General features: G+C 46.7%; 50 protein-coding genes and 3 tRNA genes (1 of these 53 running past the window's edge). 32 read left to right on the forward strand and 21 right to left on the reverse strand.

The features are described 5' to 3' along the window. Window positions 1-49 precede the first annotated feature (49 nt). The 4 genes from D8S93_RS21170 to orn all read right to left on the reverse strand — a co-directional run bounded on the left by D8S93_RS21170 (window position 50) and on the right by orn (window position 1052). A tRNA-Gly gene (locus D8S93_RS21170) sits at window positions 50-125 on the reverse strand. 30 nt (window positions 126-155) lie between these two features. After that, window positions 156-232, reverse strand: a tRNA-Met gene (locus D8S93_RS21175). A 42-nt stretch (window positions 233-274) separates the two neighbouring features. After that, window positions 275-350, reverse strand: a tRNA-Gly gene (locus tag D8S93_RS21180). A gap of 156 nt (window positions 351-506) precedes the next feature. Continuing rightward, on the reverse strand, window positions 507-1052 hold the full coding sequence (gene orn, locus D8S93_RS21185) for an oligoribonuclease (protein ID WP_005395387.1): 546 nt from the start codon (window positions 1050-1052) through the stop codon (window positions 507-509). Window positions 1053-1179: 127 nt separating this feature from the next. Between orn and rsgA the strand changes: the two genes are divergently transcribed. The 4 genes from rsgA to D8S93_RS21205 all read left to right on the forward strand — a co-directional run bounded on the left by rsgA (window position 1180) and on the right by D8S93_RS21205 (window position 5821). Beyond that, window positions 1180-2244, forward strand: a complete 1065-nt coding sequence (gene rsgA, locus D8S93_RS21190; RefSeq protein WP_005395388.1) for a small ribosomal subunit biogenesis GTPase RsgA — start codon at window positions 1180-1182, stop codon at window positions 2242-2244. A 116-nt stretch (window positions 2245-2360) separates the two neighbouring features. Further along, window positions 2361-3218, forward strand: a complete 858-nt coding sequence (asd, locus tag D8S93_RS21195; protein WP_005395389.1) for an archaetidylserine decarboxylase — start codon at window positions 2361-2363, stop codon at window positions 3216-3218. Between the two features lie 167 nt (window positions 3219-3385). Beyond that, complete coding sequence (locus tag D8S93_RS21200) at window positions 3386-4801, forward strand: SLC13 family permease (protein ID WP_152815347.1); 1416 nt, start codon at window positions 3386-3388, stop codon at window positions 4799-4801. 132 nt (window positions 4802-4933) lie between these two features. Next, window positions 4934-5821, forward strand: coding sequence for a DMT family transporter (locus D8S93_RS21205; RefSeq protein ID WP_085344377.1), 888 nt, complete (start codon window positions 4934-4936; stop codon window positions 5819-5821). An 82-nt stretch (window positions 5822-5903) separates the two neighbouring features. Here the strand turns inward: D8S93_RS21205 and gpmM are convergent, their stop codons facing one another. Beyond that, window positions 5904-7436, reverse strand: coding sequence for a 2,3-bisphosphoglycerate-independent phosphoglycerate mutase (gpmM, locus tag D8S93_RS21210; RefSeq protein ID WP_152815350.1), 1533 nt, complete (start codon window positions 7434-7436; stop codon window positions 5904-5906). 547 nt (window positions 7437-7983) lie between these two features. Here gpmM and D8S93_RS21215 point away from each other — a divergent pair. From D8S93_RS21215 to D8S93_RS21235, 5 genes are all read left to right on the forward strand, one after another. Continuing rightward, entirely contained in the window at window positions 7984-8418 is a 435-nt protein-coding gene (locus D8S93_RS21215) for a rhodanese-like domain-containing protein (protein ID WP_005395399.1), read from the forward strand. A gap of 247 nt (window positions 8419-8665) precedes the next feature. Next, complete coding sequence (secB, locus tag D8S93_RS21220; RefSeq protein ID WP_005395400.1) at window positions 8666-9130, forward strand: protein-export chaperone SecB; 465 nt, start codon at window positions 8666-8668, stop codon at window positions 9128-9130. A 195-nt stretch (window positions 9131-9325) separates the two neighbouring features. Then, window positions 9326-10363 carry an NAD(P)H-dependent glycerol-3-phosphate dehydrogenase gene (gene gpsA / locus D8S93_RS21225; protein ID WP_152815353.1) on the forward strand — a complete coding sequence of 346 codons (1038 nt, stop codon included), beginning with the start codon at window positions 9326-9328 and terminating at the stop codon, window positions 10361-10363. Window positions 10364-10441: 78 nt separating this feature from the next. After that, window positions 10442-11263, forward strand: a complete 822-nt coding sequence (gene cysE / locus D8S93_RS21230) for a serine O-acetyltransferase (RefSeq protein ID WP_005395410.1) — start codon at window positions 10442-10444, stop codon at window positions 11261-11263. A gap of 26 nt (window positions 11264-11289) precedes the next feature. Further along, window positions 11290-12435 (forward strand): murein hydrolase activator EnvC, encoded by a 1146-nt coding sequence (locus D8S93_RS21235; RefSeq protein WP_319803059.1) that lies wholly within the window; start codon window positions 11290-11292, stop codon window positions 12433-12435. 73 nt (window positions 12436-12508) lie between these two features. Here D8S93_RS21235 and D8S93_RS21240 read toward each other — a convergent pair whose 3' ends face one another. The 4 genes from D8S93_RS21240 to epmA form a co-directional block, all read right to left on the reverse strand. Then, on the reverse strand, window positions 12509-13465 hold the full coding sequence (locus tag D8S93_RS21240) for a DHH family phosphoesterase (protein ID WP_152815356.1): 957 nt from the start codon (window positions 13463-13465) through the stop codon (window positions 12509-12511). Between the two features lie 144 nt (window positions 13466-13609). Further along, complete coding sequence (locus tag D8S93_RS21245) at window positions 13610-14245, reverse strand: TetR/AcrR family transcriptional regulator (RefSeq protein ID WP_005395413.1); 636 nt, start codon at window positions 14243-14245, stop codon at window positions 13610-13612. A 21-nt stretch (window positions 14246-14266) separates the two neighbouring features. Beyond that, a complete protein-coding gene (locus D8S93_RS21250; protein ID WP_005395414.1) occupies window positions 14267-14641 on the reverse strand; it encodes a VanZ family protein in 375 nt (124 codons plus the stop codon). Between the two features lie 9 nt (window positions 14642-14650). Then, entirely contained in the window at window positions 14651-15622 is a 972-nt protein-coding gene (gene epmA / locus D8S93_RS21255) for an elongation factor P--(R)-beta-lysine ligase (protein WP_152815358.1), read from the reverse strand. Between the two features lie 435 nt (window positions 15623-16057). Between epmA and frdA the strand changes: the two genes are divergently transcribed. The 4 genes from frdA to frdD are packed head-to-tail and all read left to right on the forward strand — an operon-like array spanning window position 16058 to window position 19389. Continuing rightward, window positions 16058-17857: a fumarate reductase (quinol) flavoprotein subunit gene (frdA, locus tag D8S93_RS21260; protein WP_319803060.1), complete on the forward strand. Its 1800-nt coding sequence runs from the start codon at window positions 16058-16060 to the stop codon at window positions 17855-17857. Further along, window positions 17857-18615, forward strand: coding sequence for a succinate dehydrogenase/fumarate reductase iron-sulfur subunit (locus D8S93_RS21265; RefSeq protein WP_005381489.1), 759 nt, complete (start codon window positions 17857-17859; stop codon window positions 18613-18615). Before frdA ends, D8S93_RS21265 begins: the two co-directional genes overlap by 1 nt. A 2-nt stretch (window positions 18616-18617) precedes the next feature. After that, window positions 18618-19001: a fumarate reductase subunit FrdC gene (gene frdC, locus D8S93_RS21270; protein WP_005395419.1), complete on the forward strand. Its 384-nt coding sequence runs from the start codon at window positions 18618-18620 to the stop codon at window positions 18999-19001. A gap of 10 nt (window positions 19002-19011) precedes the next feature. Beyond that, window positions 19012-19389: a fumarate reductase subunit FrdD gene (gene frdD / locus D8S93_RS21275; protein WP_152815361.1), complete on the forward strand. Its 378-nt coding sequence runs from the start codon at window positions 19012-19014 to the stop codon at window positions 19387-19389. A 101-nt stretch (window positions 19390-19490) separates the two neighbouring features. On the opposite strand, the gene D8S93_RS21280 is transcribed toward frdD, so the two are convergent. Both D8S93_RS21280 and efp read right to left on the reverse strand, forming a co-directional pair. After that, window positions 19491-20894: an SPFH domain-containing protein gene (locus tag D8S93_RS21280; protein ID WP_005395423.1), complete on the reverse strand. Its 1404-nt coding sequence runs from the start codon at window positions 20892-20894 to the stop codon at window positions 19491-19493. Between the two features lie 265 nt (window positions 20895-21159). Continuing rightward, complete coding sequence (efp, locus tag D8S93_RS21285) at window positions 21160-21726, reverse strand: elongation factor P (protein WP_005395425.1); 567 nt, start codon at window positions 21724-21726, stop codon at window positions 21160-21162. A gap of 32 nt (window positions 21727-21758) precedes the next feature. On the opposite strand from efp, the gene epmB reads away from it, so the two are divergent. Together epmB and D8S93_RS21295 are read left to right on the forward strand one after the other, a co-directional pair. Next, the gene (gene epmB, locus D8S93_RS21290; RefSeq protein WP_152815363.1) at window positions 21759-22781 is read left to right on the forward strand and encodes an EF-P beta-lysylation protein EpmB; all 1023 of its coding nucleotides are present in this window, start codon (window positions 21759-21761) and stop codon (window positions 22779-22781) included. Window positions 22782-22876: 95 nt separating this feature from the next. Continuing rightward, window positions 22877-23374 carry an MgtC/SapB family protein gene (locus D8S93_RS21295; RefSeq protein WP_152815366.1) on the forward strand — a complete coding sequence of 166 codons (498 nt, stop codon included), beginning with the start codon at window positions 22877-22879 and terminating at the stop codon, window positions 23372-23374. 101 nt (window positions 23375-23475) lie between these two features. On the opposite strand, the gene D8S93_RS21300 is transcribed toward D8S93_RS21295, so the two are convergent. From D8S93_RS21300 to D8S93_RS21310, 3 genes are all read right to left on the reverse strand, one after another. Further along, complete coding sequence (locus D8S93_RS21300; protein WP_005395435.1) at window positions 23476-24039, reverse strand: VC2662 family protein; 564 nt, start codon at window positions 24037-24039, stop codon at window positions 23476-23478. A gap of 316 nt (window positions 24040-24355) precedes the next feature. Next, window positions 24356-26002: a chaperonin GroEL gene (gene groL / locus D8S93_RS21305; protein WP_005381509.1), complete on the reverse strand. Its 1647-nt coding sequence runs from the start codon at window positions 26000-26002 to the stop codon at window positions 24356-24358. 77 nt (window positions 26003-26079) lie between these two features. Next, complete coding sequence (locus D8S93_RS21310) at window positions 26080-26370, reverse strand: co-chaperone GroES (RefSeq protein ID WP_005381516.1); 291 nt, start codon at window positions 26368-26370, stop codon at window positions 26080-26082. 240 nt (window positions 26371-26610) lie between these two features. Between D8S93_RS21310 and D8S93_RS21315 the strand changes: the two genes are divergently transcribed. Continuing rightward, window positions 26611-27993: an MATE family efflux transporter gene (locus tag D8S93_RS21315; RefSeq protein WP_104974720.1), complete on the forward strand. Its 1383-nt coding sequence runs from the start codon at window positions 26611-26613 to the stop codon at window positions 27991-27993. 94 nt (window positions 27994-28087) lie between these two features. Here D8S93_RS21315 and pfkA read toward each other — a convergent pair whose 3' ends face one another. The 3 genes from pfkA to D8S93_RS21330 form a co-directional block, all read right to left on the reverse strand. Further along, the gene (gene pfkA, locus D8S93_RS21320) at window positions 28088-29050 is read right to left on the reverse strand and encodes a 6-phosphofructokinase (RefSeq protein ID WP_005397529.1); all 963 of its coding nucleotides are present in this window, start codon (window positions 29048-29050) and stop codon (window positions 28088-28090) included. Window positions 29051-29334: 284 nt separating this feature from the next. Next, window positions 29335-30243, reverse strand: coding sequence for a CDF family cation-efflux transporter FieF (gene fieF / locus D8S93_RS21325; protein ID WP_005397530.1), 909 nt, complete (start codon window positions 30241-30243; stop codon window positions 29335-29337). Window positions 30244-30354: 111 nt separating this feature from the next. Further along, complete coding sequence (locus D8S93_RS21330; protein ID WP_152815369.1) at window positions 30355-30867, reverse strand: CpxP family protein; 513 nt, start codon at window positions 30865-30867, stop codon at window positions 30355-30357. Between the two features lie 190 nt (window positions 30868-31057). Between D8S93_RS21330 and D8S93_RS21335 the strand changes: the two genes are divergently transcribed. The 4 genes from D8S93_RS21335 to trmL all read left to right on the forward strand — a co-directional run bounded on the left by D8S93_RS21335 (window position 31058) and on the right by trmL (window position 34542). Further along, window positions 31058-31747, forward strand: a complete 690-nt coding sequence (locus D8S93_RS21335; protein WP_005397534.1) for a response regulator — start codon at window positions 31058-31060, stop codon at window positions 31745-31747. Next, window positions 31747-33141 (forward strand): envelope stress sensor histidine kinase CpxA, encoded by a 1395-nt coding sequence (cpxA, locus tag D8S93_RS21340; protein WP_145533591.1) that lies wholly within the window; start codon window positions 31747-31749, stop codon window positions 33139-33141. The genes D8S93_RS21335 and cpxA overlap by 1 nt, the downstream gene beginning before the upstream one ends. Window positions 33142-33317: 176 nt before the next feature. After that, the gene (locus D8S93_RS21345) at window positions 33318-33926 is read left to right on the forward strand and encodes a superoxide dismutase (RefSeq protein ID WP_005397537.1); all 609 of its coding nucleotides are present in this window, start codon (window positions 33318-33320) and stop codon (window positions 33924-33926) included. A gap of 136 nt (window positions 33927-34062) precedes the next feature. After that, window positions 34063-34542 carry a tRNA (uridine(34)/cytosine(34)/5-carboxymethylaminomethyluridine(34)-2'-O)-methyltransferase TrmL gene (trmL, locus tag D8S93_RS21350; RefSeq protein ID WP_005382381.1) on the forward strand — a complete coding sequence of 160 codons (480 nt, stop codon included), beginning with the start codon at window positions 34063-34065 and terminating at the stop codon, window positions 34540-34542. A 69-nt stretch (window positions 34543-34611) separates the two neighbouring features. On the opposite strand, the gene D8S93_RS21355 is transcribed toward trmL, so the two are convergent. Beyond that, window positions 34612-35130: an FxsA family protein gene (locus D8S93_RS21355; protein WP_005397539.1), complete on the reverse strand. Its 519-nt coding sequence runs from the start codon at window positions 35128-35130 to the stop codon at window positions 34612-34614. A gap of 430 nt (window positions 35131-35560) precedes the next feature. Between D8S93_RS21355 and aspA the strand changes: the two genes are divergently transcribed. The 4 genes from aspA (at window position 35561) to D8S93_RS21375 (ending at window position 41292) form a co-directional block, all read left to right on the forward strand. Continuing rightward, the gene (gene aspA / locus D8S93_RS21360; RefSeq protein WP_005397540.1) at window positions 35561-37012 is read left to right on the forward strand and encodes an aspartate ammonia-lyase; all 1452 of its coding nucleotides are present in this window, start codon (window positions 35561-35563) and stop codon (window positions 37010-37012) included. Window positions 37013-37187: 175 nt separating this feature from the next. Beyond that, window positions 37188-38495: an anaerobic C4-dicarboxylate transporter gene (locus D8S93_RS21365; protein ID WP_005382378.1), complete on the forward strand. Its 1308-nt coding sequence runs from the start codon at window positions 37188-37190 to the stop codon at window positions 38493-38495. 161 nt (window positions 38496-38656) lie between these two features. Beyond that, complete coding sequence (locus D8S93_RS21370; RefSeq protein ID WP_152815375.1) at window positions 38657-40468, forward strand: protein-disulfide reductase DsbD; 1812 nt, start codon at window positions 38657-38659, stop codon at window positions 40466-40468. Between the two features lie 194 nt (window positions 40469-40662). Next, window positions 40663-41292 (forward strand): response regulator, encoded by a 630-nt coding sequence (locus tag D8S93_RS21375; protein WP_005397542.1) that lies wholly within the window; start codon window positions 40663-40665, stop codon window positions 41290-41292. A 2-nt stretch (window positions 41293-41294) separates the two neighbouring features. Here the strand turns inward: D8S93_RS21375 and D8S93_RS21380 are convergent, their stop codons facing one another. Further along, a complete protein-coding gene (locus D8S93_RS21380) occupies window positions 41295-43040 on the reverse strand; it encodes a potassium/proton antiporter (RefSeq protein ID WP_152815379.1) in 1746 nt (581 codons plus the stop codon). A gap of 520 nt (window positions 43041-43560) precedes the next feature. On the opposite strand from D8S93_RS21380, the gene D8S93_RS21385 reads away from it, so the two are divergent. The 5 genes from D8S93_RS21385 to D8S93_RS21405 all read left to right on the forward strand — a co-directional run bounded on the left by D8S93_RS21385 (window position 43561) and on the right by D8S93_RS21405 (window position 48285). Continuing rightward, complete coding sequence (locus D8S93_RS21385) at window positions 43561-43824, forward strand: DUF4212 domain-containing protein (RefSeq protein WP_005397548.1); 264 nt, start codon at window positions 43561-43563, stop codon at window positions 43822-43824. Window positions 43825-43836: 12 nt separating this feature from the next. Further along, the gene (locus D8S93_RS21390) at window positions 43837-45564 is read left to right on the forward strand and encodes a sodium:solute symporter family protein (protein WP_005397550.1); all 1728 of its coding nucleotides are present in this window, start codon (window positions 43837-43839) and stop codon (window positions 45562-45564) included. 256 nt (window positions 45565-45820) lie between these two features. Next, window positions 45821-46303 (forward strand): hypothetical protein, encoded by a 483-nt coding sequence (locus D8S93_RS21395; RefSeq protein ID WP_152815381.1) that lies wholly within the window; start codon window positions 45821-45823, stop codon window positions 46301-46303. Window positions 46304-46504: 201 nt separating this feature from the next. After that, window positions 46505-46882 (forward strand): hypothetical protein, encoded by a 378-nt coding sequence (locus D8S93_RS21400; RefSeq protein ID WP_012841320.1) that lies wholly within the window; start codon window positions 46505-46507, stop codon window positions 46880-46882. Window positions 46883-46899: 17 nt separating this feature from the next. Then, complete coding sequence (locus tag D8S93_RS21405) at window positions 46900-48285, forward strand: class II fumarate hydratase (RefSeq protein ID WP_152815385.1); 1386 nt, start codon at window positions 46900-46902, stop codon at window positions 48283-48285. Window positions 48286-48397: 112 nt separating this feature from the next. Here the strand turns inward: D8S93_RS21405 and D8S93_RS21410 are convergent, their stop codons facing one another. Further along, the gene (locus D8S93_RS21410; RefSeq protein WP_152815388.1) at window positions 48398-51829 is read right to left on the reverse strand and encodes a PAS-domain containing protein; all 3432 of its coding nucleotides are present in this window, start codon (window positions 51827-51829) and stop codon (window positions 48398-48400) included. Window positions 51830-51964: 135 nt separating this feature from the next. Further along, complete coding sequence (locus D8S93_RS21415; RefSeq protein ID WP_152815391.1) at window positions 51965-53152, reverse strand: 3-phenylpropionate MFS transporter; 1188 nt, start codon at window positions 53150-53152, stop codon at window positions 51965-51967. 230 nt (window positions 53153-53382) lie between these two features. Here D8S93_RS21415 and D8S93_RS21420 point away from each other — a divergent pair, with 230 nt between their 5' ends. The 3 genes from D8S93_RS21420 to acs form a co-directional block, all read left to right on the forward strand. Continuing rightward, entirely contained in the window at window positions 53383-55209 is a 1827-nt protein-coding gene (locus D8S93_RS21420; RefSeq protein WP_152815394.1) for a DUF294 nucleotidyltransferase-like domain-containing protein, read from the forward strand. Window positions 55210-55244: 35 nt separating this feature from the next. Continuing rightward, a complete protein-coding gene (locus tag D8S93_RS21425; protein ID WP_005382363.1) occupies window positions 55245-55874 on the forward strand; it encodes a 3'-5' exonuclease in 630 nt (209 codons plus the stop codon). A gap of 237 nt (window positions 55875-56111) precedes the next feature. Then, window positions 56112-57671, forward strand: the 5' portion of a protein-coding gene (acs, locus tag D8S93_RS21430) for an acetate--CoA ligase (RefSeq protein ID WP_152815397.1). 393 nt of this gene lie beyond the right edge of the window; the window shows 1560 of its 1953 coding nt (coding positions 1-1560); its start codon is at window positions 56112-56114; its stop codon lies beyond the right edge, outside the window.

The raw sequence follows: 57671 nt of genomic DNA on the forward strand, positions 1-57671 counted from the left end.
CCCCGCGTCCGTATTGTGTCACCGTTAAGTACCGTGAGAACTATGAAACTGGAGCGACACACGAGGTTCGAACTCGTGACCTCAACCTTGGCAAGGTTGCGCTCTACCAACTGAGCTAGTGTCGCATATCAACAGCAGTCGCTATTAATAGAATTTGGTTGCGGGGGCCGGATTTGAACCGACGACCTTCGGGTTATGAGCCCGACGAGCTACCAAGCTGCTCCACCCCGCGTCCGTATTGTGTCACCGTTAAGTACCGTGAGAACTATGAAACTGGAGCGACACACGAGGTTCGAACTCGTGACCTCAACCTTGGCAAGGTTGCGCTCTACCAACTGAGCTAGTGTCGCATCAACAACGTTTCCGCTGTTTAGGGCTGCGAATTATAAGAGCATTTTTTTGTGATGCAAGTCCTTCCTTCAAAAAAACTTTATTTTTTTACTGAACGATGAAAAAGCAATCAAAAGCGATATAAATTACAACAATTTGGATCGCAACCTTAACAGTTAAATCTTGAAAATAGTACCACGATAGTACTTGAGTTCTGCAATCGACTCGCGAATGTCGTCCAAGGCCAAATGTGTTCCCTGTTTTGTGAACCCATTTAATACTTCAGGTTGCCAACGACGCGCCAATTCTTTAAGAGTGCTGACGTCAACATATCGGTAATGAAAGAACTCTTCTAATTCCGGCATGTGTTTGTACAAGAAGCGACGATCCTGCCCAATGCTGTTACCACATATTGGCGACGCCCCTTTCGGTACCCATTTTTCTAAGAATTCAATGGTTTGTGCGACCGCATCTTGTTCTGAGATTTTACTGTTGCGAACGCGTTCTACCAAGCCGCTTGCCGTATGCGTATTGGTGCACCAATCGTCCATTTTCGCTAGCTCTTCTTCCGGCTGATGAATCGCTAATACTGGACCTTCAGCTAAAATATTTAGCTCGCTATCCGTGACAATAGAAGCAATTTCAATGATTTTGTGCGTTTCAGGATCAAGCCCTGTCATCTCTAAATCAACCCAAATTAGGTTTTGATCGCTAAAGGACATGGTTACGCCGCCTATTTGTTTATCGATAAAAGAGGTACTATACCTCAAAATACGGGAAACACGATACTCACTCAGAGCCAAGATCACGGCTCAACCATTTGAGTAAATTCACATAAAGTACAGAATTGTGGCAAAGAAGAAAAAGTTAACCAAAGGTCAAGTGCGACGCGTACGCAGCAACCAACAAAAGCGTTTAAAAAAGCAAGAAGAGTCCATCCAGTGGGATGAAAACATGCTAGGCGCAAGCAAACAAGGTCTCGTGATCACTCGTTTTGGCCAGCACGCGGATATTGAAGACCTTGAAACAGGCGAGATTCAACGCTGTAACCTTCGCCGTGGTATCGAATCTTTAGTATCTGGCGATCGAGTTTTATGGCGCGAAGGCTTGGAGTCTATGGCTGGCATTTCTGGCGTTGTTGAAGCGGTAGAACCTCGTTCTTCAGTGCTCACTCGTCCAGATTACTACGATGGCCTAAAGCCCGTAGCTGCCAATATAGATCAAATGGTCATTGTCTCCTCGGTACTGCCCGAGCTATCACTGAATATTATTGACCGTTACCTCGTAGCATCAGAAACACTGAATATCGCACCATTGCTGGTCTTAAACAAAGTCGATCTTCTAGAAGCCGATGATCGTGCAATGTATGAAGAATGGCTCAAAGAATATGAACGCATTGGCTATAAAGTGCTTCTGGTCAGCAAGAAGTCTGGAGAAGGCATTGCTGAACTAGAAACCCTGCTGCGTGACCGAATTAATATCTTTGTTGGTCAATCAGGCGTAGGGAAATCCAGCTTAGTCAACGCGTTAATGCCGGAACTAGAGAGCGAAGTGGAAGAAGGCGAAGTTTCCGAGAACTCAGGTTTAGGCCAACACACCACGACAGCAGCGCGCTTGTATCATATTCCGACGGGTGGCGACTTGATCGACTCGCCTGGAGTGCGTGAATTTGGGCTTTGGCATTTGGAAGCAGAAGAAGTAACGAAAGCATTCGTTGAATTCCGACCATACTTAGGCGGTTGTAAGTTCCGAGATTGTAAGCACAATGACGACCCTGGCTGCCTTCTACGTGAAGCTGTTGAGAAAGGGGAAATCAACGAAACTCGCTTTGAAAACTACCATCGCATTTTGGAAAGCATGGTTGAAAACAAAGCAAACCGTCAGTATTCACGCAATAAGAAAGCCGATCTGTAATTAAGTTAAGACTGTAACTGTGTAAAAAGTCTTCACCTAATACTGACAAGCAAATTAAATTTCAGTAACATCACGCGCCCTAAAGCGCGAATCTAACAGAAGTATCGGAATTAAAGATGGACAAGTTTAAAGTTGGACTGCAGTACTGGATCCCACAACACGGCCTCACTCGCCTAATGGGTAAACTGGCTTCAGCAAAAGCTGGCGGTCTAACAACAGCAGTTATTCGTTGGTTTATCAAACAATACAATGTGAACATGGATGAGGCGAAGCACTCAGATCCTAAGCATTTTAAAACGTTCAACGAGTTTTTCGTTCGTGAGCTAAAAGAGGGCGCACGCCCAATTTCTGAAGGCGAAAACGTCATCACTCACCCAGCCGACGCTTGTGTTAGCCAATTTGGCCCTATTGAAGATGGTCAACTTATCCAAGCAAAAGGTCATCACTTCTCAGCGCAAGAACTGCTAGGCGGTGACGCGAATTTAGCAAACGAATTTAAAGATGGATCTTTTGCCACGCTGTACCTGTCTCCGCGCGATTACCATCGTGTACACATGCCGTGTGACGGCACACTGCGCCAAATGATTTACGTGCCTGGTGACCTGTTCTCGGTAAACCCACTTACGGCAGAAAACGTTCCAAATCTATTCGCACGTAACGAGCGTGTGGTGTGTATCTTTGACACTGAGTTTGGTCCAATGGCACAAGTGCTTGTTGGCGCAACCATCGTAGGTAGCATTGAGCAAGTGTGGGCTGGCACGATCACTCCGCCTCGTGGCAATACTGTCTACAAATGGGATTACCCAGCTGAGGGTGACAAGGCCGTGATCTTGAAAAAAGGCGAAGAGATGGGCCGCTTCAAACTGGGTTCTACTGTTATTAACCTGTTTGCCAAAGACGCGATTGAGTTTGACGCAAGCATGGAAAACGGTAAGCCAACCGTAATGGGCACACCTTACGCCTTGAAAAAATAAGCAAAACCCCGTTAAAAGAGCCCTTTCTCAAGGGCTCTTTTTATTGATAAAAAGCAAAATTCCGTTCAAAATTTAGCCTCTATTTCTCAAACTCATACCTGCCTCTAAGACCTTCATTCCACAATCAATTATCCTGCGCTTAGGATGAATATTTAGAGGGGCAGCCAATGCTAAAGATGAGTGTAAACACGCTGGCGAAATTGCTGGTGTGCTTTTTAATTCCGCTCGGTGTTTTGATGATGCCGATTGATGCTATTCCTATTGATGATCTTACTTTAATTCAGCATCGCCTGTTGGCTATTTTTCTTCTTGCTGCCCTACTTTGGGTTCTTGAGCCGGTCCCCGTTTTTGCTACGTCCATTCTTATTATCGCTCTTGAACTGATCATGATATCGGATAAAGGTTTGCATCTATTTCGCAATCCACCAGCGGGGCATGATTTGGGAGAGTTAATTGCTTACACCGATATTTTCTCGGCCTTCTCTTCACCGATCATTATTCTTTTTATGGGTGGGTTTGCCCTCGCCATCGCGGCTTCCAAATACGAACTCGACAACAATCTCGCCCGAGTACTACTAAAACCATTCGGCACACAACCTAAGTTCATCATGCTGGGTTTGATGCTCATTACCGCCGTTTTTTCAATGTTCATGTCCAACACTGCCACGACGGTCATGATGTTGGCGCTGCTCGGTCCAATCGTCGCTTCTGCACCTAAAGGGGATCTAGGGATTAAAGCGCTGGTGCTGTGCATTCCAATTGCCGCGAATACTGGCGGCATTGCAACTCCGATAGGCACGCCACCTAACGCAATAGCGCTCCAATACCTCACCGGAGAAAACGCCATAGACTTCCTATCTTGGATGACAATGGGCCTACCATTTGTGCTGATACAACTCACTGTTGCTTGGTTTTTGTTGCAGAAGCTGTTTCCGTCCAGCGAACCAGAAATGAAACTAAAGCTGGATGGTACGTTCAAAAAGAGCTGGCGCGCGATCGTCGTCTACATCACTTTTGCACTAACCATTGTGCTTTGGATGACGACAAAAGTGCACGGCATGAACACGTATGTTGTTGCGATTATACCGCTTGCGGTGTTCACCTTAACGGGCATTATGGGAAAAGAAGAACTCAAGCTGATTAACTGGGACGTGCTATGGCTGGTTGCTGGTGGTATCGCAATTGGTATTGCCTTAGACAAAACGGGTTTAGCCGAAGCATTGGCACACGCCATTGATTACAGCTTACTATCACCATTTGCCGTTGTCTTTGCCCTATCGGTAGTATGTTGGTTAATGGCGAACTTTATGTCTAATACCGCAACGGCAAACTTATTAATGCCTATTGCTGCCGCTATTGGTACATCCATGCCAAGCCTTATTGCGGTTGGTGGCCTACAAGGTTTACTGGTTGTCGTCGCATTCTCCGCATCACTTGGCATGATCTTACCGGTTTCCACGCCACCAAACTCTTTGGCTTATTCAACAGGCCTAATCGAGAGCAAAGACATGGCGAAAGTGGGGCTGATTCTTGGTTTGATTGGTCTATTTATCGTGTATGGCGCAGTTCTGGTGCTGTTTTAATCGATAAGCTCCGTGACAGAGCTTGTTGTCATGGAGCTGTTCGCCAGCTATTGCCCTCACAGAGCAGCTTTTACATCCATTAAATTTCGTGCATATTAAGACTCCTCTACTCTACAAGGACGTCGACACATCATGGGTTACGAATGGCTTGCTTTATGTGCCGCTTTTCTGTGGGCAGTTTCTAGCCTTATTTCTGTCATTCCTGCACAACACCTAGGCGCTTTTTCTTACAGCCGCTGGCGCATGGGCTGTACGGCCGTTATCTTATCAACAATGGCCTGGATAACTGGCGGCTGGTTAACGGTTTCTTGGGAACATGTAACGCCAATGATGGCGTCGGGTCTGATTGGAATTTTCATCGGTGATACCGCTCTGTTTGCGTGCTTGAATCGTATGGGACCAAGACAAGCCGGACTACTGTTTTCCTGCCATGCGGTATTCTCGGCCATTTTGGGCTACTTCTTATTTAGTGAAGTCATGACCACAATAGAACTACTGGGCGCATCATTGGTATTTAGCGGCGTGGTGATGGCGATATTCTTTGGTCGAAGAGGCCAAGTGAATAACGTCTTGGAAGACATTAAAGGTAACATCTGGGTGGGCATTGGACTTGGCTTAACCGCAGCAATGTGCCAAGCATTGGGCGGCATCATCGCCAAGCCAGTAATGCAAACCAGCATTGACCCCGTTGCGGCTTCTGCTATTCGAATGATCAGTGCATTTTTCGCCCACAGCATGTTGTTAGTTCTGGGGGTCAAAATCGCTCGCTCGACACAACACATTACTTGGCGAATATTTGGTATTACTGCGCTTAACGGTTTCTTGGCGATGGCCGTCGGCATGACGCTGATCTTATACGCACTGCAAGAAGGAAATGTAGGTATGGTTGCACTGCTATCTTCAACCACGCCAATTATGTTGCTACCGCTACTCTGGATTTACACTAAACGCCGACCAAACCGATTTGCATGGTTGGGCGCAGCCCTAGCCGTGATTGGTGCAGGCATTTTGGTTCAATAACCTTACAGACCAGCCCTTGTTGCCAGATACAAAAAAGCCCGAGTTTAAACTCGGGCTTTGGTCATTATGAGTTGTCAGTTAATTACTTAACTAGCACTTCACCCGTCATTTCTGCTGGGATTTCTAGACCCGCTAGAGAAAGCATGGTTGGTGCAAGGTCAGAAAGTTTGCCGCCTTCTTTGAACTCAACCGCTTTATCACCTACGTAAATAAGAGGAACCGGTAGGTTAGTGTGCGCTGTGTGAGTACCACCCGTTTCTGGGTCAACCATCATTTCTGCGTTACCGTGGTCCGCAGTGATCAGCAGCTGACCACCAACTTCTTTGATTGCTTCAACTACTTTGCCAACACTTTCATCTAGCGCTTCGATTGCTTTCTCAGCTGCTTCGTAAACGCCAGTGTGACCAACCATATCTGCGTTCGGGTAGTTACAGATGATAGTGTCGAACTTACCAGACTTGATCGCCGCAACCAGTTTCTCTGTAAGCTCAGGGGAGCTCATTTCTGGCTGAAGGTCGTAAGTGGCTACTTTTGGAGAAGCAACAAGCTGGCGCTCTTCGCCTTCAAATTCGTTTTCAACACCGCCGTTGAAGAAAAACGTTACGTGCGCGTATTTCTCTGTTTCAGAGATACGTAGCTGAGTTTGACCTTGCTTAGACAGCCACTCACCGTACGTGTTTTCTAGAGACGCTGGTGGGAATGCGATTGCTAGAGGGATATCTGCCGCGTATTGAGTCAACATAATGAAGTTAACTGCTGGGAATACCGCACGCTCAAAACCATCAAAGTCAGGCACGAATGCGCGAGTGATTTGACGAGCACGGTCAGCACGGTAGTTCATGAAGATAACCGCATCGCCGTCTTGCATGATTGCGTCTTCTTCGCCTTCCGCTTTGATGGCTGTCGCTTTCACGAATTCATCGTTCTCTTCACGAGCGTAAGCCGCTTCTAGACCAGCAACGGCGGTTTCTGCTGTGAACTCAGCTTTCGCTTGAGTCAGAAGATCGTAAGCAACTTGAACGCGATCCCAGTTGTTGTCACGGTCCATAGCGTAGTAGCGACCTACTAGAGAAGCAACACGACCTTTACCTAGTTTCGCGAATAGATCTTGGAAACGTTGTAGCGAGTTTTCTGCACTACGTGGTGGCGTGTCACGACCGTCTAGGAAACAGTGTAGGTAGATTTTCTCAGCGCCACGAGCCGCTGCCATTTCAACCGCTGCGTAGATATGGTCTTCATGAGAGTGTACGCCACCTGGAGACATCAGACCCATAATGTGTACCGCTTTCTCTGCTTTAACAGCAGCATCAACTGCTTCAACAAGCGCTGGCGTTTCAGCGAACTCACCGTCAGCGATCGATTTAGTGATACGAGTTAGATCTTGGTATACAACGCGACCTGCGCCAATGTTAGTGTGACCAACTTCTGAGTTACCCATTTGACCATCAGGAAGGCCTACATCCATGCCTGAAGCAGAGATTAGAGTGTGTGGGTTATTCGCAATCAGAGCATCCATTACTGGTGTTTTCGCATTCGCAATTGCGTTACTTGCTGTGTCTTCACGGTAACCGTAACCGTCAAGGATAACTAGAGCCAGTGGCTTCTTAGCTGACATAGTGATGACCTCATCAAATTTAAGTAACTTTTGGCGTAGGGCCTCGCTGCCCTATCTAACCTTGAAACAAAACTAGCGTAATTTTACTACACTTTTTAACCAAAACTGTAGGTTAAGATCAAATAATGTTTGCGATTTATTGTTGCTATCTTACAAGTTAAGCGAACAACGAGTCAGTGCCGACAAACGTGTTCCACAAGCATAGTCATTCCTAATACGCTTTGTACACCCCAGTCTAGGTTCGGTTTTCTTACGCTTCTAATTCTTGTTTTTGCACCTGAAACAGCGCTTATTTAAAGCATTATCGAACAAGATTGGTTAGTACCTATTGTTCGCTTTTTTCGGTAAAACAAAAATCACTTAAGTCGATAAATCCAATAGGCAAAAACAATCAAACTACCATAGTCCAATGCACGGACGGCAATAACATAAAGGGTTTATAGAGATCTCAATTATTCGTTAGAAAATTTTAACCCTCTCGCCTAAGAGGCTTAACCCCGCTATACTCCTGCTTTATTTTTCCGCCAACAGCGTAAGAGCTCAAGACATGCAAGAGTACATTGAATTTTTCCAACAGAACATGATTCTATCTTTGGTTTGGGTAGGTCTTCTTGTCGCCTTTATCATGAACATCGTGAAGTCAGCGACGGCCGCATACAAAGAAATCAACGTAAACCAACTGACTCATCTTATGAACCGTGAAAACGGCGTTGTAGTGGATATCCGCACAAAGGACGAGTTCAAAAAAGGTCATATCACCGACTCACTTCACATTTTACCGTCAGATATCAAAGCGGGTAACTTTGGTAGCCTTGAAAACCACAAATCAGACCCAATCATTGTGGTATGCAAGACAGGGCAAAACGCTCAAGAAAGCGCGAACCTATTAGTAAAAGCAGGCTTTGAAAAAGTAAGCCTACTGAAGAACGGCTTGATTGCATGGAACGAAGCGAACCTGCCTTTAGTACGTGGTAAAAAGTAATACCCGGCAGCTTCGATAACGGGGCAGAGGCAAAAGATAAGGTACGCATTCAAGCGTGTTTTTGCCAAGCTTCGTGGATAATAAACTGAGCAAATTGAAAGCAGTTGAAGCATTAAGTTGTGACGCTTTGCACGTAATACACGCTTCATCTAGTCAAGGTAGATTGGCTCAGTTAGTCTCGGGACATACCAGTTTTCTGAGTTTAGACGTTTCTAGGCTCTACAAATATTTATTTAAGGATTAAAAAATGGCTGAAGCAGCACCTCAAGAAGCACAACAAAACTTCGCAATTCAACGCATCTTCCTAAAAGACGTTTCTTTCGAAGCGCCAAACTCTCCAGTAATCTTCCAAAAAGAATGGAACCCAGACGTTAAACTAGACCTAGACACTCAAAGCCGTGAGCTTGGTGAAGGCGTTTACGAAGTGGTTCTACGTCTAACTGTAACTGTGAAGAACGAAGAAGAAACAGCGTTCCTATGTGAAGTTCAACAAGGTGGTATCTTCACTGCTGAGCAAATGGAAGCAGGCCAACTAGCACATTGCCTAGGCGCATTCTGCCCGAACATCCTATTCCCATATGCTCGTGAAACTATCTCAAGCCTAGTAGTTAAAGGTACGTTCCCTCAACTGAACCTAGCGCCAGTTAACTTCGACGCGCTATTCATGAACTACCTACAACAGCAAGCTCAACAAGGCGAAGCTGAAGCGTAATTCACGTTTTGTAAGTGACGAATAGCCTGAGTGCTGACGTCACCGACTCTAATAAAATGCACAGAGCGTCTACCATCCGATGCAATGTGCATTTTTTATTTCTGACAAAAGTTCCTAGTTCCTAATCGCCAGAAGGCGTAAAATTTGACGATTAGGAACTAGATTCTACTAGTAGAAAGACAATTAGGCGGTAGCATGACACAAGCAAATACAAACAATGCTTACGGTAAAGACATCGCAATGACGGTGATTGGCGCAGGTTCATACGGTACCTCTCTGGCGATCTCACTCGCTCGTAACGGCGCGAACGTAGTCCTTTGGGGACACGAGCCTGAGCACATGGCACGTTTAGAAGCGGATCGCGCGAACCACGCTTTCTTACCTGACGTTGATTTCCCTGAAAGCTTGATCATTGAATCGGATTTAGAAAAAGCCGTACAAGCAAGCCGAGATTTATTGGTTGTGGTTCCAAGCCATGTTTTTGGCATCGTGCTGAACAGCTGTAAGCCTTTCTTACGTGAAGACTCTCGTATCTGCTGGGCAACCAAAGGTCTTGAGCCAGAAACGGGTCGTCTGCTGAAAGACGTCGCTTATGACATTATCGGTGAAAACTACTCACTGGCTGTATTGTCTGGCCCAACGTTCGCCAAAGAGCTCGCGATGGGCATGCCTACTGCAATTTCAGTTGCGTCTCCAGATGCTGAATTTGTCGCTGACCTACAAGAAAAAATCCACTGCAGCAAAACCTTCCGCGTGTACGCCAATAGTGACTTTATCGGCATGCAATTGGGCGGCGCGGTGAAAAACGTTATCGCAATTGGTGCGGGTATGTCTGACGGCATCGGTTTTGGAGCCAACGCGCGTACTGCATTGATTACTCGTGGTTTGGCCGAAATGAGCCGTCTTGGTGCTGCGCTTGGTGCAAAACCAGAAACCTTCATGGGTATGGCTGGTTTGGGCGACCTTGTCCTAACGTGTACCGACAACCAATCACGCAACCGCCGCTTTGGTTTAGCGCTAGGTCAAGGTAAAGACGTCGACATGGCACAAGAAGAAATTGGCCAAGTCGTAGAAGGCTACCGCAACACGAAAGAAGTATGGATGCTCTCTCAACGCATGGGTGTTGAGATGCCAATTGTTGATCAAATTTATCAAGTATTGTATCAAGGGAAGGATGCACGCCTGGCAGCGCAAGATTTACTTGCTCGTGACAAAAAAGCCGAAGGAAAGTAGCACTCTACGCCCCTTCGCACCTCATCTGAGAAGAATAGAAGTTGTCGGGTCACGGAAGAACCACTCAGGATATTGAGAATGAAACACTGCGAAAAACAAAAAGTCTGGAACAGAATTGTCTCAGAAGCCCGCGAAATGTCAGAGCAAGAGCCAATGCTGGCCAGCTTTTACCATGCCACCATCATCAAGCATGAAAGTTTCTGTGCCGCGCTCAGCTACATTTTGGCAAACAAGTTAAACACGGCATCGATGCCAGCAATGGCAGTACGTGAAGTGGTAGAAGAAGCGTTCTCTGCCGACCCAACCATTACCGATTGTGCCGCTTGTGACATTTGTGCCACGGTTAATCGCGACCCTGCAGTTTCGATGTACTCTATGCCGCTGCTGTACTTAAAGGGCTACCACGCTCTGCAAGGCTACCGCGTGGCAAACTGGCTATGGAAGCAAGGGCGCCATGCACTGGCCACCTACCTGCAAAACCAAATTTCGGTTGCGTGTCAGGTAGACATTCACCCGGCAGCACGCATTGGTAGCGGCATCATGCTCGACCACGCAACGGGAATCGTCATCGGTGAAACTGCAGTTATCGATAATGACGTCTCAATTCTACAAGACGTTACCTTAGGCGGTACGGGTAAAGAGTGCGGCGATCGTCACCCGAAAATCCGTGAAGGTGTGATGATTGGTGCAGGTGCAAAAATTCTTGGCAATATCGAAGTGGGCGAAGGCGCGAAAATCGGCTCTTGCTCTGTGGTATTGCAAGCAGTACCACCACACACAACTGTGGCGGGGGTTCCTGCGAAAATCGTCGGTCGTCCAAAAACGGACAAACCTTCTCTCGATATGGATCAAGGCTTTAATGGTAAATCACAAAGCTTTATCCATGGGGATGGTATTTAATCGTCAACAAACCTTTTGACAACAACGTGGTAGGTAAATCTCAAGTGCGAAAACAAAATCACCCTGTTCTACGCTCGGCTATTTTATTAACTTGTGCTTTATCTGCCACATATCCCCTCGCCTCTTCTGCCGCTAGTCAACAAGAGCTCAAAGGCGTATCAAGTGAGATAAGCCGTCAACGCAAATCTCTCTCTTCCCAAGAAAAGCAACTCAATGAGCTACAAAAATCGCTCAAAGAGCAAGAACTTGGCATTTCTAAACTTGAACGCGAGATAAGACAAACCAAATCTGAGCTCGCACAAGCAGACAAAAACATAGACAAGCTAGAAGAGAAAATTGCCTTGCAAGAAGCGCAGCGCCAAGAGCAAGAGGAAGAGCTCAAACAGTTGCTGCAAACGTATTACGTGACCGAACGAGCGAAAGCCAATGGTCACTTGTTGAATCAAGGTGTGGAAGAAGACCGCATGAGTCAATACTTCCAGCACTTAGCCAAAGCGCGTGCGGAAGTGATTGATGCAATCACCAAAACCACTCAAGAATTGGCACACAACAAAAACCAGCTTGAGCTAGAAAAAGAGCAAATCGAGACGTTACTCAAACAGCAATCAGAAAAGCGTACCGCACTGGCCAGTACGCAGTCGAATCGTAAGCAAACGCTGAACAAAATTCAGAGCAGCATTAAAAACGACAAACGTTACCTTGCTGAACTGCAGCGCAACGAAACACGCCTAAAAGCCGAGATCGCCAAAGCGGCTAAGCGTAATGCCGTGCCAATGGACGGACTGGGCAAACAGCGCGGTAAACTGCCATGGCCACTCAAAGGTCGTGTATTACACAACTTCGGTACTCGCCAAACCGGGCAAGTAAACTGGAAGGGAATGGTGCTTGCGGCCAATTACGGTCAACAAGTGAAAGCCGTTTATCCGGGGACTGTCGTATTTGCTGAGTATTTACGCGGGTATGGCTTAGTGGTATTGCTTGACCACGGCAAAGGCGACATGACGCTCTACGGCTACAACCAAGCGTTGACGAAAAAAGAAGGCGATCGAGTGACCGCAGGCGAAGTGATCGCTCTTGCGGGTGATACTGGCGGGCAAGATCGCGCATCACTGTATTTCGAAATTCGCCGCAACAGTGAAGCACAAAACCCGAAATCTTGGTTGAAGCGCTAATTATCTGACTCATCGACTTATAATAAAAAAGGAGCCACTCGGCTCCTTTTTTGTATTCATATTTTGGCAAATGCTATGCGTAGTACGTTTCTACCGCATCAATAAAAGCACTTACATCATCTTTGCTTAAGGCGTTGATGCCTGCCGCCGCTTCTCGGCCGCCACCAGTTGGAAACTGCCCACACACGGCAACGGCGCCTTGTTTGTTGTTCAACGGGGCACGTAGAGAGACCGTGTAAGTGCCATCTGCATTTTCGGTGAGTACTGCATGAGCAGAATCTGGGTTTTGATTTGCCAGCCAGTTGCCATACACACCGCTGATTCGACGTGATGCGGCCGTGTTTGGTAGCTCGAACAGCTTTAGCTTACCGCTCTCATGCGTGGCAGGCACTGCCAGAGCGGCATCCATATCTTGTTGGTAAGCAGACTGCAGTTGGTAGTAAGGCGAAGTTTTATCTTCAATTACATCAAATGGCGACGTGTACTTCAGCAAGGCTTGGTACAAATCCGCTGGATGGAAATGTAAGTCATCCACTTTCGAACCGTAACCGTTGTAATTAATCAAAGTGCCAAGCTCTTGAAGCTGCGCTTTCTGATCGTGAGACAAGCCTGCCTTGTCAGCCAATTCATCTGCTTTCGCGATCATGTTATCGCCATAAGCCGCCGTAATCGCCCATGTGTGAAAACGTCCATTTAGCAATTGATCGACAATCAACGCCGTACACATGTTGGCATCGAGATCGATGTGCGCATCCAAGTTGCCATGCTGAGGAATATCACCCGCCTTATGGTGATCGGCGTAAAACACGTGCGCGCCTTGAGCCAATGCTTGCTCTAGACCTACCATGTTCTTTTCCATCGAAATGTCTAACACCGTTAGCTCATCACCCGCTTGCACGTCTACTTTTTCCACCAGCTTGATATCGCGCTTTACACCAGTAATTAACTGAGCCTCGATAGGATCAGCCAAGCGTAATTGTAGAAGCGCAATGATGCCATCAGCATCGCCATTAAAAATGTCGTAATTCATGGAGCGATAGTTCCTTTATCGAGAGTCATATCCCAGAGAGGGCTGAACGGTATGAGGACTATTGTGCGTGGCATATTTGACAAGTCAACTCGAGCCACGACTCGAAAATGAGAGTGACTCTCGAAATATTAAGCAGTTTGGCGTTTAACTGTGTAGATTGCTGACTGCATCTTCCAGTAACAGTAGCTGCTCTAACCCCTGCTCAGTTGCTAATGGCTTAACGACATTAAGCATCTGCAACATCCCTTGCTTCACCATTTGCTCAGTGATGCTGGTTTTCGAAGCCATTGCAGATTGATACGCCAACCAGCTACACGCAATCAAATGCAACGTACACACCAGTGACTTCAACTGCTGTTGATCAACATTAAGCAGCTTCAGCGATACAAACTCTTGCATGATCGCAATGAGGTTCGCTTGCAGCTTTTCTTGCACATCGATGTACTGCTCATGTAACTGCTCATCTCGTGACAAGATCTCAGGTAGATTCGCGTAGAAAAAGCGGTATTTCCACATTAGCGTAAAGATGGAATCTAGGTAGCTCTTCAGCATAGTCAGGCTTTCCTGTGAGCCTTGAATAGGGGTAAATCTTTCTAAAAGTTCTGCTGAATAAAGCGCAAAGATCTCACGAACGATTTCTTGCTTATTACGGAAGTGGTAATACAGATTACCTGGGCTAATTTCGATGTGATCGGCAATGTGATTGGTGGTGATGTTGCGTTCACCATGTTGGTTGAACAACTCCAGTGCCGCGTAGACGATTTTGTCGCGCGTTTTCATTGTTATCGTGTTCCCTCTTCATTAACGAATCGAGTATAGCGACTTCACCAACCTAGGTCGATAGAGGCTCCAAATACGGTAACATAACAGACCAGTTAGAATACCCGTTGAGTTGGCGACAAGGTCTAACCAAGAGGTTTGTCTTCCAACATACCCTTGTAGCCATTCGATGGCAGCACTAAATAATAAGATACCAATCGCCACCGCCCAACGTTGACGCCAACGCCACACGCAAAAGCAACCTAAAAACGCAAATCCGCTGTACGCCATGGCGTGCTGCATTTTATCAAGATACGCAATGTTGCCCCAGTCTTGCAACTCGCCCGAGCTCAACGATAAGTAAGCGATCAGTATTGCGTAGCTGAGAATGACCAAACGTGCAGCAGCCAAGTTCATTGAATATCCTTATGCGATTGGGAATGGAAAGGCCGTCACTTGATCAATGTGGTCACAGCCGAGCGCCAGCATGATCAAACGATCGATGCCTAACGCAACACCCGCACAATCTGGCAACCCTGCCTCTAATGCGGATATCAAATGATAGTCGATTGGCTGCGGTTTTAAACCCATGTCGAGACGCTTCGCGTTATCTTGCTCAAAACGCGCCAGTTGCTCTTTCGGGTTATCGAGTTCATGGAACCCATTTGCCAGCTCAATTCCCTTAAAATACACCTCAAAGCGATCCGCAACACGATGGTCTTGAGGATTGATTTTCGCAAGCGCCGCCTGTGATGCCGGGAAGTCGTACACAAAAGCAGGCACATCCTGACCAATTTTGTGTTCGACTCCCACGCTAAATAGCAATTGCAGTAACGTATCGCGATCTTCTTCAGGCTCTGCAATGTCACTCAAACCCAGCTTGCTTGCCGCCGCTTTCAGCTCCGTCATCGAGCCTTCTAGTGGGCACACACCCAACACATCAATGAAGGCTTGTTGATACGTCATGCGCTGCGCTGCGCCACACTTCAATACCAGTTGCAACAGATCATCCATTTCATCCATCAATTTATGATGGTCAAAGCCAACGCGATACCACTCCAACATCGTGAATTCTGGATTGTGGTAACGACCATTTTCTTCGTTACGAAATGCTTTGTTGATTTGATAAATACAACCGCTGCCAGCCGCCAGCAGGCGCTTCATGTGGAATTCAGGGCTGGTCATAAAGAACAGCTTGCTACCATCGGCGTAATCCGGGCCAACAAACTCGGTTTGGAAAGTATGCAAATGAATGTCAGTCACGGTTGCGTGACTCATGGCTGGCGTGTCGACTTCCATCACCTGTCGATCAGCGAAGAATTGGCGAATCGACGCGATTAACGTCGCACGTTGACGAAGTTGGTCAATGGAAGCAGTAGGTTGCCAGTTGGTTTGCATAACAAGTCTCTCAAACTTTAATTCAGCGAGGAAAGTCTCATTCTACATGCTTTTTACTCTTCAAGAAGAGAGGAATATCCCTTCTTCTTTTTACTAACGTGCTCGCCTATTTGAGGCAAGTATTACTCGTGCCGCAGCACAAAAAACACTCAGTTAAAATCCTATTATCCATGCGGTTAATGTCACGCAACACAGGTTTAACATCCCTAATGTTAATGCTTGAGGGCCAAAACCTCGATGCCGTGATAGCAGTCACATAACCTATAAATTCTATGCCCTTAAGTGCATTACCGAAGCAAAAACCCAATTACATCAATTTTTCTGCCATGTGGCTCATCTACACTAACCCTACTACTTTTGGGGAGTTCTTTTTAAAGAGCGCCTCGTAATGACAATAACAAGCGGATTTCCGCAATCACACACTGGAGGATAACTGTGCAAATTATCACCACAGATATCGCAGTCATCGGCGCAGGCGGCGCTGGTCTTCGTACTGCTATTGCAGCGGCTGAAGCAAACCCAGACTTAGAAGTCGCCCTGATTTCTAAAGTTTATCCAATGCGCTCCCACACGGTCGCTGCAGAGGGTGGCTCAGCAGCAGTTATCAAGGATGAAGATAGCTTAGACAACCACTTCAACGACACTGTTGGCGGTGGTGACTGGCTATGTGAACAGGACGTTGTTGAATACTTTGTAGAGAACGCGACTCGCGAAATGATCCAAATGGAGCAATGGGGTTGCCCATGGAGTCGTAAAGAGAACGGTGAAGTCAACGTACGCCGCTTTGGTGGTATGAAGGTTGAACGTACTTGGTTCGCTGCAGATAAAACTGGCTTCCACATGCTTCATACGCTATTCCAGACATCCATGAAGTACAGCAACATCAAACGCTTTGATGAATACTTTGTGGTGGATCTGCTTGTTGATGAAGGCGAAGTTCAAGGTCTGATTGCTATTCACATGTCTGAAGGCGAGCTTGTTACTATCAAAGCAAAATCTGTTGTTCTAGCAACAGGTGGCGCGGGCCGCGTTTACCACTGTAACACCAACGGCGGTATCGTAACGGGCGATGGTATGGCAATGGCTTACCGTCACGGCGTTCCTCTACGTGATATGGAATTCGTTCAATACCACCCAACCGGTCTTCCTGGCACAGGTATCCTGATGACGGAAGGTTGTCGTGGTGAAGGCGGTATCATCGTTAACAAGAACGGCTACCGTTACTTACAAGATTACGGCATGGGCCCTGAAACTCCAGTTGGCCAACCGAAGAACAAATACATGGAACTGGGTCCTCGTGACAAAGTTTCTCAAGCTTTCTGGCACGAACAACAGAAAGGCAACACCATCAAACACCCACTGGGTGACGTGGTGCACCTAGACCTTCGCCACCTTGGTGAAGAGTACCTACAAGAGCGTCTACCGTTCATCTGTGAGCTAGCAAAAGCTTACGTAAACGTAGACCCTGCAAAAGAGCCAATTCCAATTCGTCCAACGGTTCACTACACCATGGGTGGTATCGAGACCAACGGCGGCTGTGAAACTCGCATTAAAGGTCTATTCGCGGTTGGTGAATGTGCGTCTGTTGGTCTTCACGGTGCAAACCGTCTAGGTTCTAACTCATTGGCTGAGTTTGTGGTATTTGGTCGCGTAGCGGGTGAAAACGCAGTGAAACGTGCGGCAGAATTCAAAGGTTGGAACGAGTCTGCAATCGATGCTCAAGTGAAAGCAGTTGAAGAGCGCATCGCCAAACTGATGAACCAAGAAGGTGATGAGAACTGGGCAAACATCCGTACTGAAATGGGTCATACCATGGAAGCGGGTTGTGGTATCTACCGTCAAGAAGATTTGATGCAAGAAACCATTAACAAGATCACCGAACTAAAAGAACGCTACAAACGCATCAGCATTAAAGACAAAGGCAAAGTGTTCAACACTGATCTTCTGTACGCAATTGAAGTGGGTTACGGCCTAGAAGTCGCAGAAGCGATGGTTCACTCTGCGATTCTACGTAAAGAATCTCGCGGTGCGCACCAACGTCTGGACGACGGTTGTACAGAACGTGATGACGTGAACTTCCTAAAACACTCACTTGCTTTCTACAAACCAGATGCAGCGCCAAGTATCGATTACAGCAATGTGACTATCACTAAGTCACAACCAAAAGCTCGTCTATACGGTGAAGCAGCAGAAAAAGCCGCAGCTGAAGAGAAGAACGCAGAGGAGCAAGCATAATGTCAGCAAATCGCATTCAAAAAGTAGACATTCTGCGTTATGACCCAGAAAAAGATGCAGAACCATACAAGCAAACATTCGAAGTGCCATTCGATGAAACCATGTCTGTGCTTGACGCACTGGGCTACATTAAAGATCACCTAGACAAAGATCTGTCTTACCGTTGGTCTTGCCGTATGGCGATCTGTGGTTCTTGCGGCATCATGGTGAACAACGTACCGAAACTTGCTTGTAAGAGCTTCCTACGTGATTACCCAGACGGTGTGACTATCGAGCCTCTAGCGAACTTCCCAATCGAGAAAGACTTGATTGTTGATATGACGCCGTTCATCGAACGTCTTGAAGCAATCAAACCGTACATCATTGGTAACGACCGTAAACCAGAAGACGGTACGAACTTGCAAACGCCAGAGCAAATGGCGAAATACAAGCAGTTCGCTGGTTGTATCAACTGCGGTCTGTGCTACGCGGCGTGTCCTCAGTTTGGTCTGAACCCTGAGTTCATCGGTCCTGCGGCACTAACGCTAGCGCACCGCTACAATCTAGACAGTCGTGACAACGGTAAAGATGAGCGCATGAAGCTGATCAACGGTGAAAACGGTGCTTGGGGTTGTACGTTTGTTGGTTACTGTTCTGAAGTTTGTCCGAAGAACGTTGACCCAGCAGCGGCAGTAAACCAAGGCAAAGTGGAGTCTTCTATGGACTTCGTGATTGCTATGTTGAAACCTGATGGTTCACCAAAGAAAGTGGAGGCATAAGGATGAGCAATCGTAAACCTTACGTTCGTGAAGTAAAACGCACTTGGTGGAAGAACCATCCTTTCTACCGCTTCTACATGCTACGTGAAGCGACTGTGCTGCCTTTGATCCTATTCACTCTGTTCCTAACTTTCGGTTTAGGTTGCTTGGTGAAAGGCCCTGAAGCATGGCAAGGTTGGTTGGATTTTATGGCAAACCCAATCGTAGTCGCGATCAACATCGTTGCACTACTAGGTAGCCTATTCCACGCTCAAACTTTCTTCAGCATGATGCCGCAAGTAATGCCAATTCGTTTGAAAGGCAAACTGGTGGACAAGAAAATCATCGTATTGACTCAGTGGGCCGCGGTTGCGTTCATCTCACTGATCGTTCTCATCGTGGTGTAAGGAGCTGAGCATGAAACCGAATTATAGTGTAAACACATCACCAAAACGTTCTGATGAGCCAATCTGGTGGGGTCTATTTGGTGCTGGCGGTACTTGGTTCGCGATGATCACGCCAATCACGGTATTGGTGCTGGGCATCTTGGTCCCACTAGGCGTGATTGATGCAGAAGCGATGAGCTACGAGCGTGTCTCCGAATTCGCAACCAGTATCATCGGTGCGCTATTCATCATTGGCACCCTAGCTCTACCAATGTGGCATGCGATGCACCGTGTACACCACGGCATGCACGACCTTAAATTCCACACTGGTGTGATAGGTAAAATTGCATGCTATGCATTTTCAGGCCTCATTACTGCACTAGCCGTTATCTTTATCTTCATGATTTAAGATACTGACTAAAAAGAAAAAGCTGGCTCTATGCCAGCTTTTTTATTGCTTTGGGTTACCCATGATCTTTTTGCTTTTTAAGCTTTTGACCACCCATGATCTTATTGCTGTATGACCTTCTTCGTTTGGTCCATAAGACCCAGGGCGCCAAAGCCAGTAATCACATCTAGGTTTGTTTTCAAGCCCGTTTCTTCGCTACCACCAATGTAGTTTTGTGGCATCTGAACTTGGAAGTTTTGCAAGTTGTTGTACAACGAGTTCGCTACGTCTCGATTCAACTCTGCCAAGTAAACTTCACGGTTTGCCCCTAACGCCGAGTACTTCGCTTTTAGAACTTCAGATTCTGCGCGACCTTTCGCCAATATCGCTTTCGCTTCAAACTCAGCAGAAAGTGCGTTCGCCTTTTGAATGGCTAAGTTAGCCTCTGCGATTGCTAGCTCTTTCTCCTTCTCGACTTCAGCAAGTCGTTTGGTTTTTTCCACTTCAACGATTTCACGCTCTGCAATCTGACGTGCAACTTCCACTTCTTTTTGCTGAGCAATAATAGCGAGTTCTTTACCACGCTGAGCGTCTTGCACTTCACGTGTTCGTTGAATCTCTTTGCGTAACTGCTCGGTCTCAGCCTGTGCTTTCGACGTTTCTTGTTCCTGAATCGCGCGAATACGATCCGCCACTAAACGCTTTTTATCCGCCAATAGCTGATCCAATTGCTTTTCTGGCTGTGGGTCACCAATGGTCACCTGCGTCACTTGAATGCCGTATTGTTGTAACGGGTTGTCTTGACGAATTGGTTGCCCGGTTTTATCTACAACTGGCACTGTTTTCCAAACCAATTGATTGGTGCGCTGTAATTGGTTCGCATTGGCCTGATTCGCCCCAACAGGCGCAAGATCCAACTCTTCCACTTCAACCTGACGTCGCTCTGTTAGATAAATCCCCTCTCGCAACTGATCGCCAAGTTTCGATTTGAACTGGTTCAAACCACCTTGGAAAAACTCTTCACCCGTGTATTGGGTAGCTGTAATCACCGTCACGTTACGTGCGTTCTTTACAAGCAGCGCATCAATCAAGTTACTGTTGTTACGGAACTCTTTGTGCATCTTCTTAACCGCTTCAGGGTCATTACTGAGCTTAAAGCGGAATGTTACGGGGATCTGACCAATGTAGGTGTCGGCAAACCGAACCTGAATCGCATCAAGACGTTGATAAAAATCTTCGCCCTTGCTATTACCGAATGACACGGTGATCACTTGGTCATACTTGGTGATTTTGGACAGAAATGGCATACGAAAATGAATGCCAGGTTCAGTAAATACATCCAACTCACCAGTGATATTGTTCTGATGCACGTAGCTGTAACCTGCATCGGTCATCAGCACAGAGCTATTAATCGTTAAGCCTATTGCCAACAGCGGTACGCCAAACACCGCAGCTTTCAATCCTTTGTGTAGTAACTGACGTCTTTCTTCCACCTTTAAACCCCTTCCTAAACCTCTGCTTTCCATTTTGTTCTCCTTTTTGGATTGTTACTGAGTTAAATCGATAAAAATCAGATTGCTATGCAACTCAACAACAAGAACTAATGTATCAAAATGTTACATTAAGGAATAATCGACAGATTCATGAAATAAATAAGATTTTTACGAATAATACAAAATCATCGAAAATTTGCGGAGGATATCGATTTTCTATGCAGGAACATTCAAGAGAGAATTACAGGCAATAAAAAAGGCCGCCGAAGCGACCTTTCAAACAATCAATCTAAAGTGCTTACTTCACACGGCCTACGTATTCAGCCGTACGAGTATCAACGCGAATCACTTCACCAATTGAGATGAACAGAGGAACACGAACAACAGCGCCAGTTGATAGCGTAGCTGGTTTACCGCCAGTACCTTGAGTATCACCTTTCAGGCCTGGATCTGTGTCTACCACTTCTAGCTCAACGAAGTTTGGTGGAGTAACAGTAATTGGGTTACCGTTCCAAAGTGTGATCATACAAGTGTTGTTTTCTACCAACCACTTAGCGTTGTCACCTACCGCTTTTGCGTCTGCTGCGATCTGTTCAAACGTTTCACTGTTCATAAAGTGGTAGAATTCGCCGTCTGAATATAGATAATCTAGGTCGATATCCATTACGTCTGCCACTTCACAAGTGTCACCAGACTTGAATGTTTTCTCTAGCACTTTACCAGAAAGAAGTTTACGAATTTTAACGCGGTTGAACGCTTGGCCTTTACCTGGTTTAACGTATTCGTTTTCCAGAATTACACAAGGCTCGTTATCAAGCATTAACTTAAGACCGCCTTTAAATTCATTGGTGCTAACTGTAGCCATTTTTTCCTCTTACATTCTTAGAGCTAAATTCAATGCCGCACATAATAACCCGAAAAGTCGAATCTGTTGAGCAAAACTGGCTCAAACAGTTGGCGAATGGGATCTCTGATCCTGCAAAATTGCTCGAAATACTGGAAATTGATCCTTCACCGTGGCAAGACGGGTTTGCCGCGCGCCAGCTGTTTGCACAGCGTGTACCGCAAAGTTTTGTCGATAGGATGGAGAAAGGCAACCCTAAAGACCCTCTTTTACGTCAGGTTTTACCATTAAGTGACGAATTTGAAGTACATCCGGGCTATTCCAACGATCCGTTAGAAGAGCAGGATAATGAAGTCCCTGGTCTGCTACACAAGTATCGCAACCGCGCCTTAATGATCGTCAAAGGTGGCTGCGCGGTAAATTGCCGTTACTGTTTTCGTCGTCACTTCCCTTATCAAGAAAATAAAAGCGGGAAACAAGCATGGACAAAGTGCTTAGAGTACATGGCGCAGCAACCAGAGTTGAACGAAGTCATCTTCTCTGGTGGTGACCCATTAATGGCAAAAGACGATGAGATTCATTGGCTTTTAGAGCACATTGCTCACATACCTCACATCAAACGTCTGCGTATTCATAGCCGTTTACCTGTGGTGATTCCCGCTCGAGTCACTGATGAACTATGCCAACTGCTGCAAGCATCAAGGTTGCAAATCATCCTCGTGACTCACATCAACCATGCCAACGAAATCAATGACGAATTTGCTGAACAGATGTTCAAGCTCAAAAGAGCAGGCGTTACGCTTCTAAACCAAGGCGTTCTGCTGAAAGGCGTGAATGATTCGGTAGAAGCTCAAGTGGCGTTAAGTGAAGCCTTATTTGACGCGGGTATCTTGCCTTATTACCTCCACGTGCTTGATAAGGTGCAAGGCGCGGCGCACTACTTTATTTCGGACGAAGAAGCAAAAGCCATTATGCGTGGACTCATCACGCGTGTATCGGGTTATCTGGTACCAAAACTGACACGAGAAATTGGTGGCAGGCCAAGTAAAACGCCATTGGATTTGCATTTAGAATAGGTCCTGACGCTCAATTAAATTTGTCGTCACGACCGTTCCTTTTTGTTCGCTTTGCACGGTAAGTCTATGCATACTCCGCTCTTTTGGAGGTCAAGATGCATACAGCACTCGAACAAATTTTCGATCTTGGCCCATTCAGCTGGCCTGCCCTACTATGCTGCGCCATTAATGGGCTAATGATCGGTATCGAACGCCAAACTCGTGGTAAACCTGTTGGCATTCGCACGGCAATTCTTATTATTTCAGGCACTTACCTGTTTATGTCGATGGCAGTATCGTTATCGCCAAATACGCTCGATCAAGCACGCGTGCTTGGTCAGATTATTACTGGCGTCGGCTTCTTGGGCGCAGGCGTGATGATGACACTCGATGGAAAAATCCACGGCGTAACATCCGCAGCGGTTATTTGGGTACTGGCAGGATTAGGGTTGATGATCGGTTTGGGTTATTTAACGCAGTCGGTGGTCATTACTCTCCTGACATTAACCGTGTTGTTAGGTGTGGATAAAGCAGAAAACCACATCAAAGCATTGCGCCGAGGGGTTCACCAAAGAATTCAACAACGCAAAACCTCATCCCACTTAATTAAATAGTTAACGCCGCCGATAAACTCGCTTCATCCCATCAGTAATTAAAAAGCCCTCGACGAATATCGAGGGCTTTCGGTATCTAAAGATTCTGACTTGCTCAGGGATTATTTAGCGAAGTTGATGAGTGGGAAACACTTGAAGAAACCGTTATCCGCACAGTTCAAAAGACCAATTTGTACGCCATCAATTTGATCGGTCATGTTGAAGAAACCAAACTGGAAGTTAGACTTTTTAGAGATACTCGCTAAGCCCACATCCGCCATGGTGTAGCCTTCAGAATAGTTCACCGCGCTCCAGTTCAAGCCTTTTACGTTGTTCGTAATGTTGACAGCACCCAAGTTAACACCCGTCGTCTGACCTTGGTTCCAGTTAACTAAGCCTAAAGACGCGCCTTTCATTTCTTGATTTACTTTTGCTGCACCAAAAAACAGACCGAAGTTCACACCTGTCGTACGATCCGTTTCTGACATACCAAGCAGTGAAAAGTCGACACCTTTAACCTCATTCACCTGTCCATGCAACACGGCTAAACGAACACCACCAACTGACGAGTTAGAAGGTGCGTTTGTGTTGTCGATAGTAGAGAACATCACAGGTGTACTGTCAGCAAGAGCAACTGGTGATGCGATAGCGGCTGCAACCGCCAATGACGTCATAAGCTTTTTCATTTTCATCTCCATGATGGGAAGCAACAATTTACAACATAGTGTAATGTTCAGATTTTGCGCTATCCACGTTCAAAAAGTGTTAGCGGTAGGTCAGATTTAACCATCTGACTCAAAAGAAAAAATTTTATCGCTTCTATTTTCATGTTTTTCCACTGACATTTCTTGAACTCGCCTCTCACAATCGAAGCCACATCAGAATGCTATATTTCTCGGATAACGCACATAAAAAAGTCGAGGAAAATGCCTCGACTTTTAAAGGTTTGGTCGGTTATCTTTCCGCTATAAGGATTCCCTTAGAGCAAAGAGATAAGCTGGCTTACATCATGCCACCCATACCGCCCATACCGCCCATGCCACCCATGTCAGGCATCGCTGGTGCGTCTTTTTGCGGTAGGTCAGTAACCATTGCTTCAGTCGTGATCATCAGACCCGCAACCGATGCTGCGAACTGTAGCGCAGAACGAGTTACTTTCGTTGGGTCTAGGATACCCATTTCTAGCATGTCGCCGTATTCGCCTGTTGCCGCGTTGTAACCGTAAGAGCCTTCACCCGCTTTCACGTTGTTCGCAACCACTGAGTCTTCCTCACCTGCGTTCTTCGTGATTTGACGGATTGGCGCTTCCATTGCACGTAGTGCAACGCGGATACCAACGTTTTGCTCTTCGTTGTCACCCGTTAGGTGAGCAATCTTAGATGCCGCGCGGATAAGTGCAACACCACCACCAGCAACAACACCTTCTTCAACCGCTGCACGAGTTGCGGCTAGCGCATCTTCTACACGGTCTTTCTTCTCTTTCATTTCAACTTCAGTTGCTGCACCAACTTTGATTACTGCAACACCGCCAGCCAGTTTCGCTACGCGCTCTTGTAGTTTCTCTTTGTCGTAGTCTGAAGTTGCGTCTTCGATTTGTTGACGAATTTGAGCTACGCGGCCAGAGATCATCTCTTCTTCACCGATACCATCGATGATAGTCGTGTTTTCTTTCGTGATAGAAACACGCTTCGCTTGACCTAGATCTTCTAGTGCTACTTTTTCAAGCTCTAGACCGATTTCTTCAGAAATCACAGTACCGCCAGTTAGGATCGCGATGTCTTGTAGCATTGCTTTACGACGGTCACCGAAGCCAGGTGCTTTCACTGCTGCAACTTTCACGATGCCACGCATGTTGTTGACAACCAATGTTGCTAGCGCTTCGCCTTCTACATCTTCTGCGATGATAAGCAGTGGACGAGACGCTTTCGCTACAGCTTCTAGCGTTGGAAGAAGTTCACGAATGTTTGAGATCTTCTTATCAACTAGCAAGATGAATGGGTTTTCTAGATCAACACTGCCTGACTCTTGGTTGTTGATGAAGTAAGGAGATAGGTAACCGCGGTCGAACTGCATACCTTCTACTACGTCTAGCTCATCTTGTAGCGCCTGACCTTCTTCAACAGTGATAACGCCATCACGGCCCACACGCTCCATTGCTTCAGCAATGATGTTACCTACGCTTGCGTCTGAGTTTGCAGAGATAGTACCAACCTGTGCGATCGCTTTCGTGTCGTTACATTCAACAGAAAGCTCTTTTAGTTGCTCTACTGCTGCTGCTACTGCTTTGTCGATACCACGCTTAAGGTCCATTGGGTTCATACCCGCTGCGACTGCTTTTAGACCTTCGTTTACGATAGATTGTGCTAGTACCGTTGCTGTTGTTGTACCGTCACCTGCCGCGTCGTTTGCTTTAGACGCAACTTCTTTAACCATTTGTGCGCCCATGTTCTGGAATTTATCTTCCAGTTCAATTTCACGCGCTACTGATACACCATCTTTCGTGATAGTCGGTGCACCAAAAGATTTGTCTAGAACGACATTACGTCCTTTAGGACCCAGTGTTACTTTTACTGCGTCAGCCAGAACGTTTACACCTTCTAGCATTTTAACTCGTGCGTCATTACCAAATTTAACGTCTTTAGCAGCCATCTTTGATTTCCTTTCTAAAATTCTTTGTGTGTAATTTCGTAATTGAATCTGAGCAAAAAATTACTCAATGATTGCTATTATTCAACGATCGCCATGATGTCGTTTTCAGACATGACAAGCACTTCTTTACCGTCGATTTTTTCAGTTTTTGTACCGTAACCTTCAGCGAAGATAACAGTATCACCAACTTTAACGTCCAGCGGCAGTACTGTGCCGTTTTCTAGGATGCGGCCTTTACCCACAGCTAGAACAACACCGCGAGTTGATTTTTCTGCAGCAGAACCAGTCAGAACGATGCCACCAGCAGACTTAGATTCAACTTCTTTACGTTCAACGATAACTCGGTCATGTAATGGACGAATGTTCATCGGTCGTCTCTCCTGAAAATTTCCATGTTTATTTGATAATTGTCCTTAGGGACTGTAGCCCCAGACACGTGATCCCTATATAAGGGGTCGAAGCAGCGATCCCAAGGGGGTGGCACAAAATTTTTGTGACTTAGTTAAAATAACGAACAACTAAGCAACGGTTTGCGTTCGAAATGCTCACTCGCCCAGCATCTCGCTTTCTTGTATCCTTGCAGTTTGCTCACCACATAGTTGTCATACATGCAGGAAAATAACAAGCTGGAACCCCAAGCGACCGATAAGCATGGTTTGTTGACCGCACCCATTCCTGAAACGCTGCGGAAAATGACCGTCCCCATGACCATGGGTATGATCGCGATTTTGATGTTTAACTTGGTGGACACGTTTTTTATCTCGTTGCTTGGTACTCAAGCGCTAGCGGCGATCAGCTATACTTTCCCTGTAACCTTTGCGGTTAACTGCATCACGATGGGGATAGGGATGGGTCTATCGACCAATATTGGTCGCTTACTTGGACAAGGTCACGCCCCACAAGCCGCTCGGTTTACCACTCACGGTTTGTTATTAGCGGTGTTACTCGTGGCTATCGCCTCTTCGATTGGCTTTGCCACCATTGCACCACTGTTCCGCTTTCTTGGCGCAGCCGACGACCTAATTCCACTCATCGAAGAGTACATGCAGGTGTGGTATCTCACCATTCCATTGTTGGTGATCCCGATGGCGGGCAACAGTGCGATACGAGCATCTGGGGATACAAAAACACCCGCCAAAATCATGATGTTGGCAGGCTTGATTAACGGCATGCTCGATCCACTACTGATCTTCGGACTTGGCCCATTCCCCGAGCTTGGTATCCAAGGTGCGGCAATAGCCAGTGCTTTTAGCTGGTTAGGTGCACTATGTGGCTCATTCTATGTGCTAGTTAAACGCGAAAAGTTGCTCGCTCAACCCCAATGGTCCTTACTGAAACAAGATTGGCAGCAAACGTTAAAAATCGGCACTCCTGCCGCACTGTCGAACGCGATGAATCCATTGTCGGGCGCAATTTTGATGATGCTTTTATCCAGCCACGGTACGGCAGCAGTTGCGGCTTACGGTGCGGCGCAGCGTATTGAGTCTATTTTGATCCTAGTCTTGATGTCTCTGACCTCAGCACTCACGCCATTCATGGCACAAAACTTAGGGGCAAAAAACCCTCAACGCGCCTTTTCCGGCTTATTTATCAGCATGCGTTTTGCGGTGGTGTTCCAAGGGTTTATCTTCTTGATGATGGTGCCATTGAGTATTCCTCTAGCGGCATTGTTCTCGCAGGAAGAAGCAGTTAAAAATCTGCTGTGGCATTACCTGCTTGTGGTGCCGTTCAGTTATGGTTTTCAAGGCATTGTGATGATGTTAATCAGTGGGTTGAATGCGATGCACAAACCATTACGAGCATTCCAATGGAGCTTTATGCGTTTGTTTGTGTTTACCCTGCCATCGGCATGGATCGGAAGCCAAATTTACAGTATTGAAGGCTTGTTTATAGGTATCGCAGTGGGGAATACGTTAGGTGGCCTACTTGGCTATATGTTTGCACTGCGCGAACGTAAATTGACGCTCATTGAACAGAGCAGCGCTTCGTAAGATTTTGTCCGATGCGTCAGCTTCCTTTTGCTGATACTCAAATACAAAAAAACCGCGGAAAGCCGCGGTTTTTCTTTATCTATTTCAAACTTGCTTAGAACAGTTCTTCAGCAACTTTGTATAGATCGTTGCGTACTGGACGCTTCATGTTTTCGATCGCGTCGATGATGTCGTGGTGAACAAGTTGCTCTTTCACGATACCGACACAGCGACCACCATGACCTTCGATCAATAGGTGAACAGCGTAGTTACCCATGCGAGATGCTAGAACGCGGTCAAATGCCGTTGGACGACCACCACGTTGGATGTGACCAAGTACTGTTGCACGAGTTTCACGACCTGTCGCCGCTTCGATGTCACGAGCCAGTTCATTGGCATCCATCATTAGCTCAGTCAACGCGATGATTGCGTGTTTCTTACCTTTTGCAATGCCGTCTTGGATGTTGCTGATCAGCTTGTCTTTGTCTAGGCCAGTTTCTGGAGTGATGATGTACTCACAACCACCCGCGATTGCAGACATCAGAGTGAGGTCACCACAGTGACGACCCATGATTTCTACAATTGAAATACGTTGGTGAGATGAAGAAGTATCACGTAGACGGTCGATCGCATCGATAACTGTGTTTAGTGCACTTAGGTAGCCCACTGTGTAGTCAGTACCAGCGATATCGTTGTCGATTGTGCCTGGAAGACCGATACATGGGTAACCCATTTCAGTCAATTTCTTCGCACCCATGTACGAACCGTCACCACCGATCACGACTAGCGCATCGATACCATGTTTTTTCAGGTTCTCAATCGCTTTTTCACGCACTTCCACTTCTTTAAATTCAGGGAAACGTGCAGAACCTAGGAACGTACCACCTTTGTTGATCACATCTGAAACGCTAGAACGATCTAGCTTCTCGATGCGGCCTTCGTATAGGCCTAGGTAGCCGTCGTACACACCGAATACTTCCAATCCCTCGGATAGTGCTGTACGTACTACGCCGCGTATCGCCGCGTTCATACCAGGTGCGTCACCGCCACTTGTTAAAACACCGATCTTCTTAATCATGCTCACCCTCGATCTTTGGCAATCAATTATTTAATTTTCTTTTAGGCCCCTTGTTACCAAGCAACCTGCATAATCCAGAACTGTGCGTTATGTTACATTTCCTCTACAGGATTACCAATGAAAACGCACTTTTTTATGTAACTTTTCTACTTATGTAAGAGTATTACAGTTTCTCTATGAAACTTTGTTGATTCACATCAGGATCACGAATCTTAATAAGTATTGATGGAAAGATAGTCAATAAGTGCCTGTTTGTCGTCAGGCACTTATGGATTTTTCGAGCCCTACCAATCTTGCGCTTTTTGCTCTTTCTCTGGCCCAAAAACGACAGACAACGGATCTTGATGGATCAAAACATCCGCATCAGGAAACAAAGCTAAAAGGTTTTCTTCAACTTTATCGGCAATATAGTGCGCTTCGATTAAACGTAAGTTATCGTCTAGCTCCAAGTGCAACTGAATAAAGCGTGTCGGCCCTGACATACGGGTGCGCAGTTGATGAACCCCAAGAACCCCTTTCACATTCAAACATTCATTACGGATTTGCTCCAATTCGGAATCCGGCAGCTTTCGGTCTAATAACGTCTGAATCGCTTCGCTGACCATTTTGAAGGCGCTGTAAAGAATGAAGACACCAATGCCAATCGCAAACACCGCATCCGCTTGCGTCACGCCAAAGTAGCTGAGTCCCAGAGCCACCATGATCGCAGCGTTCATATACAAATCAGTCTGATAATGCAGAGAATCCGCCGCGATTGCTTGGCTCCCTGTCACGCGTACCACATGTTTTTGGAACATCACCAAGCCAAGTGTGACCACTATCGCAAACAGCGATACATAAACACCGAGCTCCGGCGCATGCAGTGCGTGTGGGCGGAAAAATCGGTCAATCCCGTTCAGGATCAAAAACACCGCCGACCCCGAAATAAACATCGCCTGAGCCAAGGCCGCTAAAGACTCAGCTTTACCATGCCCAAACGTATGTTCGCGATCTGCTGGTTGTAAGGCATAACGGACAACAACGAGATTTACCACCGACGCGGCGATATCCAACATTGAGTCGATCAGTGATGCCAATAGGCTAACTGAGCCGGTTACCCACCACGTGATGACTTTTACAATCAAGAGAAGAGTCGCCACAATAGTTGCAGTCCAAGCTGCGGTCGTCACTAAACGTGCATATTGCTGTTTCATAATCAAAGAGTTAACTCAAACCATACGTTGAGTATATTGAATGCCCATGAAATAACCAGATCAAAAAGAGGCAACCAATGGCTGCCTCTTTATATAACATCAATTCATGACTTAATTATTGCGGTATTTTTCCATGCGCTTATGCATTCTGTCGCCACACTCTTGCATGCGTTCATTTTGCAACTTCACAAAATCTGCTTTTTGTTCTGGCGTTAATACGCTCAGCATTTGGTGCTTTCTTTCTAGCATTTGCACACGGTGCTCAGTTTGGCGTTCAACCATTTCTTTTGCTAATGCGGTCGCTTGTGCTTCATCAAAACTATCCGCTAGTAAGAGTGACTGCATTTTTGCGTGGTGTGCTTGTCGCTCAGCCATACGAGCTTCGCGATTTTCAGAATATTTGCCTTTCATCTGTGCGCGGTTTGCTTCACGGAAAGACTTAAGCTGATCTTTTTGAGCATCCGTCAAATTCAAATCACGCATAATGCCACGGTCCATTCCCATGCCACATTCATCACGCGGGCCTTGATGATGGTTTTTACCACCGTAAGCGAATGCGCTCGCTGCGCCGAGAGTAAGAGGTAGAACAAAAGCAGCTAACACAAGTTTTTTTGCAGATTTCATAATTTGATTCCTTACACAGGTGAGTGATTCTTCTGAGCTGTTCTCACAGCGCTTGAGTATAGAATACGACCCACTAGGTAAAGCGACGTATAGGGAGCGTAAAGAATCGTAAAGAGTGATTTTTACCCTCTTCGCAGCACATCATTCCAATGTAATATTAAGCTATCGGTAACTTACTATAGGTGCCCCCATGGCAAACATTCTTTTAATTGATGACGATATCGAGCTAACCAGCTTATTAAAAGAAGTACTCAGTTTCGAAGGATTTGACGTCAGCGAAGCAAATGATGGCGAAGCAGGCTTAGCTGCGGTCAATGATAAGATTGATTTGATTTTGTTGGATGTCATGATGCCGAAGCTAAATGGCATGGAAACCCTAAAACGCTTGCGTGAAAACTGGGAAACTCCTGTCTTGATGCTGACCGCTAAAGGGGAAGAAATTGACCGCGTGATCGGTTTAGAGCTAGGCGCGGATGACTATTTACCGAAACCTTTTAGTGACCGTGAACTGTTAGCACGTATCCGTGCGATCTTACGCCGTACCAGCAGCACACAGAAAAACACCAAAAACAGCGATTGCATTGAGTATCAAGAGCTCCGTCTTTACCCAGGTAAACAAGAAGCATACTGCGATCAACAGTTGCTCGATCTCACAGCAACCGAGTTTGCTCTGTTGACCCACTTTGTGCAAAACCCAGGACAAGTGCTAACTAAAGAAACATTGAGCTTAGATGTGCTTGGTAAACGACTCGCCGCTTTTGATCGCGCGATCGATATGCATGTTTCGAACTTACGTAAAAAATTACCAGATCAGAGCAATGGCAAGCCGCGAATCAAAACCCTGCGTGGTCGTGGCTATATGCTGCTTGAGGAGGATTAATGCGCCTATCACGCATCAAACTGCCAAACATCAATAGCTTGTATGGGCGCATCTTTGCCATTTTTTGGTTCACTATGTTATTGGTGTTGATAGCTGTGCTATCACTGCCACATTTGGACCCTCGCAAAGCTCGCGACATTCCAGAAGAGCACTATAAACGTATGGTAGAAACGCGTGACGCAATCCAACAAAAATACAGTCAGCAAACTGATTTAGGTCGAATACTATTTCGTATCGAGGGTAACCGTCACGGTAAGCATGACCCTCGTCCGCGCGTATTTTTTTCTGACTACAGCGGTAATGTTCTTACGACAGAAAAACGCAGTAACTTCCAATTGCGTGCCATGCAAAACTTTGTCACCAGTATCGAAGATTACAACCAGCCAAAGCAGAAACTGTATGGTCGATACATGATTGCAGGTCCAATCCCAATTACTTTGGCTGGCTCCGATATCTTGATGTATGTGGGCTTCAAGTGGAATGAGCCACCACCACTACTCTTGCGTCTGTTTGATCACCCATTCCAGCTGTTGCTCGCGGTCATGCTGGTTAGTACACCATTGCTGTTATGGCTTGCCTGGGCACTAAGTCAGCCAGCGCGTCGTCTTGAAGCCGCCGCTCAACGTGTGGCGAAAGGCGAATTTGTCACAGACCCAAATTTAGAAAAAGGCACGGCAGAGTTTCGTCAGGCTGGCAGCAGCTTCAACCAGATGGTCGAGGCGGTTAATCAAATGATTTCAGGACAACAACGCCTGCTATCCGATATCTCTCACGAGCTGCGCTCACCTTTAACTCGTCTACGCATGGCAAGCGCATTAGCAACGCGTAAACAAGGCGAAAGCCCAGAACTGACTCGTATCGATACCGAAGCGCAGCGCTTGGAACAGATGATCAGCGAATTGCTTGAACTGTCTCGCATGCAGGCGAACAGCCATATGACTCGCGAAACGCAGCCACTGGAAAGTTTGTGGGAAGAGATCATTAAAGATGCGCAGTTTGAAGCTGAGCAAATGGGCAAGCACCTACACTATTCTGAACTGCCAAAACGAAGTATCTCCGGCAATCCTAAATTGCTGATGAGTGCGGTGGAAAACATCGTTCGTAACGCCATTTATTACGGGAAAGATGAGGTGACAATCGACATCAAGGCCGATGATGATACGCTGCATATCACGGTTGATGACAATGGCGAGGGCGTTCCAGAAGAAGAATTAGCCGCGATTTTTCGCCCGTTTTATCGCGTTTCGACTGCCCGCGATCGCCATTCCGGCGGCACGGGTCTCGGCCTAACCATTACCGAAAGTGCCATCCGCCAGCACAGTGGAACGATCGTCGCCAGTCGAAGTCCGTTAGGCGGATTGCGCATGAGTATCACCTTACCTATCAATCGTTAACTTCAAACCGATGAGCTAACAGTAAGCCACACCCAATTTCTAGAGTGAGAGATTCACGGCTTCATCTTCACTTTAGAAATTGGGTGGGAACGCCTTCGAATACCCTTACAAAGATCAAAGTTGATAATAATTATCGTTAGCATTAAAGTGAATTTTCCAATTAAGGAGGATTTACTATGTCACATACATTTCCCGCTCTGCCTTACCCGTACGATTCACTAGAGCCGTACATCGACGCGAAAACCATGGAAGTGCATTACAGCAAACATCACAAGACTTATTTCGATAAGTTCGTAAGTGCCGTTGAAGGGAGCGAGCTCGAAACTCAGTCATTAGACGAGATCTTTGACAATATCTCTAAGCTCAGCCCTGCAGTGCGTAATAATGGCGGCGGCTACTACAACCACATCATTTATTGGAATTGCATGTCACCAAACGGTGGCGGTGAGCCTCAAGGCGCACTTGCTCAGGCAATTAACGATAAATTTGGTAGCTTTGCGCAATTTAAAGAAGCGTTTGCCCAAGCCGCGATTAATACCTTTGGTTCTGGCTTTGCATGGCTGATCGTAAAAGATGGAGAGATTCACATTACGTCCACCAGCAATCAAGATAACCCTCTGATGGACGTAGTGGATGTACGCGGCGAGCCAATTCTCGCTCTTGACGTGTGGGAGCACGCGTATTACATCAGCTACCAAAACCGTCGCCCAGAATACATTGATGCATGGTGGAACGTCGTTAATTGGCGAGCGGTTGAAGAAAATTACGCTCACGCTCTATTATAAAGAGCATCGATACTTACGGTATTAGCGTCCGCGCTAATGACTGCTTTCATACCCAGGTCAATCTTGCTGAATCTCGCATATCTTGCTGACTTGGGTATATACTGCCCCTCTATTTGACCAACTCTATTTCAATACCATGTTTGATATCGCTTTATACGAACCAGAAATCGCGCCGAACACCGGCAACATCATTCGACTTTGTGCCAACTGCGGTGCAAACCTTCACTTAATTGAACCTCTGGGTTTCGATCTTGAAGAGAAGAAAGTCCGCCGCGCTGGTTTGGATTACCATGATTTAGCTCGCGTAACGCGTCATAAGAACTATCAAGCATTCTTAGAATATTTAGAGAAAGAGAAACAAGGTAACTACCGATTGTTTGCCTGCACCACCAAAACCACAGGTCACCACGTTGATGCACAATACCAAGCAGGTGACGTATTGATGTTTGGTCCAGAAACTCGTGGCTTGCCTGCTGAAATCATCGATAGCTTGCCAATGGAGCAGCGTATCCGCATTCCAATGATGCCAGATGCGCGCAGCCTAAACCTTTCGAACGCCGTTGCGATCATTGCTTTTGAAGCATGGCGTCAAATGGGGTTTGAAGGCGCGTTGTAAGCACCACGATTTTCAGACACAAAAAAGGGCGCTCGTGCGCCCTTTTGTTTTCTTTACTCTCTGACTCAATCAGTTGAGCTTGTTGCGATCATCATCGTCTTTACGCTCGTATTCCCCTTCAAAGGTATTGCCATCGTCTGACTGGGAATCAAATGGGTCACGGCGGAACGGGTCTTGCTCAAATGGCCCTTGGTTAGAGAAACCACCTTGGAAGCCACCACCATGCATGGTTTTCACCACCATTTTACTCATCAAGTATTTGGCAATCGCGGCGCGTGGCGCAGGAAGCAACACCAGCATACCAAGAGCATCGGTCATAAAGCCCGGTGTTAACAGCAGCACGCCAGCCACCGCTAGCATTACGCCTTCAAAAATTTGCTGGGCTGGAATTTCACCTTGTTCCAGACGCCCCTGCACCGACATCAAAGTTTGGATGCCTTGGCTGCGCACCAACGATGCACCGACAAATGCCGTGATTAATACTAATGCGATAGTCGGCCACAAACCTAAAAAGCCGCCCACCTGAATAAATAAGCCGATTTCAATGATCGGGACAAAAATAAACGCCAATAATAAGATAGGAAACACACGCCCTCCTTTGTTTAATTCAGTGTAATGGTAAAAGCGGACTAAGCTCAAACGAATCGTTGTAAAAAAGCGTGTTCATACTGGTCTCTTCCTACGCAGAAAAAGTGGTAGTGGAGTGTTTCATTCAATTGCATACCGATTTTTTCGTGCTTTTAAAGTGCTAATTTCGAACTCTAAAAACCCATGTTTGTCGAGGAAAATCGAGTACCCATAAAGGGTTATTAATAACCCGTTCATACTTTGCAAATTATTGACTCATGAAAAACGAAAAAGGTGATCTAGTTACTATTTTTATGTGCTAGGTGCAGTATCATGTGCCACATAAGTCAGGACGGATTTTCCAGCCAAAAATTCTGATGAATGGATTCTAGATTGCAGAAATGGCTAATAAATAACTTTATTATCAGAATTATCATCTAAGGATCCTGCTATGGCTACCCTATCTGATGCTCCAAAAACAGCAAACCCAGCCACTCGTATTGAAGAAGATCTATTAGGTCAACGTCATGTCCCTGCAGATGCGTACTACGGTATTCATACGCTACGTGCGATCGAGAACTTCAACATCTCTAATATGACCATCTCTGACGTACCAGAATTTGTACGCGGTATGGTAATGACCAAAAAAGCAGCGGCGTTGGCAAACAAAGAACTTGGTGCGATTCCAAAAGACGTTGCAAACTACATCATCGAAGCGTGTGATTTGATCCTAGAAACTGGCAAGTGCATGGATCAGTTCCCATCAGACGTATTCCAAGGTGGTGCGGGCACTTCAGTGAACATGAACACGAACGAAGTGATCGCAAACGTTGCGCTTGAGCTAATGGGTAAAGAGAAAGGTCAATACGAATTTGTTAACCCAAATGACCACGTAAACAAGAGCCAATCAACCAACTGTGCGTACCCAACGGGTTTCCGTATCGCGGTTTACAACAGCGTACACAAACTAATGGAAGCAATTGAGTACCTAAAAGGCGCATTCGAACTTAAAGCAATTGAGTTTAAAGATGTACTGAAAATGGGTCGTACTCAGCTACAAGACGCGGTACCAATGACTGTAGGTCAAGAGTTCCACGCTTGGGCAGTAACACTAAACGAAGAGATTCGTGCTCTAGATTACACCTCTAAACTGCTCCTAGAAATCAACCTAGGCGCAACCGCAATCGGTACAGGTCTAAATACACCGACTGGCTACCAAGCGCTTGCAGTAAAACACCTAGCGGAAGTAACAGGTCTTGACGTTGTTGCGGCAGAAGACCTTATCGAAGCGACTTCTGACTGTGGCGCATACGTAATGACGCACAGTGCACTAAAACGTCTAGCGGTGAAACTATCGAAGATCTGTAACGACCTTCGTCTACTTTCTTCTGGCCCACGCGCTGGTCTAAATGAATTGAACCTACCTGAAATGCAAGCAGGTTCTTCAATCATGCCAGCAAAAGTAAACCCAGTTATCCCAGAAGTAGTAAACCAAGTTTGCTTTAAAGTTCTAGGTAACGACAACACGGTTTCTTTCGCAGCAGAAGGCGGTCAGCTACAGCTAAACGTAATGGAACCAGTTATCGCACAAAGCATGTTTGAGTCTATCTCTCTACTACACAATGCGTGTGTGAACCTACGTGATAAATGTATCGACGGCATCACAGTCAATAAAGAGACTTGTGAAAACTACGTTTACAACTCAATCGGTATCGTCACTTACCTAAACCCATACATCGGCCACCACGAAGGTGACATCGTAGGTAAGATTTGTGCGGAAACCGGTAAGAGTGTTCGCGAAGTTGTGCTAGAGCGCGGCCTGCTAACCGCAGAAGAACTTGATGAAATCTTGTCAGTCGAAAACTTCATGCATCCAACTTACAAAGCGAAACGCTACGAGTAATAACTAATTAGAAGGGGGCCACTCAGGCCCCTTTTTTAGGCTCTCATACGGTTAACCACATTTTTTATATGCTTTTATTGCCATTAGGCCACTGGGTTCTAATTCTCTGAGCATTTACTCCTGTTCCTGAGTGTTCAAAAAATCAGAATCAAATAAAAACTAAAGAGGTATCAATATGGTCATGGTCGAACTCTTCGTGGTTCTGCTCTTCATCTATTTGGGGGCAAGAATCGGTGGTATCGGCATTGGTTTTGCCGGTGGTGCTGGGGTCATTGCGTTGTCTTTGATCTTAGGCGTGCCAACAAGCCAAGCTTACATTCCCGTTGACGTAATTTTGATCATCATGTCGGTCATCACGGCTATCGCAGCAATGCAAGTGGCAGGTGGTTTAGACTGGATGGTGCAAGTTGCTGAAAACTTTTTGCGCAAGCATCCTGAGCGCATCACCTTTTATGCGCCTATCGTAACTTACCTAATGACGCTGATGGCCGGTACTGGCCACACGGCATTCTCTACGTTGCCAGTGATTGCAGAAGTCGCGAAAGGCCAAGGCGTGCGTCCTTCTCGTCCACTGTCTATCGCAGTAGTGGCATCGCAAATCGCGATCACTGCATCACCAATCTCAGCGGCTGTTGTCGCGTTTGCGGCAATGCTGCACCCATTTGGCGTTGACTACCTAACACTACTAGCAATCTGTATCCCAACGACGTTCATCGCGTGCATGATCGGTGCGTTCGTGGCGAACTTCATGGGCTGTGAGCTAAAAGACGATGCTGAATACCAAGAGCGTCTAGAAAAAGGCTTAATCAAGCTAAATACAGAAGCAAAACGCGAAATCCTACCAACAGCGAAAAAAGCGACGTTCATCTTCCTAGGCGCGATCGCCTTTGTTGTGTGCTACGCAGCAGCAATTTCTGGCTCTGTTGGCCTTATCGAGAACCCTGCTCTAGGTCGTAACGAAGCTATCATGACGGTAATGCTAGCAGCCGCGGCAGCTATCGTAATGAGCTGTAAAATCGACGCTGGCAAAATCCCAGCAGCAGCAACATTCCGCTCTGGTATGACAGCGTGTGTGTGTGTTCTTGGTGTGGCATGGCTAGGTTCTACCTTCGTTAACGCGCACGTTGACGGCATCAAAGAAGTCGCTGGTGCGCTACTAGCAGACTACCCATGGATGCTAGCACTTGTTCTATTCTTCGCTTCAATGCTGCTTTACTCGCAAGGTGCAACCACGGTTGCGCTGATGCCAGCAGCACTAGCAATCGGTGTGGCACCACTAACCGCCGTTGCGTCTTTCGCAGCAGTAAGTGCGCTATTCGTACTGCCAACTTACCCAACGCTACTTGCGGCGGTTGAGATGGACGACACGGGTTCAACTCGTATCGGTAAGTACGTATTCAACCACCCATTCTTTGTACCAGGTGTGGTAACCATCGCTTCTGCGGTAGCACTTGGCTTCGCATTCGGTGGTCTACTGATCTAGTGGAAACAGAGTCTTACTCGGGGAGCTTCGGCTCCCTTTTTTATTGCCTGTCGTCTTGAATTATGCTCAATAAATCTTCATTTTCATGAAACTTATTGACTCGCCTCCGGGTCTGATTGAGTTACACTAACGGCAATTATCTAAGATGAATTGACTCTTTTATGCGCGCATTACTTTCCGTTTTACTCTTAGGGCTTATTACCTTTTCCACTCCGTCTTTGGCCTTGTTTGGCAAAGACCAGTTTACCAATAGCCAGAACAACAGTTTTGGTAGCAGCAGCGACAGCTTTGTTCCGGTCGATCAGGCATTTCCGTTTAATTTCTACCAGCAAGACGACAAATTGATGCTCGATTGGCAGGTACGCGATGGTTATTACCTGTATCAAGAGCGTTTATCTGTGTCTGGTGAGAACATCTCACTGGGCGAACTGCAAATGGAAAACGGCACGCCACATAAAGATGAATTCTTTGGTGATGTGCATATCTATACCACACCATTATTTGTCAATATCCCACTGAGTAATTGGCAAGAGGGCGCACGTGTCATTGTGCAATATCAAGGCTGTGCGAAAGCGGGCTTCTGCTACCCACCAGAAACGCGTGAGATTCCAATCAGCGCGTTTTCTTCATCCAATTCCGACACCGTAGCACCGACTGCCAAGGCACCGACGACAGAACAAGCACAGCCAGCAACAAAACCAACCTCCACTTCAGTACCAGTCAGTGAGCAAGATAGCTTAGCCGCGAATCTAGCCGACAAGTGGTGGACGCCGTTGTTGTTTTTGGCACTTGGTGTGGGTCTAGCATTTACCCCTTGTGTGCTGCCGATGTATCCCATTCTCACCAGCATCGTGCTTGGCAGTGGCAAACTGAGCCAACGTCGTGCGCTTGGTTTGTCCTTTGTTTACGTACAAGGCATGGCGCTAACTTACACGCTGCTCGGCCTTGTAGTGGCGTCTGCGGGTATGCAGTTCCAAGCGGCGATGCAACACCCTTATGTGCTGATTGGTTTGAGTGTACTGTTCATCGCATTAGCTCTGTCGATGTTTGGTCTGTACTCATTGCAGTTACCAAGCAGCGTGCAAACGTGGCTGAATAACTTAAGTAACAAGCAGCAAGGTGGTAGCAGTGCTGGCGTGTTTGCAATGGGGGCAATATCTGGCTTGGTTTGTTCTCCGTGTACTACCGCCCCACTCTCTGGTGCGCTGCTTTACGTCGCACAAAGTGGCGACTTACTCACCGGTGGGGTCGCCCTTTACGCGCTGGCGATGGGCATGGGTATTCCGTTGATCCTTGTAGCGGTATTTGGCAACAAATTGCTACCAAAAGCCGGCGGTTGGATGGACCGCGTGAAAACGCTGTTCGGCTTTATTCTGCTTGCTGCGCCTATCTTCTTGTTGGAACGCATCATGCCAGAAATGTGGTCAACAATTCTGTGGTCAACACTGGGCATCGCTGCCTTTGGTTGGCTGTATCATGTGAAAAACAGCTTGGAGTTTGGTGGCTGGAAACAAAGCGCCGTTGGCATCATGGCCGTATTGGGTTTGCTCGCGTCAGCACAGCCAGTATTAAATTACTGGTTTGGTAATAACGCAACGCAAGCTCAACAAACTTCCGTAAGCTTTACACGCATTGCCAATGTTGCAGAGTTGGAAGAACAACTAGCGCTAGCCAAAGCAGCTGGCAAACCTGTGATGCTCGACTTCTACGCCGATTGGTGTGTGGCGTGTAAAGAGTTTGAGAAGTACACCTTCCATGATCCAAGCGTCGAAGCCAAGCTAAAAGACTTTGTTCTTTTGCAAGCTGATGTAACCAAGAACCAAGTGCAAGATATTGAGTTACTCAAACACATGAACGTACTTGGCTTGCCAACCATCGAGTTCTGGGATGCGAATGGCGAACACATTTCAAACGCGCGTTTAACCGGCTTTATGCAAGCCGAGCCTTTCTTAGAGCACATCCAACAATTCTGATCATCAGATATTCAAACGCCAGTGATGACCACTGGCGTTTTTTATTACCCAGATTTGAATGAGAAAATTGCGCTTATATGCAATTTTCCTAATAAAAGTCGATTTGGTTCAGACTTTTAGCGAATAAATATTGTCCACTCTCTCAAAGCTGGACAATAATAAATTTAACGAAATAGTCAAAAGTGTTTAACGTCATGGATTCGACCTACACCATCATCATTGCAGACGATCACCCACTCTTCCGTAATGCCTTGTTTCAATCTATCCACATGGCAATCAGTGGGGCAAATTTGCTTGAAGCGGACTCACTCGACGCACTACTGGCTTTGTTAGAGCGAGAAGAAGAGCCAGATTTGGTGCTACTGGATCTCAAAATGCCAGGAGCAAATGGTATGTCTGGCTTGATTCACTTGCGAGCAGAACACCCAGACTTACCAATCGTCGTCGTCTCGGCTAGTGAAGAGCCAGCGATCGTGACACAAGTGAAAAGCCATGGTGCGTTTGGTTTTATTCCGAAATCGAGCGATATGCGCGAATTGGTGAATGCGCTCAATCAAGTGCTCAATGGCGACCCGTATTTTCCTGAAGGGCTGATCACCAATAACGCGGCATGTAATGACTTAGCGGAGAAGATTGCCGCGCTAACGCCACAGCAATATAAGGTGTTGGGGATGTTGTCAGATGGCTTACTGAACAAGCAAATCGCCTACGAATTGAATGTTTCAGAAGCCACCATCAAAGCGCACATGACGGCGATTTTCCGCAAGCTCGGCGTAAAAAACCGCACACAAGCCGTCATCATGCTAACGGAGATGAACGACTAGGTTCACTCCTCGTCAGCGAGCAGGCTTTGCTCGCTTGGCAACCGGATACCTACTTTGGTGACTTGTTGGTCAACGACATCGGCAATGATCCATTGCAAGCCTTGCCACTCGAATTGGTCCCCTAACACTGGTGTACTCCCCAATTGTTCTTCTACAAGGTTTCTCAAGCTTTTATCGAGTGACTCATCGCCCAAGTTCAGGCCATACATCATCGCAATATCGGCAAGGTTCACTTCAATATCTAGGAAGAAATCACCAAAGAATCGTGCCAATGACGCTTTCTCAGGCGCTTCACTGAATAGCAAGCTCAGAGCATCCAAATCCTTTTCTTGCGCCAACACACACAAGGTATCGTCTTCTTCGAGGCGCGTGCTGCCTGACGGATGCAATAACGCCTTATTGCGAAATACTGCGGCGATGCGCGTTCCATCCGGCATCGAAAGACTACGCAATGGTTCACCAATACACCATTTATCCGCTTTAAGCTTATAGATAAACAGCTCCCACTCACTAGTTGGGTAAATCTCCACACCAGTGCGTGAAATTGGCTCAGGTTTAGAAGGCAGCTCTACCTTCGCTAGAGACATCGCTTTAGTCAATGTGCCACCTTGCACAATCAAAGAGACCATTACCACGAAAAACGCCAAATTGAAGTACAACTGCGCATCTGGCAATCCTGCCATCATTGGAAATACCGCCAGAATGATTGGGACAGCACCGCGCAAGCCCACCCAAGAAACAAACCACTTTTCACGTGGTGTGAAACTCTTGAATGGCAGTAAACCGATCCAAACCGAGATTGGACGGGCAAATAAAATCATCCCAAAGGCCAGCGCCAAACCAGGCAAAGCAATAGAGAGCAAGTTGGAAGGCGTAACCAATAAACCAAGCACGAGGAACATACCGATTTGAGCTAGCCACGTCATGCCATCTAGAACATGAAGAATGGAATGGCGGCTGCGTGTTGGACGATTACCTAGCAGTAAACCAACCAGATAAATTGACAGAATACCGCTGCCACCTAATGTATTAGATAAAGCGAAAATCAGCAAACCACCACTGACGGTTAAAATCGAATATAAGCCATCCGGCAGTTGATTACGATTGATGACCTTCCACAAAATCCAGCCACCAGCAAAACCGAGTAAAGCGCCAATACCAAACTGCTTAAGAAAACTGAGCGCCAAAAAGCCCACACTCAAATCTGCATCTGGGTTCGCTAAAATAGCAATCAGAGTAACAGTCAGAAACACCGCCATAGGATCATTGGTGCCGGATTCAATTTCCAGCGTTGAGCCAACACGTTCGTTAAGACTACGACCTTTGAGTAGAGAAAAAACCGCAGCGGCATCAGTGGAGCCGACTATCGCACCAACTAATATACCTTGCAGCAAGTCTAAGTCGAATAACCACGTTGCCATCAGCCCGGTCAAAATAGTGGTGATTGCAACCCCAAACGTTGCCAAGGACACCGAAGGCCATAACGCCACCCTAAAGCTGGCAACCCGTGTTCTCATACCACCATCGAGCAAAATGATGGCTAATGCGAGGTTACTGACCAAGTAAGCGATCGAAAAATTATCAAATAAAATACCGCCTAAACCGTCTTCCCCCGCCAGCATTCCAACGGCTAAAAATACCAAAAGAATTGGGATTCCCAACTTAGAGGAAACTGGGCTTAAAAGAACGCTAAGTGCGATTAACAACGCACCTATAAGAAAAAAACTGTTAATGGTGTCTGCGTCCATTCTCACCCTCCCTTAATGAAAAACGATATGCTTGTGATGAGCTAAGGCGACTTCGTTAATAAGTTAATGCCTTAATCTGCCTCCTCCTTAAACCGTCCCAAAGCGCGAGGTTGTACGAGAATGACTCAGTTATATTACTTTATTGTGCGCTAAAACGGTGATTTGGTACGAAAACTTTATGTAAATAAATTACTTGTGAATTTTTCACGCCAATTTTTTCGCTGATTGATAAAAAGAAGAACGCAGAATGTTTCTGTTAAGGATCGCTAAAATCAATGAAGAAAAAATTAATCACGTCTCTTATTCGTGCTTTTTATCATTTCTCTCCTTAGACCTTTGGCTAATTTAACAGCTTTTTAACATTAACAAATAACCCTAACTTCTCTCTAAGCGACCATATCACGGGAGTTTTTTATTTTTTATACCCCGACTAAAGTTGAAAAGAGTTCTTGCCAACACCTTGCTAATGTACATGTTGAAACATTTTTTTAACAACAATACCAATCGTAAGGAGACGGCAATGGCATTTGAAAGCGAAGAAAGAGCCAAAGCCTATTGGGACAAAAACGTGAAGCTCATGATTGGCCTTATGGTCATCTGGTTCGTAGTGTCTTTCGGCTGCGGCATTTTATTTGTCGACGTACTTAATCAATTTCAATTAGGTGGATACAAACTTGGTTTCTGGTTTGCTCAGCAAGGCTCCATCTACACCTTCCTAGGTATTATTTTCTATTACGCATGGAAGATGCGCCAAATCGACCGTGAATTCGGCGTAGATGAGTAAGGAGTAACTCAGATGGATTTGAAAACTATTACCTACCTGGTTGTTGGTGCAACCTTCGTCCTCTACATCGGTATTGCGATCTGGGCGCGTGCGGGGTCAACCAAAGAGTTCTATGTCGCTGGTGGCGGGGTCAACCCAATCGCTAACGGTATGGCAACCGCTGCTGACTGGATGTCGGCGGCATCGTTCATCTCAATGGCGGGTCTGATTGCCTTTATGGGTTACGGCGGCTCCGTATTCCTAATGGGTTGGACGGGCGGTTACGTACTGCTTGCACTGTTACTCGCCCCTTATCTACGTAAGTTTGGTAAGTTTACGGTGCCAGAGTTTGTTGGTGAACGCTTCTACTCGAATACGGCACGTATCGTGGCGGTTATCTGTCTTATCATCGCATCGGTCACTTATGTTATCGGCCAGATGAAAGGCGTTGGCGTTGCCTTCGGTCGCTTCCTAGAAGTTGATTACTCAACAGGCCTACTGATTGGTATGTGTATCGTATTCATGTACGCCGTACTTGGCGGCATGAAAGGCATCACTTACACGCAGATTGCTCAATATTGCGTACTCATTCTTGCTTACACTATCCCTGCAATCTTTATCTCTCTGCAACTTACAGGTAACCCGTTACCTCAGATTGGCCTCGGGAGTACCATTCAAGGCACCGATGTTTATCTGCTCGATAGGCTCGACCAAGTGGTGACCGAACTCGGCTTTAGTGAGTACACCACACAGGTTCGCGGTAGCACACTAAACATGTTCGTTTACACCATGTCATTGATGATCGGTACTGCGGGTCTACCACACGTTATCATCCGTTTCTTTACGGTACCTAAGGTGCGTGATGCGCGTACTTCTGCTGGCTGGGCACTTGTGTTCATCGCGATTCTATACACAACAGCGCCAGCAGTTTCAGCAATGGCTCGTCTAAACCTAATGGATACCGTTAACCCAGCTCCGGGCCAACACCTTGCGTATGATGAGCGCCCTGATTGGTTCAAAAACTGGGAAACAACAGGTCTATTAGGCTTTGATGATAAGAATGGCGATGGCCTGATCGAGTACACCTCAAACCCTGACACCAATGAGTTGCGAGTTGACCGTGACATCATGGTACTAGCAAACCCAGAAATCGCTAAGCTACCAAACTGGGTCATTGCACTCGTAGCCGCTGGTGGTCTCGCTGCAGCACTATCCACAGCTGCGGGTCTGTTGCTCGCTATTTCGTCGGCGATTTCCCATGACTTAATCAAAGGGGTTATAAATCCGAACATATCCGAGAAGAAGGAGCTGCTTGCCAGCCGAATCTCGATGGCGGTGGCAATCGCAGCCGCAGGCTATCTCGGATTGAATCCTCCTGGCTTTGCCGCTGGTACGGTGGCGCTCGCCTTTGGTCTTGCTGCATCATCCATCTTCCCTGCGTTGATGATGGGTATCTTCAGCAAAGGCATCAATAAAGAAGGCGCAATCGCCGGTATGATTGCCGGTATCAGTATCACACTGTTCTACGTATTCCAGCACAAAGGCATCCTATTCGTTGCTGACTGGAAATATCTAGAAAGCTGGGGAACCAACTGGTTCCTAGGTATTGAGCCAAACGCGTTTGGTGCTATCGGCGCACTATTTAACTTCATCGTGGCATTCGCGGTATCGAAAGTTACGGCGGAAACACCTCAAGAAGTTAAAGATCTTGTTGAACACGTTCGTGTCCCTGTTGGTGCAGGCGATGCCGTGGACCACTAAAATCTAACGCAAGCCACAAAAGCCCCACTTGGGGCTTTTTTATTCACCTAACTTATTCTAATAATTAGATTCCCTGAGCCGTAGCAAGGAAGCACACGAATGGCATTGATTATATGTTCGGGGAACGCAGAAACAATCGTTTAGAACAGGGCAAAGATTGCAGCAAGCTAGTTGCTCTACCTTCAAAATCATTAACGAAGTTATTAGTGATTTTAGCCAGTTAAAATGAACAGATAATTGATGGAATTAGTATTTTATGTTCAAAAACAAGCACTTTATTCTCGCTCTGCTTATTGCGCCGATTCTTTCTTTGATCGCCTACTTCGGCACCGATATGGCACTCAGCGAGAAACCCCACGCGGCACAAGAAGGGGAAACTTACAAACTCGCGAGTAAGTCTAACTGTCGTTACACCAGTGGACTGTGTGACATGGAAAATGGCGACTTTAAAGTGAAGTTTCGCTCAGAACAGCTCACGAAAAATGGCTTAGAATTGTCACTCAATGCCGCCTATCCACTCGAAGGGGTCAAAGTTTCCATCGTTAATGACGAAGAGAAAAATGCTCAGCCGATTAATATGAAGCCCGCCGATCAGGCTGGAAAAAGTTGGTACATTACCTTACCAAGACCAGCATCCGCAGAAAGTTGGTTAAGAGTCGTCATTCAATCTGGAGGCACACTTTATTACGGCGAAACACAAACCGCGTTTGTGAAGTACGAAACCTTATTTACAGAGTAATGGCCACAGATAAAGACACCGATATCCAAAACGTCGATACCTCATTGTCACCTCAGGACTAAATAATTCCCTCTCTGCCGACGCTTTTACGTCGGCTTTTGTTTCCGTAAGTCTTTCTTCAACAACCTCTTACTCTAAAAAGGGTTGCCAATCCACCACTTAATTGATAATAATTATCATTACATTAAACAAGAGGTGGTTATGGACAACAAACGGGACATCTTCAACGCATTTTTTAAAGCACAAGATAGATTCCTTCTCGCCGCACCACACGGCTTTGAGCCAGACGTAATTCATGACTATATTCATTGGGGAATGGTGTTGTCTTCCTGCTATGAACACGGTGCCGATGAAGAAAATCTATTGTTGTGTGAGCTGTTTTTGCGTCAGGTTTATTTCCATCTACTAGACGCAATTCAAGACTCCACTCGCAGTCGCATCTTCCGTCGTGTCTGTCTCGATTCTATCCATACGCCATTATTCTGTCTCAAACGCTATTACTATCAGTTTGAACAAGGCGACGTGAAATTTCTCGCATTACAACAACAATTACGCCTGATTCAAATCTCACTCGATTAACCAAAAGGATCCCTACCATGAGCACCGAATTCCGCATAGAAACTGACAGTATGGGCGAAGTGAAAGTCCCAGCAGATGCACTCTACCAAGCCCAAACTCAGCGCGCCGTCGATAACTTCTCATTCAGTCAATATAAGATGCCATCTGGCTTCATCCAAGCGTTGGCACACATCAAGCAGACTGCGGCACTCACCAACGCACAATTGGGGCTGCTTGAAGGTGATATCGCTAATGCGATTGCTGACGCAGCTCAGGCGATTATCGAGGGCAATCATATTGAGCAATTTCCAATTGACGTATTTCAAACCGGATCAGGCACCAGCTCAAATATGAATGCGAATGAAGTGATTGCAACACTGGCCTCCCAGCATCTAGGCGGTACCGTCAGTCCTAATGATCACGTCAACATGGGACAAAGCAGCAACGATGTGGTGCCAACCGCAATTCAAGTTAGCGCAGCATTAGCCATTGAAAAACAGCTCTTTCCGGCCCTGTCACACCTCAGCCAAGCACTAGAGTCTAAGCAGCAATCATTGAAAGATGTTGTAAAAACCGGTCGCACTCACTTAATGGACGCGATGCCCATTACCTTTGCTCAAGAGCTTGGCGGTTGGCAGTTCCAAATCGACCATGCTAAGCAAGCGATTGAGCAAGCACTGCCAGCGGTAAAAGCCTTAGCCCAAGGTGGTACGGCAGTTGGAACGGGGATCAATGCCGATCCACGCTTTGCAGACTTATTCGCTAGCAACCTAACCCAGTCAACTCGTATTCAGTTCACGGCCAGTGATAACTTCTTTTTCAATTTAAGCAGTCAAGATGCGATCGTCGCTCTGTCGGGACAGCTCAAAACAGCAGCAGTTGCGATCATGAAGATCGCAAACGATCTTCGTTGGATGAATTCAGGCCCATTGGCTGGTTTAGGTGAGATTGAATTACAAGGCTTGCAACCGGGTTCTTCCATCATGCCTGGCAAAGTAAACCCTGTGATCCCAGAAGCCGCAGCTATGGCCTCAGCGCAAGTCATTGGTAATGACACCACTATTACCGTCGCGGGCCAAGCTGGTAACTTCCAACTAAACGTCATGCTACCTGTCATTGCTCATAATATATTGGAGAGCATCGAGTTGCTCGCTAACAGCGCAACCGCTTTATCCGATAAGGCCATTGCAACATTCGAAGTTCGTCAAGATAACTTGGATGTAGCGCTCGCCAAAAACCCAATTTTGGTCACGGCCCTCAACCCGGTCATTGGCTACCTGAAAGCGGCAGAAATCGCGAAGAAAGCCTATAAGCAGGGTCGTGCGATTATTGATGTCGCAGAAGAAGAAACCGATTTAGATAGAGCCACGCTAGAACGATTGCTTAATCCCGCAAAACTCACCCAAGGTGGTGTTGCGGAATAAGCGGCAAACTCAGCCTACAAACCAAAATAAGATTACAAACCAAAATAAGATTACAAACACAGAGACCTCCATTCGGAGGTCTCTTTTATAGCAACGCTAAAACACTCTAAATCTATGCGACGCGGTTGAGCACCGAACGCAATTTAAGCGGCTTAACTGGCTTCGCAATAAAGCTGAACCCATTTGCCTTGATGCCATCAAGCATATCATCGGTGCGATCCGCGCTGATGATGACACCTTCAAAGCAGCTGCCTAGTCTCAAGCGACATTGCTGTAGCACTTCCAAGCCAGTACGACCATCATCAAGTCGGTAATCGGAAAAAATCACGTCCGGAATCCAACCATCCTCGAGAGCTTGTAGACTTTCGACCAAATCGGTCGCCACTCGCGTATCGCAGCCCCATCGAGACAGTAAGTTTTCCATACCGACTAAAATATCGGGCTCATTATCCACACATAGAATTCTTAGATGACCAAGTTCAGACTGGTTACTTGTCGTGACTTGAACTGGGTACGGCTGCACATGATCGGCTTTATCAAGCGTGATAGAAAAGACACTGCCTTTACCAACCCAAGAACGCATCGAAATTTCATGCCCGAGCACTTGAGCAATTCCCTTGGAAATCGCCAAACCAAGCCCGAGACCTTGGTCGGAACGAACTTGAGTTCCGCGATTAAACTCTTCAAAGATCTCTTGCTGCTTCTCTTCTTCAATACCTACACCGTTGTCCCACACATCAATACGCACTCGCCCTTTTACCCGGCGAACACCAAGCGCCACTTTGCCATTCGGGTTATAACGAAACGCATTGGTCAGGAAGTTTTGCACCACACGGCGCAGCAGTTTGGGATCCGATTTCACCATGAGTGAGGATGGAATCATGGTGAATGCTATACCTTGTTGCTTGGCTAATGCGCTGAACTCCGCATTCAAATTCGACAACACATCGTTTAACGCAAAACCGTGCACATTGACTTCCAGCTTGCCCGACTCCAAGCGCGAAATATCCAGCAAATCTCCTATCAGGTCTTCGGCCGCCTCTAAAGCACTCTCAATGTGAGCCGACAGCTTTTTAGCTTCGCTGTCTTTGGCTACTTCCGACAATGAAGAAGCGAACAGGCGTGCAGCGTTGAGTGGCTGCATCAAGTCATGGCTTACTGCCGCCAAGAACCGTGATTTGGACTTCGATTCCAAATCGGAGCGTTGCGTCGCTGCCACCAGCTGCTTGTTAAGTTGTTCTAATTCCCGAGTCCGCAGACGCACCCTTTCTTCCAATGTCTCGTTGGCGTCTTTCAGCGCTTGCTCCGCATCACGGAATACGGTGATGTCGGTAAAGCTCATCACAAAGCCACCACCTGGCATTGGGTTACCTTGTACCTCAATCACACGACCATCAGGACGGACCCGAGAAGAGGTGTGCCGAGTCCCTTGCTCAAGGTGATACACACGGCGACGGACGTGGTCATCAGGATCGCCTGGGCCACATAAACCTTGCTCTGCATTGTGCCGAATCACATCCGCAATCGGTCGCCCAACTTGGATCAAGCCTGGCGGAAATTCAAAGAGTTCTAAGTAGCGTTGGTTCCAAGCCACCAAGCGTAATTGCTTATCGACCACCGCAATACCTTGCCCGATATGTTCAATCGCCCCTTGAAGTAGGCCTCGGCTAAAATCGTACAGTTCAGAGGCTTCATCGACGATAGTCGCCACCTCTTCAAGCTGCATGTTTCTTCCCTGCAACGCAGAAGTGAGTACTAACTTAGCAGAAGAAGCGCCGAATACCCCGGCTAATACACGTTCGGTATGTCGAATCAGAGAAGATGGCGCCTGCTGATTCGGCATTAGCTCTTCTCGTTGCTGGCTCCAATACGCTTGAAAAGCCGCTTTTACTCGCGTTCGCCCAACAAACCTAGACGCTAGCATTTCTAGTTCAGCAACCGTAACACGACTCTGGTACAGGCTCATGTTTTCGCTTTCAGGCAGTGGCGTACCAACGAATGACGCCGATTGTAAGCGCTCACTTAGGCTTGGTCGTGTGGTCATAGAAACCACAACAAAACATACTGCATTGGCGACCACGCTGAGGATCATCCCCCAATCTGAAATCGCAATGTCAAAGCCAGCCAATACCTCTGGTGGGGTGATCAACCAAATCAAAAAGTTGTTACTGGCATTCCCGGCAAGCATGTCCGTTTGGCTCATTAACGTAATCAGCCAAATGGTAAAGCCTACCGCCAAGCCAACATACACACCTTTCTTATTCCCTTGACGCCAGTACATACCGCCCACCAGCGCAGGCGCGAATTGCGTGATCGCCGCAAATGAGAGAAAGCCGATCGCTGAGAGTGAGTGAATGGTATCTAACGCTTGATAAAAACCCCAAGCGCCAATTAGTAGGACTAAAATCAGACCACGGCGGATCCGCAGTAATAATTCAGAGAAGTGATGATGGTTACGCTGCGTCAATCGCATGCGACGCAACAGTAGTGGCATAACCAAGTCGTTCGATACCATGATCGCTAAGGCAATCGTCGACACGATAACCATGCCACTGGCCGCCGAAGTGCCGCCTAAAAATGCAAGCAAAGCGATTTCACTCGCCCCTACCGACATCGGTACACTGATCACATAAGTATCAGGCGAAGCACCACTCAACAACCCTTGCCCTACCCACGCAATAGGTAAAACAAAAATCCCCATCAAGATCAGATAAATGGGAAACAACCAACGAGCAACACGCAAATCTTGCGCGCGTTCGTTCTCCACCACCATCGTATGGAATTGTCGTGGAAGACACACAATCGCCAGCATCGTGAGTACGGTATGAATCAATATGGTCGGGATGTTTGGTGACTGATACGTCTGTGTGGCAACGTCAACTAAGCTCAAATTCTCGGTGTTCATCGCCAACCAAACAATGAATACACCGACTACTAAAAACGCCAACAGTTTGATAATCGATTCGAAGGCAATCGCCATCATCATCCCACGATGGTGTTCCGTGTTATCAATGTGCCGGGTACCAAATAGCATGGTAAAAATTGCCAGTGCGACCACGACAAACCACGACACGCTATCGTTTTGATAACCAAAATCGGTAGCCAGTTCTGGGGCAATGATTTCTAGCCCCATGGTGATACCACGCAACTGCAAAGCGATGTACGGCAAAATTCCCGCAACCGCAATGAGTGTAACGACTACGGCCAAACCTTGAGATTTGCCGTAACGAGCTCCGATAAAATCAGCAATCGACGTGATGTGTTCCCGTTTAGCAATCAAAATAAGCCGAGCTAAAACGCGCCATCCGATGGTAAACACTAAAATGGGGGCAATATAGATGGGCAAGAAAGACCAAGGGTTAGTGCTGGCCTGCCCGACCGTGCCGTAGAAGGTCCACGATGTACAGTACACCGCAATGGAAAGGCTATAAATCCACGGCCGCCAGCGTGCTAACCACCTTTTCTGAATGTCGCCGTACCACGCGATGATAAATAAGGCTCCCAAATACGCCAAAGAAACGGGAACCACCAGCCATCCTTGCATCCGATATCCTTTCTTGCCTTTCTTGCCGTTTTAAAGCAAGAGAATAAAAAAAACCTCTCCATTAGGGAGAGGTTTCATTTAACACTGCTTTCACAACGGAGACAAAGCTTAGTTTTTAACCTTTGTCACAGAAGTCTAATTCTGTGTTTCCAGTGACTTGTCTGATACATCGACCACATGATGTGGCTCTTGTGGTTCGAGCTTGATGAACAATGCCAATAAACCCATCGCGGCCATGCCCCAGAACACAAGTGGTCCCCAGTGCTCATAACCCCAACCGCTCAACACGGTCATCAGTGCGATGAATGCGCCTAGAGGAATCGCGTTATACAATGCTTGCAGCGCCACTATCTTATTCTCTTCCGAGTTTTGGATATATTGAATCGCAGCAATGTGTGCCGTTGCGAATGTCACGCCATGCAATAATTGAACAATCACCAAAGCAACAATCGACGTTGTCGATGCCGTAATGCCCCAACGCATCATCACACCAACGGCAGCAACAACAAATAACGCGCGCATTGACCAACCGACAAATAAACGCTTGCTCAGCGCAAACACTGCCACTTCGGCTGCAACACCCAAGCTCCACAGATAGCCAATCACATCTTCCGAATGACCTGCGGCTTTCCAGTGAATAGCGCTAAAACCGTAGTAAGCCGCATGACTGCCCTGAATTAATGACACCAACACTAAGAATTTAAGTATCGGCTTGTCAGTCAAAAGAGCACTCAGTTTTGGACGCTCCGCGCTTTGCCCACCAAGCGTAACGGGCATCGGGTTAGTCATACGCATTGAAAATAGCAACGAAACTAATACCCCGGCCATCGCCGTGTACAAGATCATATCAGAGCCAAATTCAGCCACCAGATAACCCACGGCCGTCGAACCCGCGATAAAGGCGATCGAGCCCCATAAGCGCGTACGGCCGTAGTCGAGCATTTTCAGACGAGCGTAGTAGTTTGCCATCGCATCCGATAATGGAACAATCGGTCCACAACAGAGGTTAAATAGCACCGTCGCTAACGCCATTAACCAAAAACTGCCACCTGTAAAAAAGTGAAATCCAACAAAAAGGAGGGCAGCGAAACTCAACCAACGTAAAGCAGGCATAAGGTGTTCAACTTTGTGCACTCGTGGGGTGATCACGATATTGGCGACACAACGTGTCGCAAGACCTAACCCAACTAGCAAACCGATGTCGGTCGAAGAGACACTTTGCTCCTTAAACCAAAGTGACCAAAATGGCAGATATACGCCATACGCAAAGAAGAATCCGAGAAAGTACTGGGAAATCCAGCCATACGGAGAAGGTTTCAACATTACTAATATCCTAAAACGGGAACATCAACGTTCGAACCGGGAATTATGGATCGCTATGCGTATTATAAAAAGGGAAGAATAGGCAACTTATCGTTTCCTCGATGGAATACTAACTTTGCGACATTGGCCATCTTAAAGCGAAATCATCGTGATTTAGACCAAAGTCGTCTGGCTTCCAGTAGGAAATTTGTCAGACTTAGAGAGTGTTCCTTCCATCATTGGGTGTTCTCATGCCTGACAAATTTAACATGCAATCTCCACCGTTCGACCGCTTAACCGAAGCACAACAGACACGACTGCGCTCGTCTCTGGACGTTGCCTACTATCGAGCTCGAGATGTTATTTTATCTTGCGGACAGAAAAACCCTCACTTACATATTCTGATCAAAGGCGCGGTAGAAGAACGCTCCCAAGATCAGCAGGAAGTGTTCGCGCATTATGCCAACGACGATATGTTTGATGTGCGCTCATTACTTGAAGACAACGTACGTCATCAATACATCGCTCTTGAGGACACACTCTCCTATCTGCTGCCGAAAGACGTCTTTCTGGCGCTTTACAACGAGAATGGTCAGTTTGCGGCCTATTTCGATAACAATTTATCAAAGCGACAAGAACTCATCGAAGCCGCTCACCAACAACAAAACTTGGCAGAGTTTATCCTCACCAAAGTTGACCGCAGCATTTATCACCCACCGATGATCCTTGAGCCAAATACGCCGATTAACGAGGTGACGCACACCCTAAAAGCAAATGGGATTGATGCAGCACTTGTCAAACTCAATGATGACGACCCGCGATTAGAAAAATGGCCTTCGACTCATCCATACGCCATCGTGACGCGCACCAACATGCTGCACTCCGTGATGTTAGATGGCTGCGCACTCAATACCCCTGTCGGTGATATCGCCACCTTTCCTGTCTATCACGTTGATGATGGTGACTTTTTGTTCAATGCCATGATCACCATGACCCGAAATCGAATGAAGCGTCTCATGGTATGTGATGGCAACCAAGCCGTCGGCATGCTGGATATGACCCAAATTCTCAGCGCGTTCTCCACCCACTCTCACGTGTTAACGCTCAGTATTGCCAGAGCAAGCAGTGTGGAAGAGCTCGCATTGGCCTCAAACCGCCAGCGTCAATTGGTCGAGAGTTTATTGAGAAACGGCATCCGCACTCGCTTTATCATGGAGCTGATTTCCGCCGTGAACGAGCAAATTATCGAAAAAGCGTTCGAGTTAGTGGTTCCACCAGCCTTGCACGATCATTGCTGCTTAATCGTACTAGGCTCAGAAGGTCGAGGAGAACAAATTCTCAAGACAGACCAAGACAATGCTCTAATTATTCAAGATGGTTTGGAATGGCCTCATTGCGAACAAGTGATGCAATCCTTCACGCACACTCTACAACAGCTCGGCTACCCACTCTGCCCGGGTAAAGTCATGGTCAACAACCCGAAATGGGTCAAAACGCAGCAAGAGTGGATAAACACCTTAGACCGCTGGATAGCCAAAGCCGAACCACAACAAATCATGGACTTAGCCATTTTCAGTGACGCCCATGCTGTTGCGGGGAATCGCGAGCTGCTGGCTCCAATCGCGGCCCATCTTCGCGATACAATGAAAGATCGCATGTTGATACTGTCTGATTTTACTCGCCCTGCCTTGCAGTTTTCTGTGCCCCTAACTCTGTTTGGCAACGTAAAAAGTGCTAAGGACGGGTTAGATATTAAACGCGGCGGCATTTTCCCAATTGTGCACGGCATTCGCACCTTGTCTTTGGAATATGCCATTGAGGAGAAGAACACGTTTGAGCGCATTGAAGCACTTCGGAAAAAACGCATCTTAGAGCCTGAAACGGCAGATAACCTCAACGAAGCACTGAAATTGTTCTTTAAGGTTCGCCTTAATCAACAACTCAAAAAGCAAGAAGCATTGAATAACATTGATATTAAACAACTGGATAGAACCGAGCGTGATTTACTTCGCCACAGCTTACATGTAGTGAAAAAATTTAAGCAATTTTTAGGTTTCCACTATCAAATTCGTGATTAACCATGGTTTTCATAAATCATACAGAGGCGTAGGCAATGAACTGGTTACAACGCAAATACTGGCACTACAAACTGAAAGGATCTCCTTATCAGTCACTTTTTTGCACGCCCGATAAAACGGAATACGTTTCTCTCGACTGCGAAACCACCAGCCTTGATCCAAATCGCGCCGAGTTGGTGACCATTGCTGCCACGAAGATCATCGACAACCGCATCATCACTAGTCAGCCATTTGAAGTCCGCTTACGCGCGCCGCAATCGCTCGATTCTGGCTCAGTCAAAATTCATCGAATTCGCCACCAAGACTTAGTCGACGGGATTAGCGAAAAAGAGGCGCTGCTCGAGCTGCTCGACTTTATCGGCAACCGACCACTTGTCGGTTATCACATTCGTTACGATAAAAAGATCTTAGATCTTGCTTGTCTGAGGCAACTTGGCTTTCCACTTCCTAACCCGCTCATCGAGGTCAGTCAGATTTATCACGACAAGCTGGAAAGACATTTGCCGAATGCCTATTTCGACTTAAGTCTGGATGCCATTTGTAAACACCTCGAACTTCCTATCCAAGATAAACACGACGCTTTACAAGATGCGATTTCTGCCGCTTTGGTCTTTGTTCGCTTAACGAAAGGCGATTTGCCCAACCTAACCGCGCCGTATACATAAAAATCAGTTGACCTAGCTCCCAGAAATACTTTTGTTTCAGCGATTTCACGGCGCTTCCCTCACTCTCATCCTAAAGTCTAATTGTGGAAATACGCGCAGTGACTGACAGTTATAAGCACAACGTCGTCATTACCACGACCAAGTTATTTAGAACCAAAAAACAGCCCTACAAAAACATATTCAAAATCTTATCTAGATTGGTGTAAGGCCGAGAAATAAGGCACAAGGAGAGAAGCCATGAGCGAAGCCCACGTTTATCCGGTAAAAGAAAATATTAAAACTCATACACACGCGGATAATGATACTTACTTAGCCATGTATCAGCAGTCGGTAACCGATCCAGAGGGCTTCTGGAACGAACACGGCAAAATCGTTGATTGGATCAAACCTTTCACCAAAGTAAAAAGCACCTCTTTCGATACTGGTCATGTCGACATTCGTTGGTTTGAAGATGGCACGCTGAACGTCTCGGCTAACTGTATTGACCGTCATCTCGCAGAACACGGGGATGACGTCGCAATCATCTGGGAAGGCGATGATCCAGCCGACGACAAAACACTCACTTTCAACGAACTACACAAAGAAGTGTGTAAGTTTTCCAACGCATTGAAAGAGCAAGGCGTACGCAAGGGCGACGTGGTATGTCTATACATGCCAATGGTGCCAGAAGCCGCAGTGGCTATGCTCGCTTGTACCCGCATCGGTGCGGTTCATACCGTTGTATTTGGCGGTTTCTCACCAGAAGCTCTCTCTGGCCGTATCATCGACTCTGACGCTAAAGTCGTGATCACCGCTGATGAAGGCGTGCGCGGCGGGCGTGCCGTTCCACTGAAAAAGAACGTGGACGAAGCACTAACTAACCCAGACGTAAAAACCATCAATAAAGTGTTGGTGCTTAAACGTACAGGTGGTGATGTCGAATGGCATGAACACCGTGATGTTTGGTGGCACGAAGCAACAGCTAACGTTTCTGACGTTTGCCCACCAGAAGAAATGAAAGCCGAAGATCCGCTGTTCATCCTTTACACTTCAGGTTCAACAGGCAAACCTAAAGGTGTACTACACACAACAGGTGGTTACCTCGTCTACGCGGCGATGACCTTCAAATATGTGTTCGATTACCAACCAGGCGAAACCTTCTGGTGTACCGCGGACGTGGGTTGGATTACCGGTCACACTTACCTAATCTACGGTCCACTTGCAAATGGGGCGAAGACCATCTTATTCGAAGGTGTACCAAACTACCCAAGCACAAGCCGAATGAGTGAAGTGGTTGATAAACACCAAGTCAACATTCTATACACCGCCCCAACCGCGATTCGTGCGCTAATGGCAAAAGGTGATGAAGCGGTTGCAGGCACATCTCGTTCAAGCCTGCGCATCATGGGCTCAGTGGGCGAACCAATCAACCCAGAAGCGTGGGAGTGGTACTACAAAACGATTGGTAACGAGAACTCACCTATCGTCGATACTTGGTGGCAAACGGAAACTGGCGGCATCTTGATTGCGCCACTACCGGGGGCAACCGATCTAAAACCAGGCTCTGCGACTCGCCCATTCTTCGGCGTCCAGCCTGCTCTTGTCGATAACATGGGCAATATTCTTGAAGATACTGTTGCTGAAGGTAACTTGGTTATCCTTGATTCTTGGCCAGGCCAAATGCGCACGGTTTACGGCGACCATGAGCGCTGTGAACAGACCTACTTCTCAACCTTTAAGGGGATGTACTTCACCAGTGATGGTGCGCGTCGTGACGAAGACGGCTACTACTGGATCACAGGCCGTGTTGATGACGTA

The organism is Vibrio sp. VGrn 2 (assembly GCF_009361695.1).
Taxonomy (GTDB): Bacteria; Pseudomonadota; Gammaproteobacteria; order Enterobacterales; family Vibrionaceae; genus Vibrio; species Vibrio diabolicus.

Bases quoted from the DNA above. Each gene is read 5' to 3' on its own strand.
- cysE (WP_005395410.1), top strand. From the start codon at position 10,442: ATGAAACACTGCGAAAAACAAAAAGTCTGGAACAGAATTGTCTCAGAA.
- D8S93_RS21410 (WP_152815388.1), bottom strand. From the start codon at position 51,829: ATGCAAGGATGGCTGGTGGTTCCCGTTTCTTTGGCGTATTTGGGAGCC.
- D8S93_RS21215 (WP_005395399.1), top strand. From the start codon at position 7,984: ATGCAAGAGTACATTGAATTTTTCCAACAGAACATGATTCTATCTTTG.
- aspA (WP_005397540.1), top strand. From the start codon at position 35,561: ATGGCTACCCTATCTGATGCTCCAAAAACAGCAAACCCAGCCACTCGT.
- trmL (WP_005382381.1), top strand. From the start codon at position 34,063: ATGTTTGATATCGCTTTATACGAACCAGAAATCGCGCCGAACACCGGC.
- frdC (WP_005395419.1), top strand. From the start codon at position 18,618: ATGAGCAATCGTAAACCTTACGTTCGTGAAGTAAAACGCACTTGGTGG.
- epmB (WP_152815363.1), top strand. From the start codon at position 21,759: ATGCCGCACATAATAACCCGAAAAGTCGAATCTGTTGAGCAAAACTGG.
- D8S93_RS21385 (WP_005397548.1), top strand. From the start codon at position 43,561: ATGGCATTTGAAAGCGAAGAAAGAGCCAAAGCCTATTGGGACAAAAAC.
- D8S93_RS21380 (WP_152815379.1), bottom strand. From the start codon at position 43,040: ATGGACGCAGACACCATTAACAGTTTTTTTCTTATAGGTGCGTTGTTA.
- D8S93_RS21375 (WP_005397542.1), top strand. From the start codon at position 40,663: ATGGATTCGACCTACACCATCATCATTGCAGACGATCACCCACTCTTC.
- D8S93_RS21205 (WP_085344377.1), top strand. From the start codon at position 4,934: ATGGGTTACGAATGGCTTGCTTTATGTGCCGCTTTTCTGTGGGCAGTT.
- D8S93_RS21315 (WP_104974720.1), top strand. From the start codon at position 26,611: ATGCAGGAAAATAACAAGCTGGAACCCCAAGCGACCGATAAGCATGGT.
- D8S93_RS21400 (WP_012841320.1), top strand. From the start codon at position 46,505: ATGGACAACAAACGGGACATCTTCAACGCATTTTTTAAAGCACAAGAT.
- gpsA (WP_152815353.1), top strand. From the start codon at position 9,326: ATGACACAAGCAAATACAAACAATGCTTACGGTAAAGACATCGCAATG.
- D8S93_RS21245 (WP_005395413.1), bottom strand. From the start codon at position 14,245: ATGAAAACGCGCGACAAAATCGTCTACGCGGCACTGGAGTTGTTCAAC.
- orn (WP_005395387.1), bottom strand. From the start codon at position 1,052: ATGTCCTTTAGCGATCAAAACCTAATTTGGGTTGATTTAGAGATGACA.
- asd (WP_005395389.1), top strand. From the start codon at position 2,361: ATGGACAAGTTTAAAGTTGGACTGCAGTACTGGATCCCACAACACGGC.
- gpmM (WP_152815350.1), bottom strand. From the start codon at position 7,436: ATGTCAGCTAAGAAGCCACTGGCTCTAGTTATCCTTGACGGTTACGGT.
- D8S93_RS21370 (WP_152815375.1), top strand. From the start codon at position 38,657: ATGCGCGCATTACTTTCCGTTTTACTCTTAGGGCTTATTACCTTTTCC.
- D8S93_RS21295 (WP_152815366.1), top strand. From the start codon at position 22,877: ATGCATACAGCACTCGAACAAATTTTCGATCTTGGCCCATTCAGCTGG.
- D8S93_RS21415 (WP_152815391.1), bottom strand. From the start codon at position 53,152: ATGTTGAAACCTTCTCCGTATGGCTGGATTTCCCAGTACTTTCTCGGA.
- D8S93_RS21265 (WP_005381489.1), top strand. From the start codon at position 17,857: ATGTCAGCAAATCGCATTCAAAAAGTAGACATTCTGCGTTATGACCCA.
- D8S93_RS21335 (WP_005397534.1), top strand. From the start codon at position 31,058: ATGGCAAACATTCTTTTAATTGATGACGATATCGAGCTAACCAGCTTA.
- groL (WP_005381509.1), bottom strand. From the start codon at position 26,002: ATGGCTGCTAAAGACGTTAAATTTGGTAATGACGCACGAGTTAAAATG.
- pfkA (WP_005397529.1), bottom strand. From the start codon at position 29,050: ATGATTAAGAAGATCGGTGTTTTAACAAGTGGCGGTGACGCACCTGGT.
- cpxA (WP_145533591.1), top strand. From the start codon at position 31,747: ATGCGCCTATCACGCATCAAACTGCCAAACATCAATAGCTTGTATGGG.
- D8S93_RS21365 (WP_005382378.1), top strand. From the start codon at position 37,188: ATGGTCATGGTCGAACTCTTCGTGGTTCTGCTCTTCATCTATTTGGGG.
- D8S93_RS21405 (WP_152815385.1), top strand. From the start codon at position 46,900: ATGAGCACCGAATTCCGCATAGAAACTGACAGTATGGGCGAAGTGAAA.
- D8S93_RS21310 (WP_005381516.1), bottom strand. From the start codon at position 26,370: ATGAACATTCGTCCATTACATGACCGAGTTATCGTTGAACGTAAAGAA.
- D8S93_RS21250 (WP_005395414.1), bottom strand. From the start codon at position 14,641: ATGAACTTGGCTGCTGCACGTTTGGTCATTCTCAGCTACGCAATACTG.
- frdD (WP_152815361.1), top strand. From the start codon at position 19,012: ATGAAACCGAATTATAGTGTAAACACATCACCAAAACGTTCTGATGAG.
- D8S93_RS21280 (WP_005395423.1), bottom strand. From the start codon at position 20,894: ATGGAAAGCAGAGGTTTAGGAAGGGGTTTAAAGGTGGAAGAAAGACGT.
- D8S93_RS21345 (WP_005397537.1), top strand. From the start codon at position 33,318: ATGTCACATACATTTCCCGCTCTGCCTTACCCGTACGATTCACTAGAG.
- fieF (WP_005397530.1), bottom strand. From the start codon at position 30,243: ATGAAACAGCAATATGCACGTTTAGTGACGACCGCAGCTTGGACTGCA.
- D8S93_RS21300 (WP_005395435.1), bottom strand. From the start codon at position 24,039: ATGAAAAAGCTTATGACGTCATTGGCGGTTGCAGCCGCTATCGCATCA.
- D8S93_RS21420 (WP_152815394.1), top strand. From the start codon at position 53,383: ATGCCTGACAAATTTAACATGCAATCTCCACCGTTCGACCGCTTAACC.
- epmA (WP_152815358.1), bottom strand. From the start codon at position 15,622: ATGCAAACCAACTGGCAACCTACTGCTTCCATTGACCAACTTCGTCAA.
- D8S93_RS21330 (WP_152815369.1), bottom strand. From the start codon at position 30,867: ATGAAATCTGCAAAAAAACTTGTGTTAGCTGCTTTTGTTCTACCTCTT.
- secB (WP_005395400.1), top strand. From the start codon at position 8,666: ATGGCTGAAGCAGCACCTCAAGAAGCACAACAAAACTTCGCAATTCAA.
- D8S93_RS21200 (WP_152815347.1), top strand. From the start codon at position 3,386: ATGCTAAAGATGAGTGTAAACACGCTGGCGAAATTGCTGGTGTGCTTT.
- D8S93_RS21390 (WP_005397550.1), top strand. From the start codon at position 43,837: ATGGATTTGAAAACTATTACCTACCTGGTTGTTGGTGCAACCTTCGTC.
- D8S93_RS21395 (WP_152815381.1), top strand. From the start codon at position 45,821: ATGTTCAAAAACAAGCACTTTATTCTCGCTCTGCTTATTGCGCCGATT.
- D8S93_RS21240 (WP_152815356.1), bottom strand. From the start codon at position 13,465: ATGAATTACGACATTTTTAATGGCGATGCTGATGGCATCATTGCGCTT.
- efp (WP_005395425.1), bottom strand. From the start codon at position 21,726: ATGGCTACAGTTAGCACCAATGAATTTAAAGGCGGTCTTAAGTTAATG.
- D8S93_RS21425 (WP_005382363.1), top strand. From the start codon at position 55,245: ATGAACTGGTTACAACGCAAATACTGGCACTACAAACTGAAAGGATCT.